The organism is Citrobacter sp. Igbk 14, from assembly GCF_028069825.1.
Classification (GTDB): Bacteria; Pseudomonadota; Gammaproteobacteria; order Enterobacterales; family Enterobacteriaceae; genus Citrobacter.
This window is the reverse complement of the sequence record NZ_JANEWM010000006.1, coordinates 57,672-113,782: the sequence shown is the minus strand read 5'-3', so window position 1 is coordinate 113,782 and position 56,111 is coordinate 57,672. Positions and strand designations below refer to the sequence as shown.

Sequence of the window (56,111 nt, the reverse complement as noted above, 5' to 3'; positions counted from 1 at the left end):
GGATACTACGTGTTTTACCTCGCAATCGACGCCTTTGAACGCCTGACCTCAAAAGCAGTATCGCGGTCACTCTCTTGCTGGCAGGAAGAGATCGATCTGCGTTCTTTCAATTGATGTAGGGCGGACATCACTCACCAGGCAGAAGTGCAAGAAATATCGCAGGATCTCAAACTCAGTTCATTAAGGGCTTGACCTGAATTGCCTGCGCCAGACCTGCGGACTGATAGTAAATCGTTTCTGAAAGTGATGCCGTAGCGTGCCTGCGCTACCAAATCCGTTTTGTTCTGCAATGCGTTCAATGCTTAGACTGCTACTTCTTAATGCTAGTTGCACACGTTTAAGCCGCTCTTCAAGCAACCACTGAGTAGGAGTTAGCCCTGTAGCTTCCAGAAAACGGCGCTGTAAGGTGCGTGGACTCATACTTGCACGATTCGCTATGGTTTCTAAGGTATGAGGCTCGGCGATATGTGTATGCAGCCAGTCAAATAATAAACCCAGACGGCGGCTTTCCTGAGCACGAGCGACAGGATGTGCTATCTGCTGAGACTGATCACCATCACGATGAAGTTGGATCACCAGCCGGCGTGCCACATTATTGGCAATTTCAAGGCCGTAGTCGCTGCGCACTACGTGAAGACAAAGGTCGATACCAGCAGCACTGCCAGCTGATGTCATCAAATTGTCATCACCGATGTACAGCACATCATTGACCACTTCTATTTCCGGGTAACGCTGCTGTAACTCGTCAGTATATCGCCAGTGTGTTGTCGCCTTTCGTCCGTTTAACAGACCTGCGGCGGCAAGGACAAACACGCCTGAACAAATAGACATGATACGACAACCGCGCTGGTGAGCCTGGCAAAGAGCAATACAAAGCGCTTCAGGTACCGGAGTTTGAACTCCGCGCCAACCAGGAACTACCAGCATATCCGCTTGTTCAAGCAACTCATACCCACCATCCACCATCACCCTTATTCCACCCGTTGCCCGCAATTCGCCATCATCAATGGAAGCGACAGCAAAGCGATACCAGTTTTCTTTCAGTTCAGGGCGTGGCAGACCAAAGATTTCTACGGCAATGCCAAATTCAAAAGTACATAGCCCGTCGTAAGCCAGAACGACGACCTGCGGGCGGGGATCTGTTGTCATAATCCTGGCGATTTCTGTCATGGTTGGTAGCGGTGGAGGTAGCTGATATCTGGTGAGATAAGAGGTAACACAGTACACCACACTACAACAAGAGAGAAATACCATGAGTTCAGTAACAGCGATCCCCGCCGCCAGTGCCCCTGAAGTTATCAGTCATTTTTCCCGCCGCCTTAGCGTGGAAACAGACTGTTCGGATGTCAACGCAGCCATGAATGCAGGAGAAGTGGACTTCGTGCTGTTGCATGTCGTTGGCAGCCAGGAATCTTTTGCTCGTCGCCATCTTCCCAACGCCATTCATCTACCACACAAAATGATCACCGCAGACATGATGAATAAATGGCCTGATGATACGCTGTTTGTCGTCTATTGCGCCGGGCCACACTGCAACGGAGCCGATAGAGCTGCACTGAAACTGGCTCAGCTTGGCCTGGCAGTCAAGATAATGATTGGTGGACTCACTGGCTGGGAAGATGAAGGACTGGCCTTCGCAGAAAACGCGGTTGGCAGTTCACGGCGGTGTTGAATTTTTCGGCTGATTCGCACATTTTATTAATGCAACCGGATATGACCGACGCCAGTTTATGGCACGAAGCCGCCTGTTATGCAGTAACTGTGTACCAGACATCGACAGGCGGCTTTGAGCAGCAATATTGTGCTGCAGAGGCGGTGGTCGCTCCCTCCGGCAGTCCCAAATTAACTCAACCACAAAAACCAAACCATTTGATTTTTCGCCGCGTTAACGAGAGAGTCCTTATAAAACACATGGGATAAGGAAGAAACGGAATGTTCACTCTTTACATGAGGTGGGATGCCGAGCGAGAACTGGCTCCTGGTGATATTCAGTTCATTCTGTCGCCACGAGATGCGCTGGATATGGCGGGCATCTTTTATGAACTGGATTACCTGGAATACGACCAGTGCAACCGCATTCTGCCTCACAGCGTCCCGAAGCGACAGAGAGGGGTTTACCACCGATACGCGACACAACCCTACAAACGCAAGCGTCTTACTGAATACGACGGACTCTATGATGAGGTGAAATGGAATCTGGAACACGGCGGGATGGTTGGCGTTGACACCAGCGAAAAATGGGAGCACTTCCGCAATCCGTTCTATTTCGATGATGACAGTAATCTGATTTATGACTGCTTCATGGATACCTACAGTGAGGGTTTTCAGCAGGCAGTGCGTCAAATCTACGAATATAGCCTAAACGAGCATCAGGGAAGAAAGCCGCCTCCGACCATTAAACATCACTATGCCGATGCCCCTATACAACGCGCCCAGGCGGATAGAACGATTAACAGTAAAGCTGCCGGACGTCTTCTGGCTGCGGGTGGTATCTACAACGGCAATGTTGAGGGATTCCATCAGACCGTACAGCAGCTCGGTGGTGATGCGCCAGCAGGCTACGATCAGGTCATGGACAACAAAGGGTTATTAATTACCGCTGCGTCTGTCACAGCCGGGCTGATGATGGGAAAAGTTAACATCACTGAAGAACTAGAAGAGCTATCGTCATTAAGCAAAATCCCAACGTTTGAATCTCCTGCTTTAAAGGGGTTTATCTCTGAGTCAGGGACATTACTGAATGCTGAACACGCCGTTGTAGATTACAGAAAACTATCTACTTACTCTTTAGACCCTACTCATCCAACTGGAGGGCATAAAGCGAGGGTGTTCCAGTCAGCGTTGGGTTATAACCCAACGAATGCTGACGTTTTAGGTGCACGAGTTCAGGAGGGAGTATTGTCAGCGCCAGCGAAGATGCTAGACCCAATTAATTTTGGGCAAAAAATGGCCGTAGACATGCCAATTTTAGGGATAAATGGCAAAACAGCGACAGTCCGAACGGGCTGGATCTATGAAACAGGTTCGTTAGTACCAAGACTAACCACTATTTTTGTGAAATGAGAGAACTCATGATGAAACGAGCCGAACTTGATGTGGTAGTTTTAGCAGAGGACTTGCCTGAGGAAGGCTTAGCAAAAGGGATGATCGGGACGATAGTCGTTGTATTTGAAAACCCGACACTCGCTTATCTAGTTGAGTTTTGTGATGAGGAAGGCCGAACAATTGCTCTGCCCGCGTTGCTATCAGACCAAGTGATTGATTATCTTCCACCAGAGAGACCCGCTGTACGGTTTGAGTGAAAAGCCCGCATTCCAAGTGCGGATTTAAGGCAATGACCTCCTGCTTTAAAGAGTTTTATCTCTGAGTCAGGGACATTACTGAATGCTGAACACGCCGTTGTAGATTACAGAAAACTATCTACTTACTCTTTAGACCCTACTCATCCAACTGGAGGGCATAAAGCGAGGGTGTTCCAGTCAGCGTTGGGGTATAACCCGACAAATTCAGTCGTGTTAGCGAGTAGAGTCCAGGAGGGCATATTAACCGCCCCAGCTAAAGTATTGGACGCGAACCAGCACGGACAACGAATGGCCGTAGATATGCCGATATTAGGCGTTAACGGTGAGACAGTGATAGTACGCAGCGGTTGGATATATGAACCTGATGCTGCAGTTCCACGCATGACAACGATTTTTGTTAAATGAGATGTAGTCCATGAGAAGAGAAGAGTTTGAAGTGGTTGTATTAGCGGAAGATTTGCCGGATGAAGGGTTAACTAAAGGCATGTTGGGTACCATAGTATTCATACATGAAAAACCATATCTGGCTTACATGGTTGAATTTGCTGATGATGAGGGGCGAACTATTGCTATGCCTGATCTTTTGCCTGAACAAATCGCAGATTACAGATTATAAAACGATACAAATCAAATGATCGGCTTATTCAATACGTGGATGGTTTCCAATAACTACCCGGTAACCAGTCCAGTAGTGCCGGATACCATGGCAGACTTAATACGCAATCCAGCGCTAGCGGAGTGGGATATGTAGTGCCATACCGATTTTGGCCACATACGCAAAAGTACGGAATGTCCGCTCCTGGCACCAGGCTGACGGTTCAAATGATAAGAATACCTAGATTTCAAGTGCGGCAATGATGACGGCTTCCATTTTTTCTGGGGTAGTGAACGGAGCAAAACGCTTTAGCGGCTTGCCATCGCGTCCGATAAGGAATTTTGTGAAGTTCCATTTTATCCGTCCCCCCAGTATGCCGGGCAATTCATCTTTTAGATAACGAAATACCGGATGCGTAGCGGCACCGTTAACCTCCACTTTTTCAAACATCGGGAAGCTTACACCGTAGTTGACGTGGCAGGTCTGCGCGATTTCGTCGGCGTTGCCGGGTTCCTGCTTACCGAACTGGTTGCAGGGGAAGCCAAGGACCACCAGTCCCCGGGCCGCGTACTTTTTGTAAAGCGCTTCCAGACCTGCGTATTGTGGCGTGAAGCCACAATGGCTGGCGGTATTTACCACCAGAACCAGCTTGCCAGCATAGTCAGCCATAGAGATAAGCTGGCCGTGCAGGCTGGTGGCTGTCAGTTGATAAAAGGTGGTCATAGCGAACTCCTCAGAGCAGGACCGGTTAGACATCGGCATAGCCATACAGCACGGTGCTGCTGGGGCAAGTGAGAAGCGGAGGTGAGTCCGCTCGGTTTAGTGCTGTCAGATTCCGTCCCTAATGCTCCAAATCTTCGCGAGTGGGTCCTTGAAAGTAAAGGGTACTAATATGGCAACTACGCGGTTGAGTCAGCACGAAACGAAGCGTTTCCCAGACAGTACGCCCATTCATTAGACGCTAGCCCATTTTGGATTGATCGTCGACAAATACATCTAACCCGCTAAGTAAGCTCACATCCGCTGGATATGTCGCTAACTCACCGAACGGCGCATTAGTCGCGATCATCTTGTGAGTTAATAGGTTAACGTAATCACTACCGTGTCAGTATACACGCCTGCCGATGGCCATTTCTGCGGTGGGACTGAACCGTAAACCACCAGGCTCTGCGCTTGCCCATCACCGGAATACTGCTTTTCCGGGTTGTCCGGCGTCCACGTTATAGAATGGGCAGCATCCTGATACAGGGCATAGCTTACGCACTCACCGTTATGGCACAGTGCGCGTTGGTTCCCCTCGGGGTGCAGACCATGACCGATGCTGACGGAATAGTCCGTCCCGGTTGGGCACTGGACGGTAATATTCGCTGTGGATGTCGCGTGAAGCAGATCGCCCTGAGCGGGGCTTTTGCTGCCGAATGCCATATCGTCCACGCTGACCACCTCACAGCCATTTTTCACCGTAGCAGAGGCGCGAATCTGGTCTGTAATGGTTGTCCCATTCAGGGCGCCACAGGCCGGGAGCGCTTGCAATGAACTGGCTGAGGTGTAGGCAATTTGTATTGCCGTGGCGTAGTCATAGTACATCCCGGCGCTGATATTCGTCTGACCGGGATTTATCTTGCCGATAAGCGGTATATCATGTTCAGCCGTCCCGCCTGCCGACAAGGCAAAATCGATTTGAGCATAGACGTTATTATTTTGACTTAGCGGCGAATGCTGATCGTAAATCGAGTAAACCGAAAAATAGAGCGGGGTACTTGAAGGTTCGTTCTGGCTCATCGCCAGCGGGTTGTTCGCCATAACCTTCAGACAGGCGCGGACATACTCGGCCTGACCATCGTAGTTATTGCAGGTAAACGAAAGTCGGGTTGCGGTGGTGCCAGTTTGTCCGGCGGTTACGGTACCAAAATCCAGCCCTGCGGGGCTGCCGTTCCAGCAGTTAGCTGCCACGGCGACTGGACTGAATGTAAATATCAGTACCACGAAAAGGATGAGAAACCAGAGTGAACGAATTACTGACATAGTGCGTTTATTTTCTCCACTGACCGAGAAGCGCTAAATTGCGTCGGCAGTTTTAGAGAACATGAAGAAGATGCCCATTGAATGCGCAGCGCTCCGCCAGCCGGGGGATCTTCCAGATAAATTTTACCTTCATAGCCGACAATGGATTGCGCAGTGCCCAGAGCAGGTGTCTGCCCATGACGATCCCGTACGCTAACTTCTGCAGAGAAGGGCGCATATTTGCCATCGGGTGTTGTGACGGTTAGCAGAACGGCATGCGTGCGATAAATGTTAAAGCTGGCGACGGCGCCGCGCCCGGTTTGTGGGATCAGGATTTCATTGGTGTAGGGCGCGCGATAGTCTTCATCGAGACCGAGAGGGTCGATATCGATATGGTTTGCCTGATAGGGATTCAGGTTATTTAGGAACAGCATACCATTATTATCCGTATGACCAACCGGGCGATGCTCCAGATAAACCGGCACATTGGCTACCTTCGCCGTATCGACGAGGGCGAAAGCGCTACCCAGTTCGCGGGTGGCGTAGAAATGCCCCATAAACAAACCCACGGCACCGGTCATTGAGCCGTAGTCGTTATTCTGTTGCTCATCGCGATTGTAGCCTAACGCCAGATCGCTCCAGGTGTTACGGCGCTGGAGACTGGCATGGATGTTTTGATTCTTGCCTTGTTGCGCAGAAAGATTCCAGCCCCAGCCCGGTTTATTGGATTCCAGCGAGTGCGACAGGTTGGCCTGCACGGAATTTCCGTCTTTATCATGATTATTCTGCAGCGAGAGGTAATCCTGATGACGAAATAGCGGAATACTGAATGTGACGTACACGGTGGTGTTGTGTTCGTCGCCAAGTGATTGTGTGATGCTGGATGAAAGATTAACCTGATTTTCAAAACTTTTTGACCAGGAGATTCCCAGATAGCGTTCCGCATACTCGGGGAATGTCTGGCTGACCCAGCTCGCACCGAAAGTACCCGTCTTATCAAACGACATGCTGGCAAAGGCAGAATCTTCACGGCTGGCAATGTCGTTATCCGCTATGGATGAAATATCGCGAAACCCCCGACTGGCCTGTGAGTGTGAGAGCGAGAAATTAAAGATCTGATTGTTCCACTGCCAGCCGGAACCCCATTGGTTACCACTGTTCGCCTGATAACGACTGGCGGCTGCATTAGCATGAAGTGTACCCAGCGACGGAGAGAGCAAATAATCCCAACCTACCCCCTGATTATGCAGACAGCCACTCTGCTCGGTATGCATGCCGACGGTGGTGGTGTCGTTCAGGCCGTGACGCCAGTCGCCCACGCCGACCAACTGAGGATCATAGCCAAAAGAACGGTAAGTGTAATCTTCCCGTACCCAGCCCAGGCTCATGCCCCAAGTTGTTAGCCCATCCGAAAGGAGTTGATTGGTGCCGTAGAGATTCAAGTCCACCACGCGTTGTTTACCATTCACATCGGTAATTACCACCTGCGCACCTTCGCTGCCAGTAAAAACCGGTGCTGTGTTAAGCGTAAATTGCCCGGGCTGAACCTTCTGCGAAGAGGTTCTGATACCTTTGACGTACAGATCAACGGTGGACGGTAGCACGACGCTATCGGTCAGAATATCCTGCGATGAGGTGTTAAAGTTGGGTTGAGTGCTGTAGTTATGTGCAAGGCTAATGCCACCAAAACGGACGCTATTCGTCCATGATTGTGCAGATGTATAACCATCCCCGAGCCTGAGTGTGAGCAGTTTATCCACGTTTTCGTAGTTCCAGTTGCTCATCAGGCGATGCGTTCCCGTTTGCGCTTCGTTGCTGCTGCTCGACTCTTGCGTATTGAAGGATGTGGAGAAAAAACCAGGGCCAACGCCAAAGGTGCGAAACTCGCTATAAGCTGAAGTCTCTTGTACGCCGTTTTCGTTGCTGGCGAATAAATCGTAATTTAACGCGAGCCCCCGCACTTCGGGTGACAACTCGGACGTACGGATAAGGCGCGAACCATTGCTGCTGGAAAGATGGCTTTCTTTGTCGAGCCAGTTTTTACTGGCGGTAATGGTCAGGCTTTGATTAAGGTTGTCGAAAGTAACATTGAGGCCATCCTGTGAACTGATATCAAAATAACCTTTTTGCTCCGGCAGAGATGACACTTTCAGGTTAAGTTTATCCATATCCTGACCAGCAATATAGAGTTTGTTATTGATGTTCCTGGCCTTAATAAACCCCTTAACCGGTTGCTCATTTATCGTTGCAGTCAGATACAGCGTCTCATTTTCCGCAGCCTGGACTGTGGGACATACCAATAAAAAAACAATAACGGATTTAAGGTATAATTTTAACGATCTGCGTTTTAGCATTGTCATTCAAATTAAGTGATAAAGATGACGCAGTAGTTATTCCATTCGGTAACGGCCATTCCTTTTCACTATGCGGTAATACATAACCGAGTAATCCTTTGCTCATGGCAACATTTTTTGTGCCCGAAACAAGGAAAACATCGCTTAATTTAACATGCTGGGCACCATTGTTTTTTATTTTTAACATTAATGGATGGGCAGAACGATCGATTGATATAGCCAGTTGGCTACTGATGGGTTGGGTATCTTTACAATTGACAAATACGGGAATGGAATAACGCAGCAGGAAACGTACCCCATCTTTATCAGCCATATTATTTTCGCCGGGGAGTTCATCAACGATAATACGGTAGGCCTGTTCGGTATCACCACTGTCTGGCGTTGCTAAGATAACCCGAACCAATTGCTGACGAGAAACTGGGATCGTGGTCATGGGAGGGCTAACCATTACGTCCTGGGTCTCGGTCAGGTTATCTTTATTGTTCTGTTGATGCCACGCATAAACGCGGATCTGCGCCCCAATAGTGGCACTACCGGTATTCCGTACATATATGGCCTGAGCAGATTCATTTCCACAGAATCCCAGCGTTACCGGGTAAACCTGCAGGGTGGCAGCGTATGAATTCACCGTGCAGACCAGACCAACAATGCTCATGCCTGCCCATAAAATAAACCGCTTCATATGCTGCACCTTTAAGAATGAATTAATACGTTACAGTTAAGGTTACGGTATCGGTATAGTCCCCAGCCGGGGCCTGTTTCAGGGCATTTGCCGTTACTTTCCCGAAGATAGGTAGTGCCTGCTGCTCACCGGTACCGATGCCTGAAATGCCGTTATCCACCAGGGAGGTACCACCCGGATGGTCGGTTGAAAGGCTATAGGCTACTTTTGTGGTGTCGGCGGTATCGTTAGAGCTCATTTCGAAATCATGCGTTTTATCCGTTCCGAGCCTATATCCGGTGCCGTTAGTACAAGTGACATAAGCTTTGGCTGAAGCGGTAACCGCCCCATCATTACTGCCGTGAGAACCAAAATCCATATCATCAACGCTGACCTTGCAGGATTTTTCTACGGTCAGTTTTACCGTCATTTGGTCGCTAACACTGCCTGAATCATCTGCAAAGACAGCGGATGAAAATAAAATGCTAATCGCAGTCAGAGATAATGCAGTGGCTTTACGGTTAATCATTTTAAAACTCGCTAAGGTTATATAATCGACTTTATAAGGGTGGAAAAGGCGAGGAAGGATAGAGATTACTCATCCTCTTTGATTATGTATTTGTGCTATGTGCAGATCATGTAAATAGTTAGGAACGCTATTTACATTTAGCAGAGCGAAATTTAATCACTGCCAAGTGTTATCGTGTAGTGTTGGTAAAAACATAACGGAAAATATACCTAAAAAGAGTCATCCCTCCCGGCGGTTATTTTCCACCGGGAGGGACATCAATCCAGATTAAAATACCGACAGCCCCAATCCTTGTTTTACTTCTCTTAGCGTTTGCTGTGTGATGTCGTAGGCCTGCTCGCTGCCTTTTTTAAGCATCGCCATCAGCATACCTTTATCCTGAATATAGGTTGCCCGACGCTCACGCATTGGCGCGATGAGTTCTTGCAGGCACATCTCCAGCTCATTTTTACATGCCCGATCACCCAATCCTCCTTGCTGATAATGCGCTTTCATTTCTGCGACTTTGGCCTTGTCCGGATGAAAAGCATCCAGATAGGTGAACACAACATTGCCCTCAATTTGCCCCGGATCGGATACTTTTAGGTGGCTAGGATCTGTGTACATTGCGCCGACGGCGCGATGGATAGTCTCTTCACTTGCCGACAGGAGCAGCGTATTGCCAAGTGATTTCGACATCTTGGCGTTGCCGTCAATACCCGGAAGACGGCTGGTTTCGCTTAACATAGCTTTACAATGATGCAAAACGGGGGCCGGTAACAGGCTATTCATCTTGTGTACGATTTCATTAGTTTGCTCGATCATCGGCAACTGATCGTCGCCGACGGGTACCAGGCTGGCTTTGAACGCCGTAATATCTGCTGCCTGGCTGATCGGGTAAACCAGGAAACCGACCGGCAGCGAACGGGCGAAACCTTTTTGCGCAATTTCATTTTTGACCGTTGGGTTACGCTCGACGCGAGCCACAGTAACGATATTCATATACAGTGCGGTGAGTTCGGCAAGGGCAGGTAGTGCCGATTGTAAACAAAAGGTGGTGAGTGAGGGATCAATACCTGCAGCGAGATAATCGGCCAGCACTTCGGGTATGTTATCTTGGATCTTTTGTGGATTGCTGCCGTTATCGGTCAGACCTTGCAGGTCTGCGACCAGAACAAACTGCTGATAATCGTGTTGCAGTATCGCGCGTTGGCGCAGGGAACCTACATAGTGGCCAAGATGCAATGGCCCAGTAGGACGGTCGCCGGTAAGGATGATGGATTTGTTGTACATAGAAGACTCCTTAAGCATAAAACCGAAAGGGGTCTCAAAATGCAAATAACCGCCTTTCGGCGGTTATTTAAAAATGGATAAACACATTCTGACCGCCTTTAAGAAGGCAGCCACCAACGCTGGTGGTTAAAACCGTTGCAATCGTGTTTTATATTCATCAAATCAACATATCACTGCCAGGCGCTGAGGTAAAGTAATGCTCTGCCCGGTCGGGGTGGCAACATCATTTTGGCTTTACGGGTAGGGTACCCATTGTTATGTTTGGAAATCCCTTTGTAATCATGGTGATAACTTTCGACAAGGAAGTACAATGCATAAAGAAGTTCCTGTGAAACTCGATCTAGCAGCATTGCAAAGTAGTGGGCCATTGCTGTGGGAGAAAAAGTTGCGTCCAGGTGACGTTTTGTTAGTTTGTGGAAACAGTCCATTCAGTTCACTAATTGTGAAAGCGAGCGGCGGACCATACTCTCATGCCGCTATCTGGATTCATGGTGGTGATTCAGGCATTGAAAGTCTATATCTTGCCGAATCGGATACATCGGGGGTTGGATTTACTTTTTTATTGCCAATGCGTCTGTATCCTGGGGGGCATTCCACTGCTGAAAAGGTTATTTGCATCCCCGAAAATCCGAGAGAATGGATTTTATTGCGCCATCCTGAATGCGAAAATATTGATCTCTCCAGGATGATTCAGGCTTCGAAAGATCTACAAGAAAATGATTTTTATAAAACCTACTCAGCTGTACCGAGACTTCTTGAGGCCATAACGCTACCAGACTTTCCACATTTACTGGCAAAACATGTTGCGCAAGCAATCGAGTCCTGCCGTTTTGATAAAGGAACGCGGGGCGCATTTTGTTCTGAGCTTGTCGCTACATTTTTTTCCAGACTCGGTCTGGAACTGTTTACCGATGGACGTGATCCGCAGACCGTTTCGCCAAATGATTTTTTATTGCCAGAATGCCGATTAACCGTGGTTACGGATGCGTTTGTCGATGCTGATAGTCTGCTGCCGGGAACCTATGGCTACGGAACGCCTTATCAAAAACGGAGTAACGATCCTTTTTTGCGTACGATGATAAGCAATCGCGACGTCTACGATAAAATCGCCGCAAGTATGAAGGGTGCAGAGCGCGCTCAGCAAGAAGCAAGTGCCTGGATTATTGCACAGCACATTAAGAATGCCAGTGCTATGGAGCACCAGTTTGCTGAGCAGATTGCGCTGGCAGAACGGTGGCATGAGAATGAATACGTCGAGAAATTACAGCATTATGCGATAATGTTTAAATATAGCCACCGCTTACTACAAAATGTATATGAACTTAATCATCACTATTGGTTCGGAGATAATCCCCTTATCGATATTGCTGCCTGGAATCAGGCGAGTGCAACGCTTCAATTTAGCGCCAGCCAGATGCTATATTGTGCCCAGCGTGCACTAATTAGAAACACGGCACTTTCAGGTCTGCGCAGAATAAGAAGCATACACAAAGTTTCACCGCCTGGCCGAATACAGTTAGTTAAATTTAGACGCTTACGTGCTAATAATTTGAAACTTTGGTGCCAGTATAAAAAAGACAGTTACGCCAGTCTTGACTCCTGTATAAAATTCTCTTCTGCAGGTGTGCCAGGTGAGCAGGCAACTGCCTATATTCAGGATGTAATCCAGAAAACTCACCAGTCACTTATCGATGAATATACCCATTAATGGGGGTACTTCCTCGGGGGATAGTTTAGGAAGTACCCGTCTGGACTTACGCACCGCTTTTTAGCTCGCTTCCAGCATCCCAAAGCTCACTATTCGCGAACGTCCCAGCTCTTTTGCACGATACAGCGCGACATCCGCGGCACGTAACAGGTTATCGCTCTGGGCGTGCTGCGGGTAGCTGGCGACACCAATAGATACATCAACGTGACCGATATCAGAGACGCCAAAGCTGAGCGTCAACTCGCGTACGCCGTTATAAATGTCCGTCGCAAAGCGATTGGCCGCTTCTTCATCCATACCGGCAAGTAGAACCAAAAACTCTTCACCACCGTAGCGGAAGGCCATTCCGTGGTCGTGAACAACGCGCTGAATAATGGCAGCGATACTTTTTATCACACCATCACCTGCCTCATGACCAAAACGGTCGTTGATGCTTTTGAAGTGATCAATATCGATCATCAGGCAACTGATCGGTTCCTGGTTGTGGACAGCCTGACTCATCTGGGTGCGCAGAGTGTCTTCAAGGTGATGGCGATTGCGCAGGCCGGTCAGTGGGTCATAAAGCGCTTTTTCCAGTAGTGCATCGCGCAGACGTTGGTTGGCCAATGCCAGTCCAAGTGCCTCGGCCAGCAGCTCCAGATAAGCACGGGAAGGGGCAGAATTGTCGCTGAGATTCTGGAATGAGAGCAAGCCGATGGCTTCACCCTGGGCGAGCAACGGTACGCACAGGGTATGATCCTGACAGGACTCAGGCAGGTGGTAGCAGGCGATATCCGGCTCGCCCTGCACGGGAGGATGACTTTGCCCACGGCGCACAGCCCAGCATTCATCCGGATGGAAAGAGTCTGCTTTGCCTTGCGGAGAGAGCCACTCGGCGGCACAGCGCATGTGCCAGGCCTCCCGGTCAAGAATGTAGAGCCGCCCGGCAACGCCTGGGGCAATGTTCGGGGCAAAAAGCTGTGCGACATTGATAACATCGGCAAAGTTTTCGCAGCCCTGTAAACGCTGGGTCATACGAGCCAATAGTTCGCGGATCGCCCAGTCGGCATCCCGCTCTTTCTCCAGCCGCTGTCGCGCAAGGCCGTTCTCGCGAAAAATGCGAATGGCTTGCGCCATGTCGCCAATCTCATCAATCTGATTAAAGTTAGGCGTCTCTACGGCGTAATCCTGCGAGGCGAGGCGGTGAACCACGTCGCTCAGACGCACAACCGGACGCAGTACGCGACGTTTCAAAATAAAGCCGAGGACAAACAAAAACAGCAGCGCGGTTAATCCGACCATAACTTCAGAGAGCGTACGCAGTATGCGGGATGTCCTGGTGGCATCGTCAATGCTGTTACGTACACGGTTATCGAGCAACTGCCGGAAATGATCTATCCGCACCTGCGCCCGTTCCAGCTCCTGTTCATAGGCTTTGCCGTAGAGCAGCGCGATAGCCTGTGACGTTTCTCCGCGGGCCATACTGGCGAGCGCCGTTGCTTGCTCTTCCTGTAGCGCATCGACAATTTGTAATCCTTCATGCAGCAGCGCCAGTTCTTCACCTGTCGCACCGACGTCTTTTAATTTTGTTAACCGCAGCTCAACCGCTTTTAGCGACGACGCCTTCTGACGATAGGCGTTCAGCGCCTCTGGATCTTTAGCGATCACGTACTCGCGAGCTAAATCGGACAATGACCAGGCATCGAGCTCTACCTCTTCGGTTAGCTGATCAAATTTATACCGCTGCTCTACCACCTGACGTTCAGTATTGTCTGCTCCGGATGCCATCAGCATAACAACACCGGAGGCAATGGTCAGGCATACCGTCGCACTGTAAGCCCAGTTGGTGATTGTGGCTATTCGCACTTTTTCGTTCCTTCTGCGACGATTAATGAATAAGCATGATTGAAATTATAGGAAACGTATGATTTTGCGTGAAAACAAAAGGCGACCCGAGGCCGCCCCTTGTTATCGTCATGCCATCATAAATCTGGAGGGGTTTTTCCTTCTTCCATGAACGCTTCATCGATACCTTCTACGTTGCCCTCATGGTCACGTCCGGAGAACAGATTCCAACTGGCCAAAAACAGCGCGGCGATCAACGGGCCAATCACAAAACCGTTGATACCGTATATCTCCATCCCACCGAGAGTGGTAATCAATATCAGGTAGTCCGGCATTTTGGTGTCTTTTCCTACCAGTAACGGGCGCAGGATATTGTCCACCAGTCCGACAATAATGACGAAAAATCCGACAATAAACAGCCCTTGCCACAGCTGGTGGGTGGCGAAGAGGAAAATGGCGGCGGGGACCCAGACTATTGCCGAGCCAACCGCGGGCACCAGCGAGAGAAATGCCATTAGTGCGCCCCACAAAATGCTGCCGTCGATGTCGACAATGGCGAAAGCAATGCCGCCAAGCGTGCCCTGTACGACAGCGACAACCGCCGTGCCTTTGACTGTCGCCCGTGTGACACCCACGAATTTGGCAAACAAGTGCTGCTTGGCAAAATCGGACAGCGGTAAGGAATCCAGAATCTGACGCACCAGATACGGTCCATCTTTCAGCAGGAAAAACAGCAGGTACAGCATGATGCCAAAGCTGATGGCGAAGCCAAAGGTTCCTTTACCAATCAGGAAAGCACTGCCTGCGAGGTACTGCCCGCCCTGCAGCGCAATGTCGGAGAGTTTTTTCTGGATCTGCGCGACATCATCCAGATTGTGTTCTGCGAGGAACCCTCTGGCCCAGTCAGGAAGATAAGAAAGAATAGAACTGACCACTTCCGGAAACTGTGTATTGTTTTGCTGCAACTTGGTGTAAACCACATTCAGTTCGATTGCCAACGACGACAGGATCACCATCAGAGGAATAAAAACAATCAAACAGATAATCCCGATAGTGATTAACGATGCCAGACCGTTACGTTCGCCAAGCGCACTGCGCAGTTTGTTTTTCACCGGGTTAAAGATAGTCGTCAGAATTGCAGCCCACAAGATTGCGGAGAAGTAGGGGGACAACACGTCGAAAAACGCCCAGGTCACGAGGGCAAGAATGAAAATGAAGAAACCTTTGGTCAGTCCGTTAAATCGCATTAGTGAATCCTGTAACTGAGAAGCAGTCTCGACTATAGAACTGTTCAGCAGAATTACCAACTGTGGATGTTGAACGATGTAACCAGGTTGTTGATAGGTAATGTGACGCAGGGCTGGCTTGATTCGCCAACCGGTTGAAAATTCGTTATGATCCACCCCCACTTTTTAGTCTGGTTGTCTGATGTCTACGATTCTCGACTCCTTTGTTGCTCCGCCGTGCCATGATGAAATAGAGATCCTTTGCCAGGATGAACATCTGCTGCTTATCAATAAACCCAGTGGGTTACTGAGTCTGTCGGGGAAAAATCCGCAAAATCTCGACTCAGTGCACTATCGCCTGGTACAGATATACCCGGGCTGCACGCTGGTGCACCGGCTTGATTTCGGTACTTCAGGTCTGATGGTCGTTGCACGCAATAAAGCAATCAATGCTGCGCTCTGTCAGCAGTTCAGCCAACGCTCGGTGACTAAGGTGTACAGCGCATTGTTATGTGGACACCTTAAACAGGATGAAGGTGTGATTGATGCTGCCATTGCCAAAGATCCTGCACTGTTTCCGTTGATGTCGATTAGTGCAATTAGCGGTAAGCCTGCGCGCTCCCGTTTTCGGGTGATTGAGCGCTTCAATCAACGACTGAAGGATGGAAGGTCACTGCCCCTGACGCGGGTACAACTGATGCCGGAGACCGGACGAACCCATCAGCTACGTCTTCACTGTCAGCATTTGGGTCATCCGATCTGGGGCTGTGATCTTTATGGTGGCCGTGAGTGGCCTGGCACGGAGCAGACGTCACGGCTGATGTTACACGCCAGCGAATTGCGCCTGGTGCATCCCATCAGCAAAGAACAAATCAATATCTGCCATGCCAGCCCATTTTAACCCGGCGGCTATTACGGTGTTATCTTGCTGCACGTTGCAGAATGACGGCTGACGGCTGGCGTTGCAGAAAACGCATCCGCAGCATCATCAACACCGCGGCAGAGGTCAGGCCAATAATAAAGCCCATCCAGAAGCCCGCTGGCCCCATGCGGTCGACGACCAGATCGGTGAGCGCAAGAATATATCCACTTGGCAAACCCAGCACCCAGTACGCCGTGAAGGTGATAAAGAAAATGGAACGCGTATCTTTATAACCACGCAGGATCCCGCTGCCAATAACCTGAATTGAGTCCGAAATCTGGTACACGGCAGCCAGTAACATCAGCTGTGCAGCCAGTGTGACAACTTCAGGATTATTGTTGTAGAGCAGGGCGATGTGCTCGCGCAATGTGACGGTGAAAATGGCGGTCATCATCGCCATACATACGCCGACACCTAAACCTGTTCTGGCAGCGGTCTGTGCATCCAGCGTTGATCCCTGACCCAGGCGGTATCCTACACGAATGGTGACGGCAGCAGCCAAAGACATCGGCAAGACAAACATTAATGAGCTGAAGTTCAGCGCGATTTGGTGTCCGGCGACGTCGACAATCCCCAGAGGGGAGACCAACAGCGCCACCACGGCAAACAGCGTGACTTCAAAAAATAATGCCAGCGCAATGGGCAAACCCAGCTGCACCAGGCGTTTCATCACCACGGTATCAGGTTTCTGGAAGCCACTGACATTACGGATGTCGCGCATTGATCGGGCGCGTTTTACGTAAGAAAGCATGGCGGCAAACATCACCCAATATACCGCCGCCGTTGCCACACCACAGCCTACGCCGCCCAGTTCTGGCATACCTAAATGGCCATAGATGAAAACATAGTTAACCGGAATGTTCACCAGCAGGCCGAGAAAACCCATTACCATTGCCGGTTTAGTCTTGGCCAAACCTTCGCACTGGTTACGGGCAACCTGGAAGAATAAATATCCGGGCGCACCCCAGAGCAGTGCGCGCAGATAGCCAACAGCTTTGTCGGCCAGTGCAGGATCAATGTTATGCATCGAGCGGATAATGTATCCCGCATTCCAAAGCACAATCATAATCAGAACGGATACGCTCCCCGCCAGCCAGAACCCCTGACGTATTTGATGAGCAATACGATCGCGGCGTCCGGAACCGTTAAGTTGCGCAATCACTGGCGTCAGCGCCAGCAACAGACCGTGGCCAAACAAAATTGCGGGTAGCCAGATGGACGTACCAATAGCAACGGCAGCCATGTCCGTCGCGCTGTATCCGCCGGCCATCACGGTATCGACGAACCCCATTGCGGTTTGAGCGATTTGCGCAAGAATCACCGGAATTGCCAGTGCTAATAACTGACGCGCTTCACTTACATACTTTTGCACGTGTACACCACTATATTGTTGTTATTTGAGAGACTAAAAAAGCCGCCTTATATGGCAGCAAGGAGAAAATGCAGGGGAAATTTCAGTCTATTGTAGCGAGGAATCTGTATTTCTCCAGTGAAAAAATAGGCGGGAGTGGCGCATTGCTGGCAACCTGATTTTCCACCTGCTATTGTGCACAGCAGAGATGTCTTAATTGAGTTCAGGAGTTACAGGTATGTTTACGGGTATTGTGCAGGGCACCGCGAAACTGGTGTCGATTGATGAAAAACCGAATTTTCGCACACATGTAGTGGAGTTACCTGAATACATGTTAGATGGGCTGGAGACCGGCGCATCGGTGGCACACAACGGTTGTTGTCTGACGGTGACCGAAATTAACGGTAACCAGATAAGCTTCGATCTGATGAAAGAAACGCTGCGTATCACTAATCTGGGGGACCTGAAAGTCGGGGATCTGGTCAACGTTGAACGTGCGGCAAAATTCAGCGATGAGATCGGCGGACATCTGATGTCGGGCCATATTATGACTACCGCTGAAGTATCTAAAATTCTGACCTCTGAAAATAATCGTCAGGTGTGGTTTAAAGTTCAGGATCCGTCGCTGATGAAATACATCCTGTACAAAGGATTTATCGGTATTGACGGTATTAGCCTGACGGTAGGTGAGGTAACACCGACACGTTTTTGCGTGCATTTGATTCCGGAAACTCTGGAACGTACGACGCTGGGCAAGAAAAAACTGGGGGCACGAGTCAATATCGAAATTGACCCGCAAACACAGGCCGTTGTTGATACGGTTGAACGTGTACTGGCCGCGCGTGAAAGCGCTATAAGTAACGTTACTGGCGAAGCGGGCGTTTAAGTCGGAATAAAAAGCCCCCGCGAGTTCGGGGGCGATGCTGTCTAACGGGGAACGCGGAGCCCGTGTTCAACGCCTCGAGAGAACACAACCTGCCACAGCTGAATGTCGCGCGCGCGAAATGCGCCAGCACACGCATTCAGGTAATAACTGAACATCCGTTTAAAACGCTCACTATAGTTGTCGGCAATTTCTGGCCAGGCGGTCATGAAACGCTCATGCCAGGCCATCAGAGTGGTATCGTAATCCGCACCAAAGTTATGCCAGTCTTCCATCACGAAATGTGGCTCGCTGGCGTTAGCAATCTGGCGAACTGACGGTAAACAGCCGTTCGGGAAGATGTATTTATTGATCCACGGATCAACATTATTGTCAGTTTTTCTAGAACCGATGGTATGCAGCAAAAAAAGACCGTCTTGCTTTAAATTGCGGTCAACAACGTCAAAATAGGTGTTGTAGTTTTTCGGTCCCACATGCTCAAACATACCAACGGAAACGATACGGTCGAACCGGTCATTCAGGTCGCGGTAGTCCTGCAGCAAAATCGTGACATCCAGCCCTTCACAGCGCGTCTGCGCCATTTTTTGCTGTTCTGCTGAAATCGTCACGCCAGTCACGCTCACCCCGTATTGTGACGCCATGAACTGGGACAAGCCTCCCCAGCCGCAGCCAATATCGAGTACGCGCATACCAGGCTTCAATTGCAATTTCTCGGCAATCATTTTTAGCTTCGCCTGCTGGGCAGATTCCAGGGTATCGGCATCTTTCCAGTAGGCGCAGGAATATTGCATGTAGGGATCAAGCATGCGGGTAAAGAGATCGTTGCCAAGATCGTAGTGTTCTTTGCCAACGACCCAGGCGCGTTTTTTGGTTTGTAAATTAAACAGACGGGCCGTTGCGATACGTAGCGTATCTCTGAAGTGGCGGGGGAGTTGGCTTTCAAGACCTGCACGCAGGACTTTGCTAAAAAACATATCCAGCCGATCGCATTCCCACCAGCCGTCCATATAACTTTCACCTAAACCCAACGATCCTTCCTGCAACACGCGTTTGAAAAAGTCGGGGTTTTTAACGCGAATATCTGCCGGTGCCGGGCCATTAATGGTAATGCCTGCACGGCTCAATAACTCATTGGTGATTCGGTACCAGTCATCATTCGGTACGCTGACGTCTTCTATACATGATGAACTCATAGCTTCTCCATCACTGGTCGGTGATCAGAACCTTAAAACAGCGTAGACGCTTTTTTGGGCTTTGTGAGAAATCTCACGGAATTAATCCGCGAATCTATAATCCGACGTAGAACAGAGGAAGGGAGGAACCCTTGCCGAAAAGGCCATCCATGGAAAAACGGGAACCTGCTTGTTCCCGTTACTCTATAAATCTTATCGTTTTATTAACAACCGAAAATCAGTATAGGCCTGAATTTTTGGCTATTCAACCGATAATTGTTAGCGGGCTAACTAAATGCCCGCAACAATGATTAATGTGACTCACCGTGGGCAATTTGCGCGCTCTCATCCGGCAAGGATGTGTTGTCAGTCTGTGACTGCATTTTGTAGCCTAGCGCGGCCAGCAGCACTGTCGTCAGCATAACGCTGGTGGTGGTGAGCAGCGGTGTGCTGATTAACCACGAAACGACCAGGCTTGCCAGGAAGCATAGTCCCAGTTGCAGCGTGTTCTGCAGCGCAGCGGCACGCCCTGTTGCCTGAGGGAATGGACGCAGCGCCTGGGCGACAACGATAGGGTAGATTGCCCCGTTTGCAATGGCCATCACGCAGAATGGGATCAGGATTTCAGCCAACGCAACGTGGTGAATAAAGCCAGTAGCCCAGGTGGCGATAACGCTAATGGCATACAGGATAAGTAACCACGGCAGAAGCTGGCGACCCTGCCATTTTTGCAGTGCCGCACGGCAGCCGTAACCACCGATCAAAAATGCAATAGTTTGTGGGACATAGCTCAGACCAATAACAGCCGGGCTATAGCCCATTTCACTAAGGATAAACGGTGAACCCGTCAGCCATGCGAAGAAGCTCGCGGAACATGCTGCGTAAATCAGTACATTTCCACGGTATGTTTTGGAGCGCAGCAACGTCGCGAACGTCAGTTTATCCTGGCTGTCATCGCGTGCTTTTGCCGTTGGTTTTAAGCGCAGGGCCGGCAACATCAGGATCAGGGTAATCGCAAAAAGGGTGGCAAAAATGGCCTGCCAGGAAAAGTGTACCAGGATCCAACTGCCTAATAACGGTGCAAGTGCAGGAGACAATCCGACCAGCGGCATAATGGTGGCAAAGATGCGGTTTACTTTTTGTGAAGGATAATAATCGGTAACCAGCGCCTGCCAGATAACCGAAGCCGCACAGACACCAACGGCCTGAATAAAGCGCAGCACCAGTAAGCCGGTGGCGTTTTCTACCCACAACATACCCAGGCTGCCCAGCGCGAAGATGGATAAGCCCAGCATCAAAATCGGTTTACGACCATAGTGGTCGGAGAGTGGCCCCCACAAAAGTTGTGCAACGGCAAAACCCGCTAAGAACAAACTAAGGCTGGCACTCACGGCAGAAGCGGGTGTCTGTAAATCGGCCTGAATAGCCGCAAAGGCGGGCAAATACATATCGGTTGCCAGAAAACCCAGCACGCTAAGACCTGCCAGCCAGACTAAAAACCCTTTTCCTGGTTGCATTATCGTTTCTCTTTTTAGCAATAGAACATTGCCGCTGAGTGTAGTGAGTGTAATTCTCGCTGTGAAACGCTAATATTTGCTTACTGATTTCAAATTTTTTGCAGGCAGAGCATGTGGTCGGAATATTCACTTGAGGTGGTTGATGCAGTGGCGCGTAACGGTAGCTTTAGTTCCGCTGCTCAGGAGTTGCACCGCGTACCTTCGGCGGTAAGCTACACGGTGCGCCAACTGGAAGAGTGGCTGGCTGTGCCTCTTTTTGAACGCCGTCATCGGGACGTGGAATTAACGCCTGCTGGCGCGTGGTTTTTAAAAGAAGGTCGGTCTGTTATCAAAAAAATGCAGATCACCCGTCAGCAATGTCAACAAATCGCCAATGGCTGGCGAGGACAGCTGGCGATTGCGGTAGATAATATTGTGCGTCCAGAACGGACCCGACAGATGATTGTGGATTTCTACCGCCATTTCGATGATGTGGAACTTCTGGTCTTTCAGGAGGTGTTTAATGGCGTTTGGGACGCGCTGTCGGATGGTCGCGTGGAGTTAGCTATCGGAGCAACGCAGGCCATTCCGGTAGGGGGACGCTATACGTTCCGGGATATGGGAATGCTGAGCTGGAGTTGCGTGGTAGCCAGTCATCATCCGTTGGCGGCAATGCCGGGACCGCTCAGTGACGATACGTTGCGCAACTGGCCATCGCTGGTACGCGAAGACACCTCCCGCACACTGCCGAAACGTATTACATGGTTACTGGACAACCAAAAACGCGTTGTGGTTCCTGACTGGGAATCCTCGGCCACCTGCTTGTCAGCCGGACTCTGTGTCGGGATGGTACCGACGCATTTTGCAAAACCGTGGATCGATAGCGGAAAATGGGTGGCGTTACAGCTGGAAAATCCGTTTCCGGATGCCGCTTGTTGCCTGACCTGGCAGCAGAACGATACGTCGCCTGCACTGAGCTGGTTACTGGACTACCTGGGGGATAGTGAGACGCTGAATAAAGAGTGGCTGCGGGAACCGGGTGAGGCTCCCGCACAACTGACTTAACGACGATAATCGCGGAATGGACCGTCGGCAACGGAACGACGTTCTACCAGGCGTGGGTGCACCTCGATAGACTGCGATTCTTCACGTTTATTCACGATTCGGTCTAACAGCATGTTGAAGGCCGTTTCACCCAGTGAATCTTTTGGCTGATGGATGGTTGTCAGCGCAGGGGTGAAGTATCGGGCGTTGCGTACGTTGTCGTAACCGATAACTGAGATATCCTGCGGCACGCGCAGTCCCATCTCGTCTGCGGCACACAGCGCCCCCATCGCCATAATATCGCCACCACAGAATACGGCGGTTGGGCGATGCGACTGGGAGAGGATTTGCTGCATAGCGCGGTAGCCGGATTCAGGTTCGAAATCACCCTGGACAATCCAGTTTTCGGGAACTTTAATCAGAGCCTCTTCCATCGCTTTCATGAAGCCAGCCAGGCGGCCTGCGCCGGTATTACGCTCCATGGGACCTGGGATCACGCCGATCTCACGATGACCGCGTTCAATCAGATACCGGCCTGCCATGTAACCACCTTCAAAAGCGTTATCAATGACGGTATCGGTAAAGTCGGCTTTTGCCTCGCCCCAGTCCATGACCACCATTGGAATATGGCGATACTCTTCGAGCATGGAAAGCAGTGATTCCGGATACTCTGAACACATTACCAACAGGCCATCTACGCGCTTTTGCGCCATCATAGACAGGTAGGCCTGCTGTTTTTCAAGGCTGTTCCAGGCGTTGCCCAGAATCAGCGTGTAGCCTTTCTGGAAACAATTCTTCTCAACAGCCTCGATAATTTCGGCGAAATAGGCAGCTTCACTGCTGGTTGCCAACAAACCGATCGATTTGGTGTGATTCACCTTCAGGCTACGTGCAACTGCGCTAGGGGAGTAGTGCAGTTCTTTAATCGCTGCCCAGACAGCGTTGCGCGTTTCTTCTGCGACAAAGCGCGTTTTGTTAATTACGTGTGATACGGTTGTAGTGGAAACGTTTGCTCGCTTCGCTACATCTTTAATAGTTGCCATTACATCTCACTCCAGACCATATCCTAAGCTCCTGAGAATACTCCAGGTAAACGTTTGCCTTCACACACCCTCAACGCAACGTCAGGGTTGCGGCACGCCGGGAAAACGACACGGAACGTCAGGAAGGGGTCAATGGCCGGTACGCTAATCAAGTAAGCGTGGAATTTTGTCTGATCTTAACGAAAAGGGGAAGAGTTAAAAGCAGTTATCAATATAAATCGTGAGAGATTTTTGCTTTCAAGTGTGTAAAAATGCGCAATATCACTTTTTGTGTGGGAATAAAAAGGAGAAAACTTGATGAGCACCGATCTGAAATTTTCGTTAGTGACGACCATAATTGTTCTGGGCCTGATTGTTGCGGGTGGCCTGACTGCAGCACTGCACTGATTTCCCCCGAGGGAGTTCACTCTCCCTCATCCTTTCTGCTTGTCTTTCCCTTCCTATTTTTTGCAAATAAGCAAAAGTCTTTTGCAGTTTTGTTAACTTTATTAATTTTGCGATCAATGTCATGCTTTTGACTCTTATGATGTGTCGTGCCAAGGCTCGACGTTACGGAGTCGATAGATGAAAATAAATTATCCTTTACTGGCGCTGGCGATAGGTGCGTTTGGCATTGGAACGACCGAATTCTCTCCCATGGGATTGCTACCCGTCATTGCCAAAGGCGTGGATGTTTCCATTCCGGCCGCAGGGATGTTAATCAGCGCGTATGCGGTAGGCGTGATGGTTGGCGCACCGCTGATGACCTTACTGCTGTCCCATCGTGCGCGTCGCAATGCGCTTATCTTCCTGATGGCCATTTTTACATTGGGTAATGTGCTTTCGGCGATATCTCCGGATTACACGACGCTGATGCTGTCGCGCATTTTGACCAGTCTTAACCACGGGGCATTTTTTGGCCTCGGTTCGGTTGTGGCGGCAAGCGTTGTCCCCAAACATAAACAGGCCAGCGCCGTTGCGACTATGTTTATGGGGTTAACGATCGCGAATATTGGCGGTGTTCCCGCGGCAACCTGGCTTGGAGAAACCATCGGCTGGCGTATGTCCTTTATGGCGACGGCGGGACTGGGCGTCATCGCGATGGTCAGTCTGTTCTTCTCGTTACCGAAAGGCGGGGCAGGTGAGCGCCCTGATGTGCGCAAAGAACTGGCTGTATTAATGCGTCCACAAGTGGTGTCAGCTTTACTGACGACCGTTCTGGGGGCCGGTGCGATGTTTACGCTTTATACCTACATCTCACCGGTGCTGCACAGTATTACTCATGCTACACCGGCGTTTGTCACCGGTATGCTGGTGCTGATTGGCGTTGGGTTCTCTATCGGTAACTATCTGGGCGGTAAACTGGCTGACCGTTCGGTTAACGGTACGCTGAAAGGCTTTTTATTGCTGCTGATGGTTATTATGCTGGCGATACCTTTCCTTGCACGTAATGAGCTGGGTGCGGCCGTGAGTATGGTGGTGTGGGGCGCAGCAACGTTTGCGGTGGTTCCGCCGCTGCAGATGCGTGTGATGCGCGTTGCCAGTGAGGCACCTGGATTGTCATCGTCAGTGAATATTGGCGCGTTTAATCTGGGGAATGCCCTGGGAGCGGCCGCCGGTGGGGCGGTAATTTCCGGAGGGTTGGGCTACAGTTTCGTCCCGGTAATGGGGGCGATTGTGGCGGGACTTGCGTTACTGCTGGTCTTTGTCTCGGCAAGAAAGCAAGCGGAAGAAGTCTGCAACGCAACGAATTAAAAACAAAAACGCAGAAGGGAACCCCTTCTGCGTTGTCATTTTATGCTGCGAAGTTTTTCGCAACAAATTCCCAGTTCACCAGTGCCCAGAAGTGTTCCAGGTAGCCAGGACGGGCATTACGATAATCGATGTAGTAAGCATGTTCCCACACGTCAACGGTCATCAGAGGCGTCGCGTCAGTCGTCAGCGGTGTACCTGCGTTGGAGGTGGATACGATAGCCAGTTTGCCATCCGTTCCTTTTACCAGCCAGGTCCAGCCAGAACCGAAATTCTTGATAGCGGCATCGGTGAATTGTGCTTTGAAGTCTGCAAAGCTGCCAAAGGAGGCGGCAATCGCTTCGGCCAGTTTACCGGTCGGCTCGCCGCCTGCGTTTGGTGCCAGGCAGTTCCAGTAGAACGTGTGGTTCCATACCTGTGCTGCGTTATTGAATACACCACCTTCAGAGCTACGTACGATCTCTTCCAGTGATTTACCTTCAAACGCGGTGCCTTTAATCAGGTTATTCAGATTGGTCACGTAGGTTTGATGGTGTTTGCCATAGTGGTATTCCAGCGTTTCGGCAGAAATGTGCGGTGCCAGAGCATCTTTGGCATACGGTAATGCAGGTAATTCGAACGACATTGCTTCTCTCCTTATTATTTATAGTGAGTACACACAATAGCCTCATTGTGAGTAAGGATAGGGTAGCAAATTGAAAGGTTATGCAAAAGAAGAACTTACCCTACAGCATATTCTGTAGGGTAAGTTTTTAGCGAATTGTTTTCGGCGTCATCACACGGCGAGCGCCCACGTAGTGGCGTTGCCAGTAATCTTCGCTCAGAGAGGTTATTTGAATTTCCTGACCGCTGCGTGGAGACTGGATAAATTTACCATTGCCAACATAGACGCCAACGTGGTCAGCGGTACCGCGACCTTGCGTGCGGAAGAAGACCAGATCACCGTTTTTCAGTTCACCACGTTCAATCGGCGCAGCGTCGCGCAGGTGATACATTTCATTGGCGGTACGCGGGATGCGGAACTTCACCAGATCTTTGTATGCGTAATAAACCAGCCCGCTGCAATCAAAACCGGTTCTGGGTGATGTGCCACCCCAACGGTAAGGTTTACCGATTTGGTTCATCAGGGTAGACATAGCGGTTTTGGTTGCTTTCTGTACTTTTACTTTATGTACATCCGCAACGGCTGTTGGTGCAGTCGTCTTCACTTTTACACAACGTGGCTTATGACCTTTGCGCGGGGTACATTTTTCAGTCCAGGTGACGGCAGGGGTTTGTATTGCCGCTGTTTTACTGCGACGGTTTGCTGTTTTCGTCGATTTTGCCGGAGTTGCTGTGCGTTTTTTGGAAGAGGAGGCCGTTTTCGTACTGGTTTTACTGGTGTTTTTTGTCGCCGTTTTCTTGTTGGTTTTTGTTGCTTTTTGGCTGGTTGTTGCGCTTTTCTTTTTATCTACCGTCTTGACGGTGTGGGAAGCGGTAGGCGTCGTCCTGGCCTGCTTGGAAGCATGAGCCATAGGCGTAAAAGGCAGTGTGGTAAAAAGTAAAGCACAGAGCGTGATCGAGATTCGGTTTATCCGCGCCACTGAGCAGTCCTCTGGTAAGGCAGGTCTATCGTGCCTGCGTGTGATTTTCAAAACTTGACGATTCTAATCTATAGAAAGAGGGAAAGTTAATAGCTTTTTTCGTTTAAAACTACGTTTCGTAACCGACCGCAAAAAAAAACAGCAATTCAAGGCGTAATTGGTGAACAGATAATCAAATCCCCAGGCTTTACGCGGATAAATGAGATTGTGAATGCAACTTTTAACGACAGGCGATAAAATAATATCGCGTAATGAAAATGTTATTTTCCGTTACCTGCCTGACCCGCTACAATGTCAGACTACTGCCGTAAAAGAAGTTTAAGGAAGCAAGATAATGAGCACCACTATCGAAAAAATCCAGCGCCAGATCGCTGAAAACCCGATTCTCCTGTACATGAAAGGTTCCCCAAAACTGCCAAGCTGCGGTTTCTCTGCTCAGGCTGTGCAGGCGTTGTCCGCCTGTGGTGAACGTTTTGCTTATGTTGATATTCTGCAGAACCCGGATATTCGCGCCGAGCTGCCGAAATATGCCAACTGGCCGACTTTCCCACAGCTGTGGGTTGATGGTGAACTGGTAGGCGGCTGTGACATTTTAATTGAAATGTACCAGCGTGGTGAGTTGCAGCAGTTGATTAAAGAAACTGCGGCGAAATACAAAACCGAAGAGCCGGACGCTGAGTAACCAGCAAAAATAAAAAAGCGACCTCCGCAGGTCGCTTTTTTTATGCCGCCGTTACGCCTCTTCGGGCACTGGCAGAGGCCAGCCGCCGAGACGTTTCCAGCGGTTAACAATTTCGCAGAACAGAACGGCTGTCCGTTCGGTGTCATACAGCGCCGAGTGCGCCTGAGTCCCATCAAACTCCATTCCTGCAGCAAGGCAGGCTTTTGACAGTACTGTTTGCCCCAACGACAGGCCGCTTAATGCTGCCGTATCAAAGGTGACGAAGGGGTGAAACGGATTACGTTTCAGTGAGGCGCGTTCTGCCGCAGCCATCATAAAACTGTGATCAAATGTCGCATTGTGCGCCACCATGATCGCCCGATTACAGCCGCTATCTTTGATACCTTTACGTACCATTTTAAAGATGGCATGCAGCGCGTCGTACTCGCTGACGGCGCCACGCAACGGGTTGCTCGGGTCGATGCCGTTAAATGCCAGCGCTTCGGGTTGTAAATTCGCCCCTTCAAACGGTTCAACGTGGAAATGTAACGTCATGTCCGGCATCAGCCAGCCCTGTTCATCCATTTTCAGTGTGATGGCGGCAATTTCAAGCAGCGCATCGGTTTTGGCGTTAAATCCTGCTGTTTCGACGTCAATGACGACAGGATAAAAACCACGAAAACGGTCACACAGACCGGAAAGTTGAGCGTTATCGGACATCTGGGTCTCTTAATACGGGAAAATTGCAGCGCGTATTATGGCAAAATGATGAGTATAAAACTACGGGCACAGACGATCTGCGCCCGAGGAGAGTTTAGTCGCCCAGACCGCGGCCGGCGTCTTTTTCTTCGATCAGCTCAATTTTATAGCCATCTGGATCTTCAACAAACGCGATGACCGTCGTACCGCCTTTTACCGGACCGGCTTCACGCGTCACGTTACCGCCGTTTTGACGAATACGTTCACAGGCCTCTGCCGCGTTATCTACGCTCAGGGCAATGTGGCCATATGCGGTACCCAGTTCATACTTATCAACGCCCCAGTTATAGGTCAGTTCGATCACGGCTTCGCTGGTTTCAGGGCCGTATCCGACGAATGCCAGAGAGTACTTATATTCAGGGTTTTCGCTGGTACGCAGCAGCTTCATGCCCAACACGTTGGTATAAAACTCGATGGAACGCTGCAGGTCACCCACGCGCAGCATGGTATGAAGTAAACGCATCTTTCTTCCCCTTCAAAAATGGCTAATACATTCAAAATGTTGTTTTAGTATAGCGGCGTTATAACGCCGCTATCAATGAACGATTAGAAATCGATTGGCAATTCTCAGGACCTTACAGGGTAGGGTAATCGGTATAGCCTTCAGCACCGCCGCCGTAAAAACTTTCCGCACGCTGTGGATTGAGCTCGGCTTTACGCTGCAGACGTGCAACCAGATCCGGGTTAGCAATGTAAGCACGACCAAAGGCAACTGCATCGATTAGACCTTTCTCGATCAGTGATTCAGCTTTCTCTGGTGTATAGGCACCCGCACCAATAATCGGACCGTGGAAACGTGCGCGAACTTTCTCGCGAAACGCGTCTGAATACGGTTCGCCACCAGCCCAGTCTGGCTCGGACATATGCAGATAAGCAATGCCGCGCTTGCCCAATTGTTCGATCAGGTACAAAGCATCAGCCTCTTCATTCGGACCGTTGTCGACGTTCTGGAACGAGCCGATTGGGGAAACACGGATACCAATGCGTTCGGCACCCCATTCTTTAATACCGGCATCGACGACTTCCAGTACCAGACGAGCGCGGTTTTCAACGCTACCGCCGTATTGATCGGTACGCTGGTTTGAAGTTGGCGACAAGAACTGGTGCAGTAAGTAACCGTGAGCAGAATGCAGCTCGACCAGGTCAAAACCGGCTTCACGTGCATTGGCAATCGCCTGGCGGAAATCATTCACGATACCCGGGATTTCTTCGGTTTCCAGCGCACGTGGCATTGAGGTATCGGCACGTGTGGCCAGTCCATTTTCATCGCGCAGAGACGTTCGGGTGCCGGCACTGATGGCGGATGGGGCAACCGGAGCCTGACCGTTTGGCTGCAGGCTGGAGTGGGAGATACGCCCGGTATGCCACAGCTGAACGGCAATATGGCCCTGCTCAGCGTGTACAGCCGCCGTAATCTTTTTCCACGCAGCAATTTGTGCATCACTGTGCAAACCTGGCGCTCCGGCATAACCTTTCGCCTGCGCAGAAATCTGTGTCGCTTCGCTAATGATAAGACCCGCACTGGCGCGTTGGCGATAGTACTCGGCCATCAGCGGAGTAGGGATGTCGCCAGGTTCGATGCTGCGCAAACGCGTAAGTGGGGCCATAAACACACGGTTTGCCGCAGTGATCGCACCCACCTTAAGCGGGGAAAAGAGTTTTTCAGATGACATGTTACACTCCTGAATAGACCGGTCGTCTAGTGATAAATTAAATAAAAACGCCTGTTAAACGACAGGCGCTGCAATGATGGTTTTGACGTGAGCCAGCGCGTTTTCCAGCGGCGTGGCACTACGCGACATTTTGGCCTGCAGGTTGGCACCCAGCCACAGCGCATACAACACCTGCGCCTGCTGCAAAGGTTCGCCAACAAACGACAGACAATGATTCGCCTGACCTTTTTCCAGCGCCTGCGCCAGCAGCGTAATAATGTGCCGGGCGCCTTTGTCCATTGCTGTACGCATATCTTCGGAAAGATCGCACACTTCGGCAGACAATTTCACAGTTAAACAGCCACTGATGATGCCGTGCTGGCTAAACTGGTTCAGAGTTTCCTGATAGTAGGCCAGAATGCGGTCGCGGTAGTTTCCTGCGCCCGTCTCAAAATGCGTAGCCAGTCGCTGATGATAGCTCGCGTAATGGCGCTCCAGCATCGCCACACCGAACGCTTCTTTTGAGCGAAAATAGTGATAAAACGAACCCTTGGGAACCTCCGCGGTTTTCAGTAGCTCGCTCAAACCCATACCGGTGAAACCGCGCTGCATACACAGTCGCTCGCCGGTCGCCAAAAGATGTTCGCGTGTATCGTGTTCAGTTACTTTGTTCATGTCGAGGAGTGTAATAGACCAGTCGGTCTAATGCAATAGCGCTTGCCAGATTTTCAGTTACCGTCTTCAATAGGTATATCAATCTTACAAAAGGAGGGGATGTGGCCGAACAGCTGGAGTTTTTCCCCGTCCAGAGCCCATGCCGCGGTATATGTCAGTCTGACGATCGCGGTTTTTGTCGTGGATGTTTTCGCAGTCGGGATGAGCGTTTTAACTGGCAGAAAATGAGCGATGCCCAAAAGCAGGAGGTGCTGCGACTCTGTCGCCAGCGTCTGATGCGTAAATTACGCGCAAACAAATCCAACCCGCCGGAAGAACCGCAACAACCTTCACTCTTTTAAAAGCGTTATTGCGTATACTCGATGCACATTCACTTATAAGGAAGCTGCTATGGTTCAGCGTATTACTATTGCGCCGCAAGGCCCGGAATTTTCGCGCTTTGTGATGGGGTACTGGCGTCTGATGGACTGGAATATGTCCGCGCGTCAGCTAGTCAGCTTTATTGAGGAACATCTCGATCTGGGCGTCACGACTGTCGATCACGCGGATATTTATGGCGGATACCAGTGTGAGGCGGCGTTTGGCGAGGCAATGAAACTGGCACCGCACCTGCGTGAAAAAATGCAGATTGTTACCAAATGCGGTATTGCCACGACAGCGAAAGAGGAAAACGCGCTGGGTCATTACATCACTGACAGCGCCCATATTATTGCCAGTGCCGAACAGTCGCTGAAGCTGCTGGCAACCGATCGCCTTGATCTGCTGTTGATCCACCGCCCCGATCCGTTAATGGATGCAGATGATGTGGCGGAAGCTTTCAAGACATTACATCATAGCGGTAAGGTGCGCCATTTTGGTGTCTCTAACTTCACGCCAGCACAGTTTTCACTGCTGCAATCACGATTACCCTTTACTCTGGCAACCAATCAGGTCGAAATTTCTCCGGTGCATCAACCTCTCCTGTTGGATGGGACGTTAGATCAGCTGCAACAACTGCGTGTCCGCCCAATGGCCTGGTCTTGCCTGGGCGGTGGGCGTCTGTTCAATGATGACGCCTTCCAGCCGCTGCGCAATGAACTGGCCGTGATAGCAGAAGAACTGAATGCGCAGTCCATAGAGCAGGTGGTGTATGCGTGGATCCTGCGTCTACCGTCGCAGCCGCTGCCGATTATTGGCTCGGGTAAAATTGAACGTGTGCGTGCTGCAATTGAATCAGAGTCATTGAACATGTCTCGCCAGCAGTGGTTCCGTATTCGTAAAGCGGCTCTCGGTTACGACGTACCTTAATCACGTATTCAGCGTTCCGTCGTTCAAATTTGTGTCACTGGATTACACTTATCAGTCAGACACCTGGATGACGGAGGTTGTATGAAACGTTTGAGTTTAGCCATCATCACATTACTAGCCTGTGCAGGTGCACAGGCTGCCAGTGAGAAAGTGGTGATGAATCTGGTGACGTCGCAGGGCGTTGGCCAGGAAATTGGTACTGTCACCATTACCGAATCCGCAAAAGGGCTGGAGTTTACGCCTGATCTTAAAGCACTGCCGCCGGGTGAACATGGTTTTCATGTGCATGCTAACGGCAGTTGCCAGCCCGCTATTAAAGAGGGGAAAGCCTCGGCAGCAGAATCGGCTGGCGGTCATTATGACCCGCATAAAACTGGCAAGCATGAAGGTCCGGAAGGTGCAGGCCACATGGGCGACCTGCCTTTACTGGTGGTAAATAACGAAGGGAATGCCACGACGGCAGTGACAGCCCCCCGGTTGAAATCACTTGATGAAATTAAAGGTAAGGCGCTGATGATCCACGTTGGTGGCGATAATATGTCCGATCAGCCGAAACCACTTGGCGGCGGAGGGGCACGTTACGCCTGTGGTGTTATCAAGTAATCAGCGACTCAGCGTGCCCGGAGGCGGCGCTTGCTCAAGTTGTGAAAGTGAGCAGTGTAGTCGCCAGATAAGGGCCGATAACTCCTGCGCTGCGGGCTGATGATGATGGGCCAGTGCATCACAGATGCGCTGGAGTTCATTAAGCGTGGCATTCAGCGGACGTTGCTGCACGCCACGTTCACTCATCACATCGCGTAACAGTGAGATACACACATCCCTGACGCGCGCCAGCGGATCTGATCGCGCCTCCCAGACGCGAAGTTGCCACACGACGTGTGAGCAGTTCAGTAACACCACTCCCCAGCGTAGTAACCAACGTCGCGCCAGTGCATCCTGGCTGTTGCTGAGCTGGCTGACATGATGATAGGTCAGCGACTCAAACTCGTTTTCACTGAGTGAAGGATGGCGGCTAAGTTGATCGACAAAGTTACGCCGTAACGCGCGAATATGGCGGCGGCTTTTTCTCGCATCAGAACCTGGCCGTAGAATAGCAAAAGCCAGCCACGACAGCGCGACGCCGGTGATCTTCGCCGTATTGTCATTCAAAAAACCTGCAAAATCATAGACAGGAGGATTGGTCACCGCGATAAACGATCCCATAAAGACGATCAGCTGTCCCCAAAGGCCCGCCAGTTTCGGCATCTGTAATTTTAACAATTGCATGGTGGCAAGCAGCGGAAAGAGAAACAGAATGAACTGCCAGAGATCGGTAATTTGTACCATCAGACCGAATTTCACCACAAAACTGAACAGCGACAGCAGGACCAGCGTGCGCATCAGCAAAGAGAGTGATTTGAAGGGGGCCGCTACGGCGGAATATAACACGCAACTGATGGCGGCAAGCGTCAGAGCCCCGGAGCCTGACTCCCATTGTGCACCAATGCTCCACGCGCCGATGGACATCAGCGTAATGAAGGTACGCAATCCGCTCCAGAGAGCCTCCGCGTTATCGGTATGACGGGCAAGACCCGGCGTACGCTCAATATTGATACGATCGGCCGTGACGCCCTTTTCCAGCAAGCCCAGATAATGACTGCTTTTCAGATAGATGCGGCAAAAATAGCGCAGACGCTGCCAGAAGGCGACGTGCCGATAGTCATGCTGATCGACGGGGCACAGCGGGGCGATAATCCGCGCGACGGCGTAGCTGTCGGTATCAGGTTTGACTAACGCGGTCAGCAACTGCTCGATGACATCCCGGGTATTAGCCGGAGGATTAGGCCAGTTCAGTAGCATTCGCCGCAGACTGGAAATAACGCTGGTCAACCGCAACTGTTGGTGTAACAACGCATTGAGTAAGGTATTTTGACGGCGAAAACGGTAGTGGCTCCAGAACGCCTGAATACGTAGCAGATTCATTGTCAGGATTTGACCGATCACCCCTTCATGGGCGGTGCGGATAGCATCTGTGGTTTCTGGTTGCCAGAGCAAGCTGGCATGCTCCAGCAAACGTGCATGCATATTTTTCAAAGCGGTCAGCAGCGTGGTGCCATCGGATGTGCTGGGCAGGATCATCATCATCAAGCCGCCACAGAGGATCCCGACAATGACTTCGCACACGCGTGCCTGGGCGATATCCCACAGCTGCGTTACCTCTGTAATATGCACCATTGGAAACGCAATAATCGCTGCAGTATAGCCTGCCAGTTGAAAAGCGTAGGCCACGTTGTTGGTGAAATGCGCACACGCCCAGGTACAAAAACCGATCCAGACTGACATGCTCAACAGAAACAGCCAGGGTTCATTGAGGGTATGGCCGGCTATAATCAATGCGGCCGTTGCACCAAGTAAACTGCCCGCGATACGCCCCAGGCTTTTGCTGATCACGCCACCAACGGTTGGAAAACTGACCACCGCTGCTGATGTCATCGCCCAGTAGGGTTCGTCGAGATTCAGGTAATAGGCGAAGGTTAACGCCAGACACATCGCAATAGTATTACGCAGCGCGTAACGCCACTGTCCACTCGTGGCTTTAAACCACGGCAGACTGGCTGGTGTCAGGCGGGGTAGTTTCATTTTTGCTGACCGATGGACACGCTACAGGTTGTCCCCGAAACCAGCGTAACATCGTGCGGAAGGGTATCAAATTCGATACGAACGGGAACCCGCTGCGCCAGACGAACCCACGGAACGTTTGGTTTGATGTCAGGAACCAGACCAGAATTGCTTTCCACACTCTGATCATAAATGGCGCGACCAATGCCGGAAACGTGACCCTGTAACTTAATGTTGCCGCTGTAGAGCGTGATAAGAGCAGGTGCCCCGTCTTGAATATGGCGTAGTTTGGTTTCTTCGAAATAGCCCATGACATAAAAAGAGTGGCTGTCGACCAGGGCAAACAGAGGTTTACCCGTTGAGGCGTAGTCTCCGGTACGGGTTGATAGATTGGTGACCCAGCCTGTGACCGGGGCTTTGACTACCGTTTGCGCCAGTTGCCACTGAGCATGGCGCAAACTGGCCTGGGCTGCGGCAACGGTCGCCTGCATGGCTTTTACATTGAGCAGTGCGCTGTCCAAATCTTCGGCCGAGATGAAATTTTGCGACAAATTGCGGCGACGTTTGGCTTCATTATTGGCTTTGGTCAGATCGGACTGCGCTTTGGCCAACTGAGCCTGTGCATTCAGCTCAGCAATCTGGAAAGGGGTCTTGTCGATAACAAAAAGAACATCGCCTTTGTTAACCAGTTGATTATCTTTAATATTGAGTTCACTAATGCTGCCAGAGATCTGCGGAGTGATGCTGACCTGTTCAGCGCGGACTTTTCCGTCACGCGTCCATGGCGACTGCATATAGTAATTCCACATCCACCACCCGGCGAGGACGGCAATAACAGCGACTATAATAGTGGAGAAGTATTTAATGGTTTTAAGCGACATAATCACCACGCAATCAACATGACAAAGGCCAGACACACGCAAAGGGTAAAGAGGGACAGATCCATTAACAGGGGATGCCAGATTTCGCCAGAATAGATCCCGTCGCGTAGCAGGCGATGAACAACTAGCCAGAGGATAAATCCTGCAACAAACGCCTTGAAAATAGGGGGGAAGTAGACAGATGCTCCGATCATTAAATCTTGTAGGGGCAATCCTGTTGCATTAAACATAAACTTCACGGGCAAAATCCTTGGCGAAAAGAGCGTTGCTATAGGTTTAGCAAAAAAAGGGACAATGTGTCTCTGTAAGGCATAATGTCTGAAAAAATGTCAACCGGTAAGCAAATTTGGCAATACATTTGTTTTGGGAATACAAATGCTGCACACTATTCTAAAATCAGCACAATAACTTAGCAAGCTAATTATAAGGAGATGAAATTGGAATCGCCATTAGGTTCTGATCTGGCACGGTTGGTGCGCATTTGGCGTGCTCTGATTGACCATCGCCTGAAACCTCTGGAGTTGACGCAGACGCATTGGGTTACACTGCACAACATTCATCAGTTGCCACCGGATCAATCACAGATCCAGCTGGCTAAAGCGATTGGTATTGAGCAGCCTTCATTGGTGCGTACGCTCGACCAGTTAGAAGAAAAGGGACTCATTTCACGACAGACTTGCGCCAGCGATCGTCGGGCAAAGAGAATTAAATTAACGGAGAAGGCCGAACCGCTGATTGCTGATATGGAAGCGGTTATCAACAAAACGCGCGGCGAAATTTTGGAAGGGATTTCCGCTGAGGAAATTGATCTGCTGATAAAACTGGTCGCCAGACTGGAACACAATATCATTGAACTGCAGTCGCAGGGCTAAAGCGATCAAAACGACGTGTGGCCAGAGGCTGACCACACGTGAATTCGATTAACGTGGAGACACGGTAACCTGGCTACCATTGTTAGCCATAACAACGCGCTGACCTGCAGAGAATTTGGTCGCACCCTGCTTCTGAACCACCATGATGGTATTACCGTCATCCTTACGAATTTCCAGTTCTACGCCCTGGGTTTTATTCATCGCGCCTTGTACGCCCTGGCCTGCTACGCCACCGGCAACCGCGCCTGCCGCTGTCGCTAATGAACGACCGGTACCGCCGCCTACTGTGTTACCGAGGAACCCACCCAGCACAGCACCACCAATAGCGCCAATCACGTTTGCGTCGTCACCACCCTGGATTTGCACCGGACGAACATGAACAATCGTACCGTAGGTAACGTTCTGAACTTGTTTCGCTTCGGATGCGGTATACACGTCACCTGAAAGGCTATCATTGTTAACGCAGCCCGCTAAAGATACGCCCATTAATGAAACAATCAGCACACGTTTAATCATTTACAAATCTCCTTTGTCACCACGAAACGCTAATAAAGCACTCCTCATGGCTAAATTATATGGCATTTGTGAGTCTAAGGTCACATGTTCTACTGGAACAATATGAAAATCTTAACCGAAATCGGGTTAACCGAGTATAAACGAATCATTCATCACGTTAATGAAATTTAGGGGTTACTGGGAAGATTAACCCGCAAAAATCATCAAGGAAGCATGGAATTAGTCGACACTTTATGGTGGAGTGTCAAGGCTAATTTGCTTAAAAGGATGACGTATGAAATCGGGCCGTTTTATCGGAGTGATGTCTGGAACCAGCCTTGATGGTGTGGATGTTGTGCTGGCGGCGATAGATGAAACGATGGTTGCGCAGCAGGCAAGTCTGACATGGCCCATCCCCGTTCATGTAAAACAGGCCATTCTGGATATCTGTCAGGGGCAGCAACTGACGCTTTCCCAATACGGTCAACTGGACACGCAGTTGGGACGTTTGTTCGCCGATGCGGTGAATGCGTTGCTGCAGCAGGAAAAATTGAAACCGCAGGATATTGTCGCGATCGGCTGTCATGGGCAAACCGTGTGGCATGAACCGACAGGAATTGCGCCACACACGCTACAAATTGGTGATAACAACCAGATTGTTGCGCGTACCGGGGTAACGGTGGTCGGTGATTTTCGTCGGCGCGATATCGCGTTAGGCGGACAGGGGGCACCGCTGGTTCCTGCTTTTCACCAGGCGTTGCTGGCGCATCCAACGGAGCGCCGGATGGTGTTAAATATTGGTGGTATTGCCAATCTGTCACTGCTCATCCCAAAACAACCGGTTCGGGGATATGACACCGGTCCGGGCAATATGCTGATGGATGCCTGGATTTGGCGGCAATGTGGCCAACCTTATGATAAAGATGCGCAGTGGGCCTGTTCGGGGACAGTGATTCTGCCGCTGTTACAAACGATGCTTAACGACCCGTATTTTTCCGCACCAGCGCCAAAGAGTACGGGGCGCGAATATTTCAATTATGGCTGGATTGAACGCCATCTGACCCAGTTTCCGGGAATTAGCCCACGAGACGTACAGGCGACGTTGGCTGAACTGACGGCCGTGACGATTTCCGAACAGGTCCTGTTGAGCGGAGGGTGTGAACGGTTGATGGTATGTGGCGGCGGAAGCCGTAATCCACTTCTTATGATGCGTCTGGCGGCGCTGTTGCCGGGTACGGAAGTGACCTCCACCGATGAAGCCGGGATCAGTGGTGATGATATGGAAGCGTTAGCCTTTGCCTGGCTGGCGTGGCGTACACTTGCGGGACTGCCGGGGAACCTGCCTTCGGTGACCGGCGCATCTGAGCCCAGCGTTTTAGGGGCTATTTTTCCCGCCAATCCACGAACTCAGAGTTAACTGAAATTATTCCAGGCGGTATACCGATAAACTAGGGATGTTAGGGAGGGTGTTTTTGCCCTCCGGGACCAGGAAAGTCTTCAGGATATGGCTATGAAAAAACTGTTATTAGTGTGTCTGCCCGTATTGCTTACCGGTTGTAGTGTGTACAACCAATTTGTCGAGCGTATGCAAACGGATACGCTCGAATATCGCTGTGATGAAAAACCGCTTACCGTAAAATTGAATAATACCCGACAGGTGGCGAGCTTTGTTTATGATAATCAACTATTAAATCTCAAACAGGGCGTGTCGGCATCGGGTGCACGCTACACAGATGGTATCTACGTCTTCTGGTCTAAAGGAGACAACGCGACGGTATATAAACGAGACAGAATTGTGCTGAATAACTGTCAGTTACAGAACCCGAAGCGTTGAGATTTTCACCTGGGCGGCGCACAATAGCGTCACCCACTGACAATCCGTAGCCCAACATCATGTCTGATAACGACGAATTGCAGCAAATCGCGCATCTGCGCCGTGAATACACGAAAGGCGGTCTTCGCCGCCGCGATCTTCCCGCCGAACCCCTCGCTCTGTTTGAGCGCTGGCTGGGGCAAGCCTGTGATGCAAAACTGGCAGACCCTACCGCTATGGTCGTCGCAACAGTCGATGAACACGGCCAGCCGTACCAGCGAATCGTGTTGCTCAAACATTATGATGACAAAGGGCTGGTGTTTTATACCAACATGGGCAGCCGTAAGGCGCACCAGATCGAGAACAACCCGCGCATCAGCCTGTTATTCCCCTGGCATACGCTGGAACGGCAGGTGATGGTTATCGGTAAGGCCGAACGCTTGTCCACGCTTGAGGTGGTGAAATATTTCCACAGTCGCCCGCGCGATAGCCAGATTGGCGCCTGGGTTTCTAAGCAGTCCAGTCGGATCTCCGCACGTGGAATTCTGGAGAGTAAATTTCTTGAGCTGAAGCAGAAGTTTCAGCAAGGGGAAGTGCCGTTGCCAAGTTTCTGGGGCGGCTTTCGCGTGAGCATTGAACAAATGGAGTTCTGGCAGGGTGGCGAAAACCGTCTGCACGACCGTTTTTTATACCAACGTGAAGATGACGCGTGGAAAATTGACCGTCTGGCCCCCTAAAGATGCAAAATTCTTGTTTTAAGCGCTGGTGCTGATGAATCCGGCGCTTTATTCTATGTCTCTTTCGCATCAGGCGAAAAGTCGTGTACCGGCAAAGGTGCAGTCGTTTTATACATGGAGATTTTGATGGCAAGCAGTAACTTGATTAAACAATTGCAAGAGCGGGGGCTGGTGGCCCAGGTGACGGACGAGGAAGCGTTAGCAGAGCGACTGGCGCAAGGCCCGATCGCGCTCTATTGCGGCTTCGATCCTACCGCTGACAGCTTGCATTTGGGGCATCTGGTTCCATTGTTATGCCTGAAACGCTTCCAGCAGGCAGGCCATAAGCCTGTTGCGTTGGTAGGCGGTGCAACGGGTCTGATTGGTGATCCGAGCTTTAAAGCCGCCGAGCGTAAACTGAATACCGAAGATACCGTGCAAGAGTGGGTGGATAAAATCCGCAAACAGGTTGCACCGTTCCTCGATTTCGACTGTGGCGACAACTCGGCGATTGCTGCGAACAACTACGACTGGTTTGGCGGTATGAACGTACTGACTTTCCTGCGTGATATCGGCAAACACTTCTCCGTAAACCAGATGATCAACAAAGAAGCGGTTAAGCAGCGTTTGAACCGTGACGATCAGGGGATCTCCTTTACCGAGTTTTCTTACAACCTGCTGCAAGGTTATGATTTTGCCTGCCTGAATAAACTGCATGGCGTGGCATTGCAAATTGGTGGTTCTGACCAGTGGGGGAACATCACCTCTGGTATCGATCTGACCCGCCGCCTGCATCAGAACCAGGTATTTGGCCTGACGGTTCCGCTGATCACTAAAGCTGACGGTACCAAGTTCGGTAAAACGGAAGGTGGCGCAGTTTGGTTGGATCCGAAGAAAACCAGTCCATACAAGTTCTACCAGTTCTGGATCAATACGGCTGATGCGGACGTATATCGCTTCCTGAAATTCTTCACCTTTATGGACATTGAAGAGATCAATGCGCTGGAAGAAGAAGATAAGAACAGCGGTAAAGCACCGCGTGCCCAGTATGTTCTGGCTGAGCAGGTAACGCGTCTGGTTCACGGCGAAGAAGGTTTAGTGGCGGCGAAACGCATTACCGAAAGCCTGTTCAATGGTAACCTGAGCGATCTGAGCGAAGCGGACTTCGAACAGCTGGCGCAGGATGGTGTACCAATGATCGAAATGGACAAGGGTGCCGACCTGATGCAGGCGCTGGTGGATTCTGAACTGCAGCCTTCGCGCGGTCAGGCGCGTAAGACCATTGCGTCTAATGCGGTCACCATTAATGGTGAGAAACAATCTGACCCGGAATATTTCTTCCAGGACAGTGATATTTTGTTCGGCCGCTACACCTTACTGCGCCGTGGCAAAAAGAACTACTGTCTGATTTGCTGGAAATAAGTAAAAGTCAGCAGGGGCGTGGGAAACTACGCCCCTTTATTTTTTAGGGTTGTGGTAAGTAAAATGAAGAATATCCTCGCCATCCAGTCCCACGTTGTTTTTGGCCATGCCGGCAACAGTGCTGCCGAATTTCCGATGCGTCGTCTTGGCGCGAATGTCTGGCCGCTCAACACCGTTCAGTTTTCTAACCACACGCAGTACGGTAAATGGACCGGCTGTGTTATGCCGCCCAGCCACCTGACTGAAATTGTTCAGGGTATTGCTGATATCGATAAACTAAAGACCTGCGATGCGGTGCTGAGTGGTTATCTGGGATCCGCAGAGCAGGGCGAGCATATTCTGGGTATTGTGCGCAAAGTGAAAGCGGCAAATCCTCAGGCGAAATTCTTTTGCGATCCAGTGATGGGGCATCCTGAAAAAGGCTGCATCGTGGCACCTGGCGTTGCGGAATTTCATGTTCGTCACGCACTTCCGGCCAGCGACATTATCGCGCCAAATTTGATTGAACTCGAAATTCTGTGCGAGCATGCGGTTAACAATGTTGATGAAGCGGTGATGGCTGCCCGTGAACTGATTGCTCAGGGACCGGAAATTGTGCTGGTCAAGCATCTTGCCCGTGCAGGTATCAGCGCAGATCGTTTTGAGATGCTGTTGGTTACCGCCGATCAGGCGTGGCATATCAGCCGTCCGCTTGTCGATTTTGGCGCACGCCAACCGGTTGGCGTTGGTGATGTCACCAGTGGCTTGCTGTTGGTTAAATTGTTGCAGGGGGCTTCATTGCAGCAGGCGCTGGAGCATGTGACGGCGGCGGTGTACGAAATTATGATCGCCACCAAAGAGATGCAGGAGTATGAACTGCAGGTGGTTGCCGCCCAGGATCGTATCGCGAAACCAGAACACTACTTTAGCGCCACTCAGCTGTAATCAATGTGCAATGGCGCTCACGCTTATCGGGCCTACGTTTTTCTGTAGGCCGGGTAAGCGCAAGCGCTACCCGGTAACAACAATTAATTTAACCCTTCCGCTTTAAGCGCTGCGGCAACTGCCGGACGCTCAGCCATGCGCGTCATATACGCCTCGATATGGCTTAATCCTGCCATATTCAACTTAACTGCATACGCCCAACGTAGCACGGTAAACAGATAGGCATCAGCAATGCTGAAGCGTGCGCCGCAAATCCACGGGTTGTCTTTCAGCGATTCGTTCACATATTGCATTTTTTTCTCAAGCAATGCGCGAACGGTTGGTTTGTACTCCTCTGGCGTATCCGGTCGGAACAGAGGGGTAAAACCTTTATGTAGCTCTGTAGCGATATAGTTAAGCCATTCGATAGTTTTGTAGCGGGAGAGGCTGCTGGTAGGGGCCAGGAGATGACGGTCTGGAACGGTATCTGCCAGATATTGCATGATGGCAACGCCTTCTGTCAGTAGTGTACCGTCATCCAGCAACAGTGCGGGAACTTGTCCTTTCGGGTTTACCGCGAAAAAATCGTCGCCGTTTTCCAGACGTTTCTTCATCAGATCAACACCATCCAGCGTGAAATCTTTACCGCTCTCACGAAGTGTGATGTGGGAAGCAAGAGAACAAGCGCCCGGTTTGTAGAACAGTTTCATCGGTAACTCCTTTTGGCTGAGGTATACCGTATGGTAGTGCTACCTGGAACAAAAAAAAAGCCGCTAACAACAGTTAGCGGCCTGAAATTAAGTTTCCCTGAGAATTACGCTGTTGCGGCCTTAGAGGCTTTCTCACTGACGTCGTCATCTTGCGTCATGCGGTTCAGTTTCGGCGCAGTCAGCAGCATCAGAACGGCGATAACTGCGGTAGCAACACCAATCTGCAGGAACACGCGACCGTAGACTTCAAGGGACATCAACGGGTCAGTCACATTCTCTGGAACCGCCATCATGTTAGCCACGTAACCACCGATGATGTTTGCACCCGCAGTTGTCAGGAACCAGCTACCCATAATGAAGCCCATCAGACGCTGTGGAACCAACTGTGCCACCATCGCCAGACCCAGACCAGAAATCATCAACTCACCAATACTTTGCAGACCGTAGCAGATGATCAGCCAGTTAACAGAAACGATGCCCGCATCGGTCGCAAATTTCGCACCCAGCGGCAGGATCAGGAATGCGCCTGAGCACAGCACCATACCGATAGCGAACTTGGTAGGCATTGGCAGAGTGTCGCCCATCTTGTTATAGATAGCGGCAAGAATTGGGCTACCGATGATGATCCAGAACGGGTTCAGTGCCTGATACTGTTCTGGTTCGAAAGCAATACCCAGAATAGAGTGTTCAACGTTACGAATCGCGAAGAAGTTCAGGGACGTCGGCATCTGGCTGTACAGTACGAAGAAGATAATGGCTTCCAGCATCAGAATAAAGGCGACGATCATCTTACGACGTGCAGCACCCTGCATAGAGAACGCTTCTTTCGCAAAAATAACCACGATACCCATGGCGATAACACCCAGAACCATACGTGCGATGCCCTGGTTGTGCAGCAGCCATGTTGCGATAGCGATAAGCACCACAACACCAACAATGGTCAACAGCAGGTTGCGGAAGTTGATAGGTTCAAAGTCAGGCTTGGAGCCGTACTGTTTAACCCAACGCTGGCAGAATGCGAAGTTAACAACGGTGATCAGCATACCCACGACGCTCAGGGCGAACGCGGTGCTCCAACCGTAACGTGCTGCCAGCCACGGTGTTGCCAGCATAGAGAAGAATGAACCGATGTTGACGGACATGTAGTACATGGTGAATGCACCATCAAGACGCGGGTCATCTTTGGCATAGCAGGTAGAAAGCAGAGAGGATGGGTTTGCTTTAAACAGGCCGTTACCGACCGCGATGGCCGCCATACCCATATAAACGATACCCGCATCGTGACCAGACCATGCAACCAGTGCATAACCAATAGCCAGGACAACGGCACCCAACATAATCACACGCTTTGTGCCCAGAACTTTATCACCTAACCAGCCACCAATAGCAACAAGGCCATATACCAGGGCGCTAAAGGAGGAGAAAAGAGTGATGGAATCCGCTTCTGACATACCCAGTTGCTTCACCAGGTAGACGGCCATAATCCCTTGCAGGCCGTAATAACCAAAACGCTCCCACAGCTCAATTGAGAAAATGAGATAGAACGCTTTTGGTTGTTTGAAGGCGTTTAAACTGACGCTTTCTGTTGGTTTATTGTTTGCAGTAGACACTTTTACCTCTTTTTTTACATCCCATATCAACGGGGGTGTTCTGGTACGTGATGAGTCAAGTTCATCCGTCCGATTGTTATAGTGGGAGGGGAAACGGCAAGTAATGTTCACTATCTTGACCATTCAGACAAGGGGTTTGTAATAATCTGTTACATATAACTCAGGTGGTGAAATCGTCGGGGCTGAGAAATGTTATCCAGCGTTAAATTTCTTCATTTGAAGAATGGCAGATTTTTACACTGTCAGGATGGGGTTAAAATGGGAATGTGGCGATATGTTCTGCTATTTTGGCCTGAAGGTAGTGATATAGCCCATTATCTGAAAAATAGCCAGTGTAATGTTTTGTATCGAAACGAGCCTGTCAGGTCATCTGATTGTCATTTTAACTGCAAAATAATAAATATTTTACATAATGTTATCAGAGTGATCTTGATCACGGATGGATAGAAATTTCTACTATTAAAAAAACGATTAACCTGCTCAGGTGTTAGTTCACAAGAATATTACATTAGATATGCCGGAAGGTACGGCATCATTGTCGGGAAATGAACGATTGAGAAGTGCATAACTAATCGTTATGGAATAGGGGGCCAGCGTTATGGCCCCATACTGTCAGATATCGACTTTCTCTTTGAATTCACAAAGATCTTCAATAATACAGGAACCGCAGCGTGGTTTTCTGGCTATGCAGGTGTAGCGACCATGAAGAATTAACCAGTGGTGACAATCGACTTTAAATTCACTGGGGACGACTTTCAGCAGTTTCTCTTCGACCTGTTCGACGTTTTTACCTGGGGCAAATTGTGTACGATTGCAGACCCGAAAAATATGGGTATCTACGGCAATCGTTGGCCAGCCGAAGGCGGTATTCAATACCACATTGGCCGTTTTACGACCAACGCCTGGCAGCGCTTCCAGTGCCGCCCTGTCTTCCGGTACTTCGCCATTATGCTGTTCCAGCAGGATACGGCAGGTCTTAATCACGTTCTCAGCTTTGCTGTTGAACAGACCAATCGTCTTGATATACGACTTAACCCCCTCAACACCGAGCTCGAGCATGGCAGCAGGGGTATTGGCGACGGGGTATAGCTTAGCCGTTGCTTTATTGACGCTGACATCGGTGGCTTGCGCGGAAAGCAAGACCGAAATCAGCAGTTCAAACGGTGACGTAAAGTTGAGTTCGGTAGTGGGATGCGGATTGTTGTCACGCAGGCGCGTCAGTATTTCCAGCCGTTTCGTTTTGTTCATTACACATTCCCTGTTTCACCCGCCGGGTCTGCTGCCATAGCGGCCTCAGCACGACGTTTCTTCATCTTTTCATCAATCAGATATTTAACAGCCAGCATCAGCCCAAGGCCAATGAATGCACCCGGCGGTAGCATGGCCAGCAGAAATGGTGTGTCAGTATGGAAGATCTCCACGCGCAGGACTTTGGCCCAATTGCCCAGCAGTCCGTCTGCACCGTCGAACAATGTACCGTTACCTATTATTTCACGCAGCGATCCGAGAACAAACATGGCACCGGTCGCACCCATGCCAATAGAAAAACCATCGAGAGCGGATAAAGCGGGGCCCTTTTTCGCAGCAAAGGCTTCAGCACGGCCAACGACAATGCAGTTGGTTACAATCAACGGGATAAAGATACCCAGTGATTGATACAGGCCAAAGGCGTAGGCATTGATAAGCATTTGTACCGCACTCACCACGGAGGCGATGATCATGACATAAATTGGAATACGGATTTCGGGTGGCGTCCAGCGGCGCAACGCTGAAATAGTCAGGTTTGTCAGGGTCAACACCAGCGTAGTCGCCAGCCCCAGACCTAACGCATTGGTTGCGGTAGAGGTAACGGCCAGCAACGGACACATGCCGAGTAACTGTACAAGGGCGGAGTTATTTTTCCAAAGTCCCTGAACAATGACGTCTTTAATTTCGCTCATGGTTACTCTCCACAGGCGCTAAGTTGAGGAAGTTGCGCAGGCAGAGTCTGCGCAAACAGGCCAGCACGTTTCACAGCATTAACCACTGCTCGGGGCGTTATGGTCGCGCCGGTGAACTGATCAAAATCGCCGCCATCTTTTTTCACCGCCCAGTGAGGGTCGTTTTCCGCATTAATCGTTTTGCCGCTAAAGTGGGTGATCCAGTCTGACAGACGTAACTCAATTTTATCACCGAGGCCGGGTGTTTCATGATGTTCCGTCACCCGCGTACCCAGCACAGTACCGTTGAAATCTACACCAACCAGCAGTTGAATTGCACCGGAATAACCATCGGGTGCCGTGGCCTCCAGAATTGCCGCAACCGGACGGTCGTCCTGGCGGGCAATATAGACACGATGTGTACCTTTACCTAATGCCTGCGCATTCACCAGATAGCAACTTTCTGGCAGATTGTTATTGTAGCGATCGCCAGGTAGTACCTGATCAAACAGCGCCTTTTGTTGAAGAGCCGCTTGTTCATCAATGGTAGACTTGGTTAACTGATTAATCGCCGCCGTTAACCCTGTAGAGCCCGCGGCAAACAGTGCCAGAGTGATACCGTGTTTACGAATCGTTTTCAGCATGCGTTGTCCTTAGCGATGTCCGTACACACGAGGACGGGTGTAATAATCAATCAGCGGAACGGTGATATTTGCCAGTAACACGGCAAAGGCCACGCCATCAGGATATCCCCCAAAACTACGAATCAGCCAGACCAACAGGCCCGCAAGCGCGCCAAAAATCAGGCGACCACGGTTGGTTGTTGATGCCGTAACGGGATCGGTAAGAATAAAGAATGCGCCCAGCATGGTAGCACCGGAAAGCAGATGCAACTGCGGTGATGCCAGCGACGCCGGAGAGAAAAACCAGCCTAACGTTGAACAAACGGCAAGTGACAGCAGAAAACTAACCGGGATATGCCAACGAATTGCTTTTTGCCATAACAAAACGATACCACCCGCCAGCCAGGCAAGGTTTACCCACTGCCAGCCAGCGCCCGCGAGCATGCCGCTGTAAATCGGATACTGCATCACCTGCTCAACAGTATGTCCCGCGTGCAGGGAGGTCTTAAAGGTGTCCAGAGGCGTTGCCTGACTAATACCATCGATGCCCATGCGTAGCGTGTTCATATCGCCGCCGCCGGCGGTATGTCCGCTAAAGATAACGTTTAAAGCATCAAAAAATCCGGGCACCGTAGCGGCAATTTCATGCGGTGGCAGCCAGCTTGTCATCTGCACCGGGAATGAGATCAACAGCACGACATAACCAATCATTGCCGGATTAAATGGATTCTGCCCAAGACCGCCATACAGTTGCTTGGCAATGATAACGGCAAAGACGGTACCCAGGATCACCATCCACCACGGAGCCAGAGGGGGAATACTGACGGCAAGCAGCAACCCTGTCAGCAGGGCGGAGTTGTCTTTCAGGGTCGCGGCTACGGGCTGTTTACGTAGTTTAAGCACGCCCGCTTCTGCAGCGATGGCACTGACCGATGCCAGCGCTATCTGGAACAATGTACCCCAGCCGAAGAACCACCATTGAGCGGCAATTCCTGGTAATGCAGCAATCAGAACCAGCATCATGATACGCGATGTCTGACGCTGGTTATGGGTATAAGGGGAGCTAGCTATTCTGAATACCATTTATTCCTCGTTTACAACCTGCTGCTGTGCGGCTTTCTTGGCCTGAGCGCGTGCAATAGCGGCCGCAACGGCAGCTTTGCGCGGGTCAACCGGCTCGGCGGGGTCTGTGGTGGCTTGTTGCTCAAGCTTCCGGGCTTTGGCGCGGGCAATAGCGGCTTCGACGGCGGCTTTGCGCGGGTCAACCGACTCGGCGGGTTCTGTGGTGGCTTGTTGCTCAAGTTTCCGGGCTTTAGCGCGGGCAATAGCGGCTTCGACGGCGGCTTTGCGCGGGTCAACCGACTCGGCGGGTTCTGTGGTGGCTTGTTGCTCAAGTTTCCGGGCTTTGGCGCGGGCAATAGCAGCTTCGACGGCGGCTTTGCGTGGATCCGTACCCGCGCTGCTGTCCTCTTCTTTTGACAGATTTTCACTGCGTGCGGCGCGAGCCTGCGCTTTTCGCGCTTCACGTGCGGCAATCACTGCGCTGTTATCAGGTTTTTCACCCGCCTGGATGACAACCGGCTGCATCGCCTGAGCCTGTTTCTCTTTTACGCGAGCCAGTGCGGCAGCGATGGCATCATGATCTTTCGCTGCAGGTTGTACAGCTGCGCTTTTATGCCGTTCAAGACGTGCCGCTTTTTCACGCTCAAGCCGGGCCTGGCGGGCCTCAAAGCGTGCTTTTGCTTCTGCAGCACGTTTTTCTTCCTGACTGATGGCGTAAATCTCAGCCTTTTCCTGACGGAAGTACTGTACCAGCGGGATATTGCTTGGGCATACCCATGCACATGCGCCGCATTCAATGCAGTCAGCAATATTGTGGGTTGTCGCTTTATCATGCTGCTGGCCTTTACTGAACCAGTAAAGTTGCTGCGGCAGAAGATCGGCAGGGCAGGCATCGGCACAGGCGCTACAGCGAATACAGCCTTTCTCTTCCTGCGGTTCACCCATTTCACTGGCAGAAGGCGCAAGAAGGCAGTTGCTGATCTTCACGATAGGGACATCCAGCCAGGGCAGGGTAAAGCCCATTAGCGGACCGCCCATGATCACCATCTGGTCAGCAGAAGGACAGAAACCTGCATCGTTGAGCAGGTGACGAACAGGTGTACCCAATCGCGCCCAAACATTGCCTGGGCGACTGACTGCTTCGCCCGTTAGCGTGACCACTCGCTCTGTGATTGGCTCGCCGTCAATAACGGCCCGCTTGACAGCATAGGCAGTCCCCACGTTTTGCATCAGCACCCCGATATCGGAGGAACGTCCACCGTGAGGAACCTGTTTACCGGTCAGAATTTGCGTCAGTTGCTTGGCGCCGCCTGACGGGTATTTAGTGGGGATGACACGTAAGCTGATATCGTGAGAATCAGCCAACACAGCGCGCAGCATGGAGATGGCCTGCGGTTTGTTATCTTCAATACCCAGCAGAACTTCACGCGGTTGAAGAATATGAGCAAGTATGCGGATACCTTCGACTACCTGAGCCGCACAATCTTGCATTAAGCGGTCATCGGCGGTGATGTAGGGTTCACATTCAGCGGCGTTGATGATCAGTGTTTCAATTTTATCACCGCCACCTTGCAGTTTGACGCCAGTTGGAAAACCTGCGCCGCCGAGTCCGGCAACACCGAATTGGTGAATACGGGCTATGAGCTCCTCGCGGCTGTGGGCACGATAATTTGCCCAGCCGTCACGCTCAATCCAGCGATCCTCACCGTCCGCATCAATGATGACGCTAAGTTCAGCTAAAGCCGAAGGATGCGCGGTGGAGTGCGGGGCAATGGCAACAACGGTGCCGGATGTTGGGGCGTGCACGGGCAGCATTCTGCCGCGCCCACGGGTTAGCGCCTGACCACGCAGCACGGTGTCGCCCACATTGACACACAGTTCACCTTCAGCGCCAATATGCTGCTTCAACGGAATAATAAAGCGCGGAGCCAGCGGAACCTGCCGCAGCGGTGTCCCGTTAGATTGGGTCTTCATTTCTGGTGGGTGAATGCCGCCATCAAAGTCCCAGATTTTATTTTTTCTGAATGCGGAGAATAACTTAAGCATGTTGTTCCACAGGAATGATGCGCACAGGAATAGTGTTTAAATCCCACTTCCAGCTGTCAGGTGTTTCGGCGACCGGGCGTAATTCGATACATTGGGTCGGGCACGGATCAACGCACAAGTTGCATCCGGTGCACAGATCGCTCATCACCGTGTGCATGGCGCGCGTAGCGCCCACGATGGCATCGACCGGGCAGGCCTGAATACATTTTGTGCAGCCGATACAGTTATTTTCATCAATGACCGCCAGCATACGGACGGGGGTAGCATCCTGCTCATCACCATCAATAGGTTGCGGATCGACGTTCAACAGGGTCGCGATTTTTAGCATCACCGCTTCGCCACCAGGGGCGCAGCGGTTTATTTTTTCACCCTGACAACCAATCGCTTCAGCATAAGGACGGCAGCCTGGGTAACCGCACTGTCCACATTGGCTTTGCGGGAGAATTTCATCAATTTTCTCCACGACCGGATCATCCTCGACGGCAAATCGACGAGAGGCATAACCCAAAATAGCGCCGAACGCCAGACCCAGCAGACTTACTGCGGCAACGGCAATCCAGATAGCATTCATTACAACTTCACCAAACCACTAAAGCCCATAAAGGCCAAAGACATTAAACCAGCGGTAATCAGCGCAATCGCATTACCGCGGAACGGGGCAGGAACGTCTGCCACGGCGAGGCGTTCGCGAATTGCGGCGAACAGAACCATCACCAGTGAGAAGCCGACGGCGGCGGAAAAACCGTACAGCGCCGACTGTAAAAAATTATGCCCAAGGTTGATGTTCAGCAACGCCACACCCAAAACCGCGCAGTTAGTGGTGATTAGCGGTAAGAAGATCCCCAGCAGGCGATACAGCGCAGGGCTGGTTTTGCGTACAACCATCTCGGTAAATTGCACTACCACGGCGATGACCAGAATAAACGCCAGCGTGCGCAGGTAGATGAGATCGAGAGGGATAAGGATCCAGGTGTCAATCAGCCATGCGCAAATGGATGCCAGCGTCATTACAAAGGTCGTGGCGAGGCCCATACCCATTGCGGTTTCCAGTTTTTTGGAAACGCCCATAAAGGGGCATAAGCCCAGAAACTTGACCAGTACAAAGTTATTGACCAGTACAGTTCCGACAAACAGCAGCAGGTAATCAGTCATTTTTCGGCCTGAAATAAAAAAGCCGCCTATTATCTGACAATCTACAACAGGCGACAACAGGTTAACTGTAGGGTTATTACGGGTTCACAAACGTTGTCTTAACGCGTTGCGAGCGTTTGAAATAGGGCACCAGCAGCGCAGCCGCCAACAATGGGAACAGCAACTGACGCACGGCAAATGCATCCGGAACAGGAGAGAATGCAAACGCTTTAATCGCCAACAACACTGAGATCAGCAGCCATATAATATAGTGCTTTGGCACACAGGCTCTGCGTTTGAAAAACGCGACGGTCAGCCACAACGTGTAGTACCACATGGCGATAGCGGTAATAAAGGAGACGCCCCATAGCAGCAAATTCGTCGTACTTTGCTCGCTCAGCGTGTGGAATGTCTGCGGTGTGGCCAACGCAGTGACATACAGCAGTAACGCCAGCGAAGCACTTAACAACGCGACTAACAGCCAGGCCAATGGCCCAAGTAGCCAGCCTCCGATACGTTGTGCCGGTGTTGTAGTCATTTCATCTCCAGGTTTACGCGCGCGAACAGACATGCCGTTCATTTTGGGGCAATTATTATAAAGCTTTTAACGTCAGACGCTACTTTCTTGTTTATTGCACGTAATGCCAGACGGATTTTGGCACCTGACCGACATCGAACAGGCGACCTCCCGAAATGAGCTCGGCACGACGGTGGTCTGCAGCGCGATACATATTGATAATGTCGCTATCGTCAGTCAGTGTGTAGTTAAGATGATCGAACAATTTTTCCAGACTTTCTAGCGAACTGATTTTGCGGAATTTTAATAAGTAATCCTGAACAGTCATAAAAGGCAATCCATATTAATAAAATAATACTAACGGAGTAGTAAATATTAAAAAACAACCAACGTTGTACAGGTAAACGCGAATTTGCACGCAAATGTAAGAAGAGTTTTCAACCCTGTGGGAAACCAGGCGCTATTCGCGCCTGCGGAAAGGGTAACGCGCTTCACGATCGCAGGCAATACGCGCTGGAGCGGGATGCGGCATAATTCGCTTTTTTTTTGACAAAAACTGATCTTTTACAGCCCTACCCAGCAACCATCGCGGAGTTAACTGCCAGGCTATAACGGGCTGCGTATATTTATTTTTTCTGTACTGCAGCGACGGGTTCCGGTGGTTGGTAGTTGTCAATATGATTGGCAACACCCAACAGGATCACGGAGACCACGAGAACAATCCAACCTGTTAATTCAATAAGACGATTCATTACTGACGACATTTGCTTTGATTTATCCATAAACACAGGTAGCAAATGTTACTTATCAATAAATAATACAGCAAGAGCATTGGGAACGATTTCGATGACTTTTTCGCGGCAAGTTAACTCTAAGTGGCATATGTTTGACTTAAGTTAAGCAACAGCCTTTGTAGCACAAAGGTTATTAAACTATTGTGGCGCTACTATCTATGGTGTGAAATAGGCCAGATCTGAATTGAGAGGCAAAAACATGAGTGACAACATCCGCGTTGGGCTAATCGGCTACGGTTATGCCAGTAAAACTTTCCATGCCCCCCTGATCGTGGGCACTCCGGGTCTGGAACTGGTTGCGGTGTCCAGTAGTGATGAAACAAAAGTGAAGGCGGACTGGCCTTCAGTGGCAGTTGTTACTGAGCCTAAACACCTGTTTAACGACCCGAGTATTGACCTGATTGTGATCCCTACACCCAATGATACACACTTCCCGCTGGCGAAAGCGGCGCTGGAAGCAGGTAAGCATGTGGTTGTTGATAAGCCTTTCACTGTGACACTGTCACAAGCGCGCGAGCTGGATGCGCTGGCCAGAAGCGTAGGTCGCCTGCTTTCTGTCTTCCATAACCGTCGCTGGGACAGCGATTTTCTGACGCTGAAAGCGTTGCTGGCTGATGGCGCGTTGGGTGAGGTGGCTTATTTTGAATCTCATTTCGATCGCTTCCGCCCGCAGGTCCGTGACCGCTGGCGTGAACAGGGTGGCCCAGGGAGTGGTATCTGGTATGACTTAGCGCCGCATCTTTTAGATCAGGCAATTAACCTGTTTGGCTTACCCGTTAGTTTGACGGTCGATCTGGCACAGCTCCGCCCGGGGGCGCAGTCAACAGATTACTTCCATGCCATCCTGACGTATCCGCAGCGTCGGGTGATTCTGCACGGAACGATGCTGGCAGCCGCTGAGTCTGCTCGTTATATCGTTCACGGATCGCGTGGCAGCTATGTGAAGTATGGTCTGGACCCACAAGAGGAACGTCTTAAAAATGGTGAGCGCCTGCCGCAGGAAGACTGGGGTTATGACATGCGTGATGGTGTACTGACACGCATGGAAGGCGATGAGCAGGTGGAAGAAACCTGGTTAACCGTGCCAGGCAATTATCCGGCGTACTATGCGGGTATCCGTGATGCGCTGAATGGTAACGGCGAGAACCCGGTTCCAGCCAGACAAGCCATCCAAATCATGGAACTGATTGAGCTGGGCATTGAATCGGCGAAACACCGATCGACACTGTGCCTTGCCTGATAATGTCCAGGCATCTTATCCGGCCTACATTGTAACGTAGGCCGGATAAGCGTTAGCGCCATCCGGCAATAAAACCACTACGCTGCGGCGACTTTCTCACGCAGTGCTTGTTTCTCTACATTGCTCAGGAACGCCATTTCCAGACCATTGATTTGCGCCTGGCGAATCTGTTCACGCGTTAATCCTGCAGCCGGGGCGGCTACGGTGTATTCGTGAATAATATCCACGCCCTGAACCGCCGGATCGTCCGTATTCAGACTGGCCAGTACACCGTGCTCAAGGAATGTTTTCAGCGGATGCGTCGTCAGTGAGGCGACGGTACTGGTTTGAATATTCGATGTCAGGCAGGATTCAATACCGATACGCTGCTCGGCGAGAAAATCCATCAGGGCGCGATCTTCGACGGCTTTTACACCGTGGCCAATACGCTCTGCTCCCAGTTCTCTGATAGCTTGCCAGATGCTTTCCGGGCCCGCCGCTTCACCTGCATGAACCGTGATATGCCAACCTGCGTCGCGCGCACGGTTGAAATGGGACAGGAACAAACTACCCGGGAAACCGAGTTCATCGCCGGCCAAATCCAGTGCTGTGATGTGATCACGGTGCGCTAGCAGTGCATCCAGTTCCTGCAGACAGGCAGCTTCGCCGAAGGTACGGCTCATAATGCCAATTAAACGGGCTTCAACGCCAAAGGTCTTGCAGCCCTCGCGTACGCCGGCAATAACGGCTTCAACCACACCTGCAACAGGGAGTTGATGCGCCATAGCCATGTAGCCTGGAGAAAAACGTAATTCAACGTAATGCAGACCATTACGTGCGGCATCCTCGATATTTTCAAATGCGACGCGACGACAGGCATCCAGCGATGCCAGCACTTTCACACCCCAGTCAAGCTTTGACAAAAAACTGACCAAATCAGGCTCAGTTGACGTTACCTGCACGTGAGGGATCAGCGTTTCAAGTGTTTGAGCAGGAAGCGTTAAATTAAACTGACGACCAAGATCCAGGATCGTTTGGGCACGGATGTTCCCATCAAGGTGGCGATGGACGTCGGTTAAAGGAAGGGAAGTATCAATCATGGTCGCACTCATGTTTTTAGGTAAAGTGCGCAGTATTATAAGAATAAATCGGGATAAAAATCTATGTTGCGCAATGATTAATTTCATTGCGCAACTTTAGTTAACGCAGAGAGCGTAGGGCGTTAATTAATCCCTGAACGCCTTTCTCAAGTTTTGAACGGGGGCATCCGGTATTCAGGCGCACAAAACCGCATCCTTCCTCTCCGTAGGTCGATCCCGGCATGATCGCCACTTTTTGCTGGTGAATAAGCGCATTTTGTAACGCCTGGTCATCAACCTTGAGCGGACGTAAGTCTATCCAGGCCAGATAGGTGGATTGTGGGATCTGCCAGTTAAGTTCAGGGAATGCGATATTAAGTTCATCAGCAACGTAATGCAGGTTGCCGGCAAGATAATCCCGTAAGGCATCCAACCAGTGCTCACCTTGCTGATAGGCGGCAATATGTGCTGTGAGCGCCAGCACCGCAGGAGAGGACAACCCATCGCGTCCCTTTAGCGCACTGAGATAATCGTTGCGGCTACTGGCGTCTTCGATGATCCCATACGCGCCGGTTAATGCCGGGATATTGAAACTCTTGGAGCCGGAGGTGAGTAGCGCCCAGTCGCCGCGTGCGACATTGATCCATGGGATATGCGGTTGGTCTCCCCACACCATATCCATATGGATTTCATCGGAAATGACGTTGACACCATGTCGCTGGCATAAGTCAGCCATGGTTTCCAGTTCCTCGCGCGTCCACACTTTGCCTGTTGGATTTTGTGGGCTGCACAGCAGAAGAATTTTACTCTCGGGTCGTGAGAGAGCTGCCTCCAGCTTTGCCATGTCGCAATACCAACCGTCGCTCCGCTTTTCCAGAGCGACGGGGAGCACTGTGCGCTGGTTGCCTTCGATAGCCTTGTAGAAAGCATCGTAAGCTGGCGTATGGACAACGACCGCGTCGCCAGCAGATGACCACTGGCGGATGAGTTCAGAGACCATATAGATAACTGAGGGGCCATATACCAGCGACTGAGGATCGATCCGGGTATTGTGACGAGTGAGAAACCAGTGGCTAATGGCCGCCAGAAATTCGTCATTTTTCCAACGGCTATATCCTAATACGCCATGTGACAGGCGCTGGGTCAGCGCCTCCAGAATGCAAGGGGCCGTTGCAAAATCCATATCAGAGATGGTGAACGGCAGCAGATCGGCAGTGCCGAAACGGTCAGCGACATAATCCCACTGGGTACACCATGTTCCTTGCCTGTTCACAACCTTTGAAAAATCAAACATGTCGTTGTCCTCACGCCTGTACTGTATTCATCAGAACCGCGATTTCGTCTTTCACTGACTGGACCTGCGGGCCAATAACGACCTGAAGGTTATGCTGATTGAGCTGTACCACGCCAATGGCCCGGTTGTCTTTCAGTGCCTGGACATTTACGCGTGACATATCTTTGACCGACAAACGCAAACGGGTAATGCAGTTATCCAGACTAACGATATTCTCTGCGCCGCCCAGTGCCGCCAGAATTGCCGGGACATTGTAGCCAGATTTACCGGGTGTGCCTGCCATCACTTTCTCGATATTGCTGGCAACTTCGACATCACGGCCCGGTGTTTTCAGATTAAAGCGGGTGATCGCGAAGCGGAAGATAACGTAGTACACCGCAAACCAGATGGCCGCGACAACAGGGACCAGGTACCACTTGGTTGACAACCCGTGCAGGATCCCGAACACCACGAAGTCAATCAGGTTACCGTCTGTGTTGCCAATAGTCACACCGAGCACTGCCATCACGGTAAAGCCGAGGCCGGTCAACAAGGCGTGGATCACGTACAGAACCGGGGCAACAAACAAGAACAAGAACTCGAGTGGTTCAGTGGTACCGCCAATGACGCAGGCAATCAGACCTGAAATTAATAACCCTTTAATTTTATGTCGATTCTCAGGACGAGCACAGTG

General features: G+C 50.8%; 58 protein-coding genes and 3 pseudogenes (1 of these 61 only partly in view). 22 read left to right on the top strand and 39 right to left on the bottom strand.

Features of this window, described 5'->3' with window-relative positions; translation table 11 throughout:
* Positions 1-180: 180 nt before the first annotated feature.
* Positions 181-1,170: a transcriptional regulator FtrA gene (ftrA, locus tag NNN64_RS04275; RefSeq protein WP_271440595.1), complete on the bottom strand. Its 990-nt coding sequence runs from the start codon at positions 1,168-1,170 to the stop codon at positions 181-183.
* Positions 1,171-1,252: 82 nt separating this feature from the next.
* Here ftrA and NNN64_RS04270 point away from each other — a divergent pair, with 82 nt between their 5' ends.
* The 5 genes and pseudogenes from NNN64_RS04270 to NNN64_RS04255 all read left to right on the top strand — a co-directional run bounded on the left by NNN64_RS04270 (position 1,253) and on the right by NNN64_RS04255 (position 3,918).
* Positions 1,253-1,672, top strand: coding sequence for a rhodanese-like domain-containing protein (locus NNN64_RS04270; RefSeq protein WP_271440594.1), 420 nt, complete (start codon positions 1,253-1,255; stop codon positions 1,670-1,672).
* 260 nt (positions 1,673-1,932) lie between these two features.
* Positions 1,933-3,063 carry a DUF6883 domain-containing protein gene (locus tag NNN64_RS04265; protein ID WP_271440593.1) on the top strand — a complete coding sequence of 377 codons (1,131 nt, stop codon included), beginning with the start codon at positions 1,933-1,935 and terminating at the stop codon, positions 3,061-3,063.
* Between the two features lie 8 nt (positions 3,064-3,071).
* Complete coding sequence (locus NNN64_RS04260; RefSeq protein WP_271440592.1) at positions 3,072-3,302, top strand: DUF4926 domain-containing protein; 231 nt, start codon at positions 3,072-3,074, stop codon at positions 3,300-3,302.
* Between the two features lie 39 nt (positions 3,303-3,341).
* Positions 3,342-3,707, top strand: a pseudogene (locus NNN64_RS23210) (DUF6883 domain-containing protein); the annotation flags it as partial.
* A gap of 10 nt (positions 3,708-3,717) precedes the next feature.
* Entirely contained in the window at positions 3,718-3,918 is a 201-nt protein-coding gene (locus NNN64_RS04255; RefSeq protein ID WP_271440591.1) for a DUF4926 domain-containing protein, read from the top strand.
* Between the two features lie 219 nt (positions 3,919-4,137).
* Here the strand turns inward: NNN64_RS04255 and NNN64_RS04250 are convergent, their stop codons facing one another.
* From NNN64_RS04250 to trpS, 7 genes and pseudogenes are all read right to left on the bottom strand, one after another.
* Positions 4,138-4,620: a glutathione peroxidase gene (locus tag NNN64_RS04250; protein WP_271440590.1), complete on the bottom strand. Its 483-nt coding sequence runs from the start codon at positions 4,618-4,620 to the stop codon at positions 4,138-4,140.
* A gap of 118 nt (positions 4,621-4,738) precedes the next feature.
* Positions 4,739-4,927, bottom strand: a pseudogene (locus tag NNN64_RS04245) (deoxygluconate dehydrogenase); the annotation flags it as partial.
* 47 nt (positions 4,928-4,974) lie between these two features.
* A complete protein-coding gene (locus NNN64_RS04240) occupies positions 4,975-5,922 on the bottom strand; it encodes a Csu type fimbrial protein (RefSeq protein WP_271440589.1) in 948 nt (315 codons plus the stop codon).
* Positions 5,913-8,069 carry a fimbria/pilus outer membrane usher protein gene (locus tag NNN64_RS04235; RefSeq protein ID WP_271440588.1) on the bottom strand — a complete coding sequence of 719 codons (2,157 nt, stop codon included), beginning with the start codon at positions 8,067-8,069 and terminating at the stop codon, positions 5,913-5,915. Before NNN64_RS04235 ends, NNN64_RS04240 begins: the two co-directional genes overlap by 10 nt.
* 151 nt (positions 8,070-8,220) lie before the next feature.
* Entirely contained in the window at positions 8,221-8,937 is a 717-nt protein-coding gene (locus NNN64_RS04230; protein ID WP_271440587.1) for a fimbrial biogenesis chaperone, read from the bottom strand.
* Positions 8,938-8,959: 22 nt separating this feature from the next.
* The gene (locus tag NNN64_RS04225) at positions 8,960-9,445 is read right to left on the bottom strand and encodes a Csu type fimbrial protein (RefSeq protein ID WP_271440586.1); all 486 of its coding nucleotides are present in this window, start codon (positions 9,443-9,445) and stop codon (positions 8,960-8,962) included.
* A gap of 267 nt (positions 9,446-9,712) precedes the next feature.
* A complete protein-coding gene (gene trpS, locus NNN64_RS04220; RefSeq protein ID WP_271440585.1) occupies positions 9,713-10,717 on the bottom strand; it encodes a tryptophan--tRNA ligase in 1,005 nt (334 codons plus the stop codon).
* Between the two features lie 310 nt (positions 10,718-11,027).
* Between trpS and NNN64_RS04215 the strand changes: the two genes are divergently transcribed.
* Positions 11,028-12,425: a hypothetical protein gene (locus tag NNN64_RS04215; protein WP_271440584.1), complete on the top strand. Its 1,398-nt coding sequence runs from the start codon at positions 11,028-11,030 to the stop codon at positions 12,423-12,425.
* 60 nt (positions 12,426-12,485) lie between these two features.
* Here the strand turns inward: NNN64_RS04215 and NNN64_RS04210 are convergent, their stop codons facing one another.
* Positions 12,486-14,270 carry a diguanylate cyclase gene (locus NNN64_RS04210; protein WP_271440583.1) on the bottom strand — a complete coding sequence of 595 codons (1,785 nt, stop codon included), beginning with the start codon at positions 14,268-14,270 and terminating at the stop codon, positions 12,486-12,488.
* Between the two features lie 116 nt (positions 14,271-14,386).
* A complete protein-coding gene (locus NNN64_RS04205; RefSeq protein WP_271440582.1) occupies positions 14,387-15,496 on the bottom strand; it encodes an AI-2E family transporter in 1,110 nt (369 codons plus the stop codon).
* A gap of 181 nt (positions 15,497-15,677) precedes the next feature.
* On the opposite strand from NNN64_RS04205, the gene NNN64_RS04200 reads away from it, so the two are divergent.
* Positions 15,678-16,376 (top strand): RluA family pseudouridine synthase, encoded by a 699-nt coding sequence (locus tag NNN64_RS04200; RefSeq protein ID WP_271440581.1) that lies wholly within the window; start codon positions 15,678-15,680, stop codon positions 16,374-16,376.
* A gap of 19 nt (positions 16,377-16,395) precedes the next feature.
* Here NNN64_RS04200 and mdtK read toward each other — a convergent pair whose 3' ends face one another.
* Positions 16,396-17,769 (bottom strand): multidrug efflux MATE transporter MdtK, encoded by a 1,374-nt coding sequence (gene mdtK / locus NNN64_RS04195; RefSeq protein ID WP_271440580.1) that lies wholly within the window; start codon positions 17,767-17,769, stop codon positions 16,396-16,398.
* A gap of 217 nt (positions 17,770-17,986) precedes the next feature.
* Here mdtK and NNN64_RS04190 point away from each other — a divergent pair, with 217 nt between their 5' ends.
* Positions 17,987-18,634: a riboflavin synthase subunit alpha gene (locus NNN64_RS04190; RefSeq protein WP_202038734.1), complete on the top strand. Its 648-nt coding sequence runs from the start codon at positions 17,987-17,989 to the stop codon at positions 18,632-18,634.
* Between the two features lie 41 nt (positions 18,635-18,675).
* On the opposite strand, the gene cfa is transcribed toward NNN64_RS04190, so the two are convergent.
* Together cfa and punC are read right to left on the bottom strand one after the other, a co-directional pair.
* Positions 18,676-19,824, bottom strand: a complete 1,149-nt coding sequence (gene cfa / locus NNN64_RS04185; RefSeq protein ID WP_271440579.1) for a cyclopropane fatty acyl phospholipid synthase — start codon at positions 19,822-19,824, stop codon at positions 18,676-18,678.
* Positions 19,825-20,114: 290 nt separating this feature from the next.
* A complete protein-coding gene (gene punC, locus NNN64_RS04180) occupies positions 20,115-21,320 on the bottom strand; it encodes a purine nucleoside transporter PunC (RefSeq protein WP_271440578.1) in 1,206 nt (401 codons plus the stop codon).
* A 111-nt stretch (positions 21,321-21,431) separates the two neighbouring features.
* On the opposite strand from punC, the gene punR reads away from it, so the two are divergent.
* Positions 21,432-22,364, top strand: a complete 933-nt coding sequence (gene punR, locus NNN64_RS04175) for a DNA-binding transcriptional activator PunR (protein WP_271440577.1) — start codon at positions 21,432-21,434, stop codon at positions 22,362-22,364.
* On the opposite strand, the gene purR is transcribed toward punR, so the two are convergent.
* Positions 22,361-23,386 (bottom strand): HTH-type transcriptional repressor PurR, encoded by a 1,026-nt coding sequence (purR, locus tag NNN64_RS04170; RefSeq protein ID WP_137381283.1) that lies wholly within the window; start codon positions 23,384-23,386, stop codon positions 22,361-22,363. The two genes, punR and purR, sit on opposite strands and share 4 nt — an antisense overlap.
* A gap of 297 nt (positions 23,387-23,683) precedes the next feature.
* Here purR and cydH point away from each other — a divergent pair, with 297 nt between their 5' ends.
* On the top strand, positions 23,684-23,773 hold the full coding sequence (gene cydH / locus NNN64_RS04165) for a cytochrome bd-I accessory subunit CydH (RefSeq protein ID WP_003029209.1): 90 nt from the start codon (positions 23,684-23,686) through the stop codon (positions 23,771-23,773).
* A gap of 177 nt (positions 23,774-23,950) precedes the next feature.
* Positions 23,951-25,120, top strand: a complete 1,170-nt coding sequence (locus tag NNN64_RS04160; RefSeq protein WP_271440576.1) for an MFS transporter — start codon at positions 23,951-23,953, stop codon at positions 25,118-25,120.
* 40 nt (positions 25,121-25,160) lie between these two features.
* Here the strand turns inward: NNN64_RS04160 and sodB are convergent, their stop codons facing one another.
* Both sodB and NNN64_RS04150 read right to left on the bottom strand, forming a co-directional pair.
* Complete coding sequence (sodB, locus tag NNN64_RS04155; protein ID WP_048211764.1) at positions 25,161-25,742, bottom strand: superoxide dismutase [Fe]; 582 nt, start codon at positions 25,740-25,742, stop codon at positions 25,161-25,163.
* A gap of 127 nt (positions 25,743-25,869) precedes the next feature.
* Positions 25,870-26,700: a C40 family peptidase gene (locus NNN64_RS04150; protein WP_137381281.1), complete on the bottom strand. Its 831-nt coding sequence runs from the start codon at positions 26,698-26,700 to the stop codon at positions 25,870-25,872.
* Between the two features lie 334 nt (positions 26,701-27,034).
* Here NNN64_RS04150 and grxD point away from each other — a divergent pair, with 334 nt between their 5' ends.
* Positions 27,035-27,382: a monothiol glutaredoxin 4 gene (grxD, locus tag NNN64_RS04145; RefSeq protein WP_003832760.1), complete on the top strand. Its 348-nt coding sequence runs from the start codon at positions 27,035-27,037 to the stop codon at positions 27,380-27,382.
* A 51-nt stretch (positions 27,383-27,433) separates the two neighbouring features.
* On the opposite strand, the gene rnt is transcribed toward grxD, so the two are convergent.
* The 4 genes from rnt to NNN64_RS04125 form a co-directional block, all read right to left on the bottom strand.
* Positions 27,434-28,081, bottom strand: a complete 648-nt coding sequence (gene rnt, locus NNN64_RS04140; RefSeq protein ID WP_137381280.1) for a ribonuclease T — start codon at positions 28,079-28,081, stop codon at positions 27,434-27,436.
* Between the two features lie 94 nt (positions 28,082-28,175).
* On the bottom strand, positions 28,176-28,583 hold the full coding sequence (gene gloA / locus NNN64_RS04135) for a lactoylglutathione lyase (protein ID WP_003029198.1): 408 nt from the start codon (positions 28,581-28,583) through the stop codon (positions 28,176-28,178).
* Positions 28,584-28,695: 112 nt separating this feature from the next.
* On the bottom strand, positions 28,696-29,793 hold the full coding sequence (locus NNN64_RS04130; protein ID WP_271440575.1) for an alkene reductase: 1,098 nt from the start codon (positions 29,791-29,793) through the stop codon (positions 28,696-28,698).
* 54 nt (positions 29,794-29,847) lie between these two features.
* Positions 29,848-30,447: a TetR/AcrR family transcriptional regulator gene (locus tag NNN64_RS04125; RefSeq protein ID WP_271440574.1), complete on the bottom strand. Its 600-nt coding sequence runs from the start codon at positions 30,445-30,447 to the stop codon at positions 29,848-29,850.
* A gap of 101 nt (positions 30,448-30,548) precedes the next feature.
* Between NNN64_RS04125 and NNN64_RS04120 the strand changes: the two genes are divergently transcribed.
* The 3 genes from NNN64_RS04120 (at position 30,549) to sodC (ending at position 32,337) form a co-directional block, all read left to right on the top strand.
* Entirely contained in the window at positions 30,549-30,788 is a 240-nt protein-coding gene (locus NNN64_RS04120) for a DUF1289 domain-containing protein (protein ID WP_137381278.1), read from the top strand.
* A 49-nt stretch (positions 30,789-30,837) separates the two neighbouring features.
* Positions 30,838-31,734 carry an aldo/keto reductase gene (locus NNN64_RS04115; RefSeq protein WP_271440573.1) on the top strand — a complete coding sequence of 299 codons (897 nt, stop codon included), beginning with the start codon at positions 30,838-30,840 and terminating at the stop codon, positions 31,732-31,734.
* A gap of 81 nt (positions 31,735-31,815) precedes the next feature.
* Positions 31,816-32,337, top strand: a complete 522-nt coding sequence (sodC, locus tag NNN64_RS04110; protein ID WP_271440572.1) for a superoxide dismutase [Cu-Zn] SodC — start codon at positions 31,816-31,818, stop codon at positions 32,335-32,337.
* On the opposite strand, the pseudogene NNN64_RS04105 reads toward sodC, so the two are convergent.
* The 3 genes and pseudogenes from NNN64_RS04105 to NNN64_RS04095 all read right to left on the bottom strand — a co-directional run bounded on the left by NNN64_RS04105 (position 32,313) and on the right by NNN64_RS04095 (position 35,452).
* A pseudogene (locus NNN64_RS04105) lies at positions 32,313-34,353 on the bottom strand (FUSC family protein). The gene sodC and the pseudogene NNN64_RS04105 sit on opposite strands and share 25 nt — an antisense overlap.
* Entirely contained in the window at positions 34,350-35,213 is an 864-nt protein-coding gene (locus tag NNN64_RS04100; protein WP_271440571.1) for an efflux RND transporter periplasmic adaptor subunit, read from the bottom strand. The pseudogene NNN64_RS04105 and the gene NNN64_RS04100 overlap by 4 nt, the downstream one beginning before the upstream one ends.
* A 2-nt stretch (positions 35,214-35,215) precedes the next feature.
* The gene (locus NNN64_RS04095) at positions 35,216-35,452 is read right to left on the bottom strand and encodes a DUF1656 domain-containing protein (RefSeq protein WP_202038724.1); all 237 of its coding nucleotides are present in this window, start codon (positions 35,450-35,452) and stop codon (positions 35,216-35,218) included.
* Positions 35,453-35,644: 192 nt separating this feature from the next.
* On the opposite strand from NNN64_RS04095, the gene slyA reads away from it, so the two are divergent.
* Positions 35,645-36,085 carry a transcriptional regulator SlyA gene (slyA, locus tag NNN64_RS04090; protein ID WP_019076732.1) on the top strand — a complete coding sequence of 147 codons (441 nt, stop codon included), beginning with the start codon at positions 35,645-35,647 and terminating at the stop codon, positions 36,083-36,085.
* Positions 36,086-36,133: 48 nt separating this feature from the next.
* On the opposite strand, the gene slyB is transcribed toward slyA, so the two are convergent.
* Entirely contained in the window at positions 36,134-36,601 is a 468-nt protein-coding gene (gene slyB / locus NNN64_RS04085) for an outer membrane lipoprotein SlyB (protein WP_003029175.1), read from the bottom strand.
* Positions 36,602-36,875: 274 nt separating this feature from the next.
* On the opposite strand from slyB, the gene anmK reads away from it, so the two are divergent.
* From anmK to pdxY, 5 genes are all read left to right on the top strand, one after another.
* Positions 36,876-37,997: an anhydro-N-acetylmuramic acid kinase gene (anmK, locus tag NNN64_RS04080; protein WP_137381272.1), complete on the top strand. Its 1,122-nt coding sequence runs from the start codon at positions 36,876-36,878 to the stop codon at positions 37,995-37,997.
* Positions 37,998-38,084: 87 nt separating this feature from the next.
* A complete protein-coding gene (gene mliC / locus NNN64_RS04075; RefSeq protein WP_202038722.1) occupies positions 38,085-38,414 on the top strand; it encodes a C-type lysozyme inhibitor in 330 nt (109 codons plus the stop codon).
* Positions 38,415-38,473: 59 nt separating this feature from the next.
* Positions 38,474-39,130, top strand: coding sequence for a pyridoxamine 5'-phosphate oxidase (gene pdxH / locus NNN64_RS04070; RefSeq protein WP_048211753.1), 657 nt, complete (start codon positions 38,474-38,476; stop codon positions 39,128-39,130).
* Positions 39,131-39,256: 126 nt separating this feature from the next.
* Positions 39,257-40,531, top strand: a complete 1,275-nt coding sequence (gene tyrS / locus NNN64_RS04065; protein WP_020996426.1) for a tyrosine--tRNA ligase — start codon at positions 39,257-39,259, stop codon at positions 40,529-40,531.
* 63 nt (positions 40,532-40,594) lie between these two features.
* Positions 40,595-41,455: a pyridoxal kinase PdxY gene (pdxY, locus tag NNN64_RS04060; protein ID WP_271440570.1), complete on the top strand. Its 861-nt coding sequence runs from the start codon at positions 40,595-40,597 to the stop codon at positions 41,453-41,455.
* An 83-nt stretch (positions 41,456-41,538) separates the two neighbouring features.
* Here the strand turns inward: pdxY and gstA are convergent, their stop codons facing one another.
* The 12 genes from gstA to blr all read right to left on the bottom strand — a co-directional run bounded on the left by gstA (position 41,539) and on the right by blr (position 51,804).
* Positions 41,539-42,144, bottom strand: a complete 606-nt coding sequence (gene gstA / locus NNN64_RS04055; protein ID WP_202038721.1) for a glutathione transferase GstA — start codon at positions 42,142-42,144, stop codon at positions 41,539-41,541.
* A gap of 104 nt (positions 42,145-42,248) precedes the next feature.
* A complete protein-coding gene (gene dtpA / locus NNN64_RS04050) occupies positions 42,249-43,754 on the bottom strand; it encodes a dipeptide/tripeptide permease DtpA (RefSeq protein ID WP_271440569.1) in 1,506 nt (501 codons plus the stop codon).
* Between the two features lie 612 nt (positions 43,755-44,366).
* Positions 44,367-45,002 (bottom strand): endonuclease III, encoded by a 636-nt coding sequence (gene nth / locus NNN64_RS04045; protein WP_137381266.1) that lies wholly within the window; start codon positions 45,000-45,002, stop codon positions 44,367-44,369.
* A complete protein-coding gene (locus NNN64_RS04040; protein ID WP_048211748.1) occupies positions 45,002-45,694 on the bottom strand; it encodes an electron transport complex subunit E in 693 nt (230 codons plus the stop codon). The genes nth and NNN64_RS04040 overlap by 1 nt, the downstream gene beginning before the upstream one ends.
* A gap of 2 nt (positions 45,695-45,696) precedes the next feature.
* Positions 45,697-46,317 (bottom strand): electron transport complex subunit RsxG, encoded by a 621-nt coding sequence (gene rsxG, locus NNN64_RS04035; RefSeq protein ID WP_271440568.1) that lies wholly within the window; start codon positions 46,315-46,317, stop codon positions 45,697-45,699.
* A 9-nt stretch (positions 46,318-46,326) separates the two neighbouring features.
* Positions 46,327-47,379, bottom strand: a complete 1,053-nt coding sequence (gene rsxD / locus NNN64_RS04030; protein ID WP_271440567.1) for an electron transport complex subunit RsxD — start codon at positions 47,377-47,379, stop codon at positions 46,327-46,329.
* Positions 47,380-49,404, bottom strand: a complete 2,025-nt coding sequence (gene rsxC / locus NNN64_RS04025) for an electron transport complex subunit RsxC (RefSeq protein WP_271440566.1) — start codon at positions 49,402-49,404, stop codon at positions 47,380-47,382.
* Complete coding sequence (gene rsxB / locus NNN64_RS04020; RefSeq protein WP_005121200.1) at positions 49,397-49,975, bottom strand: electron transport complex subunit RsxB; 579 nt, start codon at positions 49,973-49,975, stop codon at positions 49,397-49,399. The genes rsxC and rsxB overlap by 8 nt, the downstream gene beginning before the upstream one ends.
* On the bottom strand, positions 49,975-50,556 hold the full coding sequence (rsxA, locus tag NNN64_RS04015) for an electron transport complex subunit RsxA (protein ID WP_005121199.1): 582 nt from the start codon (positions 50,554-50,556) through the stop codon (positions 49,975-49,977). Before rsxA ends, rsxB begins: the two co-directional genes overlap by 1 nt.
* A 76-nt stretch (positions 50,557-50,632) precedes the next feature.
* A complete protein-coding gene (locus tag NNN64_RS04010; RefSeq protein WP_271440565.1) occupies positions 50,633-51,073 on the bottom strand; it encodes a DUF2569 domain-containing protein in 441 nt (146 codons plus the stop codon).
* 91 nt (positions 51,074-51,164) lie between these two features.
* Positions 51,165-51,380: a transcription modulator YdgT gene (ydgT, locus tag NNN64_RS04005; RefSeq protein ID WP_003832804.1), complete on the bottom strand. Its 216-nt coding sequence runs from the start codon at positions 51,378-51,380 to the stop codon at positions 51,165-51,167.
* A gap of 298 nt (positions 51,381-51,678) precedes the next feature.
* A complete protein-coding gene (blr, locus tag NNN64_RS04000) occupies positions 51,679-51,804 on the bottom strand; it encodes a division septum protein Blr (RefSeq protein ID WP_040233850.1) in 126 nt (41 codons plus the stop codon).
* A 241-nt stretch (positions 51,805-52,045) separates the two neighbouring features.
* Between blr and NNN64_RS03995 the strand changes: the two genes are divergently transcribed.
* Positions 52,046-53,086, top strand: a complete 1,041-nt coding sequence (locus NNN64_RS03995; protein WP_048211743.1) for an oxidoreductase — start codon at positions 52,046-52,048, stop codon at positions 53,084-53,086.
* A gap of 77 nt (positions 53,087-53,163) precedes the next feature.
* On the opposite strand, the gene add is transcribed toward NNN64_RS03995, so the two are convergent.
* The 3 genes from add to malX all read right to left on the bottom strand — a co-directional run.
* Positions 53,164-54,165 carry an adenosine deaminase gene (add, locus tag NNN64_RS03990; protein ID WP_271440564.1) on the bottom strand — a complete coding sequence of 334 codons (1,002 nt, stop codon included), beginning with the start codon at positions 54,163-54,165 and terminating at the stop codon, positions 53,164-53,166.
* Positions 54,166-54,265: 100 nt separating this feature from the next.
* Positions 54,266-55,438 (bottom strand): MalY/PatB family protein, encoded by a 1,173-nt coding sequence (locus tag NNN64_RS03985; RefSeq protein WP_271440563.1) that lies wholly within the window; start codon positions 55,436-55,438, stop codon positions 54,266-54,268.
* Between the two features lie 10 nt (positions 55,439-55,448).
* On the bottom strand, positions 55,449-56,111 hold the final stretch of the coding sequence (gene malX, locus NNN64_RS03980) for a maltose/glucose-specific PTS transporter subunit IIBC (RefSeq protein WP_271440562.1). Its footprint extends 930 nt past the window's final position; 663 of the gene's 1,593 nt are visible here — the last part of the coding sequence; its start codon lies beyond the right edge, outside the window — the gene reads right to left on this strand; the stop codon is at positions 55,449-55,451.

Excerpts from the sequence above, each read along its gene's own strand:
- NNN64_RS04255 (WP_271440591.1), top strand. The coding sequence starts at position 3,718 with ATGAGAAGAGAAGAGTTTGAAGTGGTTGTATTAGCGGAAGATTTGCCG.
- NNN64_RS04125 (WP_271440574.1), bottom strand. The coding sequence starts at position 30,447 with ATGAACAAAGTAACTGAACACGATACACGCGAACATCTTTTGGCGACC.
- pdxY (WP_271440570.1), top strand. The coding sequence starts at position 40,595 with ATGAAGAATATCCTCGCCATCCAGTCCCACGTTGTTTTTGGCCATGCC.
- rsxD (WP_271440567.1), bottom strand. The coding sequence starts at position 47,379 with ATGGTATTCAGAATAGCTAGCTCCCCTTATACCCATAACCAGCGTCAG.
- grxD (WP_003832760.1), top strand. The coding sequence starts at position 27,035 with ATGAGCACCACTATCGAAAAAATCCAGCGCCAGATCGCTGAAAACCCG.
- gloA (WP_003029198.1), bottom strand. The coding sequence starts at position 28,583 with ATGCGTTTACTTCATACCATGCTGCGCGTGGGTGACCTGCAGCGTTCC.
- add (WP_271440564.1), bottom strand. The coding sequence starts at position 54,165 with ATGATTGATACTTCCCTTCCTTTAACCGACGTCCATCGCCACCTTGAT.
- pdxH (WP_048211753.1), top strand. The coding sequence starts at position 38,474 with ATGTCTGATAACGACGAATTGCAGCAAATCGCGCATCTGCGCCGTGAA.
- NNN64_RS04240 (WP_271440589.1), bottom strand. The coding sequence starts at position 5,922 with ATGTCAGTAATTCGTTCACTCTGGTTTCTCATCCTTTTCGTGGTACTG.
- blr (WP_040233850.1), bottom strand. The coding sequence starts at position 51,804 with ATGAATCGTCTTATTGAATTAACAGGTTGGATTGTTCTCGTGGTCTCC.
- NNN64_RS03995 (WP_048211743.1), top strand. The coding sequence starts at position 52,046 with ATGAGTGACAACATCCGCGTTGGGCTAATCGGCTACGGTTATGCCAGT.
- rsxG (WP_271440568.1), bottom strand. The coding sequence starts at position 46,317 with ATGCTGAAAACGATTCGTAAACACGGTATCACTCTGGCACTGTTTGCC.
- sodB (WP_048211764.1), bottom strand. The coding sequence starts at position 25,742 with ATGTCGTTCGAATTACCTGCATTACCGTATGCCAAAGATGCTCTGGCA.
- tyrS (WP_020996426.1), top strand. The coding sequence starts at position 39,257 with ATGGCAAGCAGTAACTTGATTAAACAATTGCAAGAGCGGGGGCTGGTG.
- NNN64_RS04040 (WP_048211748.1), bottom strand. The coding sequence starts at position 45,694 with ATGAGCGAAATTAAAGACGTCATTGTTCAGGGACTTTGGAAAAATAAC.
- cydH (WP_003029209.1), top strand. The coding sequence starts at position 23,684 with ATGAGCACCGATCTGAAATTTTCGTTAGTGACGACCATAATTGTTCTG.
- NNN64_RS04215 (WP_271440584.1), top strand. The coding sequence starts at position 11,028 with ATGCATAAAGAAGTTCCTGTGAAACTCGATCTAGCAGCATTGCAAAGT.
- anmK (WP_137381272.1), top strand. The coding sequence starts at position 36,876 with ATGAAATCGGGCCGTTTTATCGGAGTGATGTCTGGAACCAGCCTTGAT.
- NNN64_RS04265 (WP_271440593.1), top strand. The coding sequence starts at position 1,933 with ATGTTCACTCTTTACATGAGGTGGGATGCCGAGCGAGAACTGGCTCCT.
- mliC (WP_202038722.1), top strand. The coding sequence starts at position 38,085 with ATGGCTATGAAAAAACTGTTATTAGTGTGTCTGCCCGTATTGCTTACC.
- rsxA (WP_005121199.1), bottom strand. The coding sequence starts at position 50,556 with ATGACTGATTACCTGCTGCTGTTTGTCGGAACTGTACTGGTCAATAAC.
- NNN64_RS04115 (WP_271440573.1), top strand. The coding sequence starts at position 30,838 with ATGGTTCAGCGTATTACTATTGCGCCGCAAGGCCCGGAATTTTCGCGC.
- slyB (WP_003029175.1), bottom strand. The coding sequence starts at position 36,601 with ATGATTAAACGTGTGCTGATTGTTTCATTAATGGGCGTATCTTTAGCG.
- ftrA (WP_271440595.1), bottom strand. The coding sequence starts at position 1,170 with ATGACAGAAATCGCCAGGATTATGACAACAGATCCCCGCCCGCAGGTC.
- NNN64_RS04130 (WP_271440575.1), bottom strand. The coding sequence starts at position 29,793 with ATGTCATCTGAAAAACTCTTTTCCCCGCTTAAGGTGGGTGCGATCACT.
- purR (WP_137381283.1), bottom strand. The coding sequence starts at position 23,386 with ATGGCAACTATTAAAGATGTAGCGAAGCGAGCAAACGTTTCCACTACA.
- cfa (WP_271440579.1), bottom strand. The coding sequence starts at position 19,824 with ATGAGTTCATCATGTATAGAAGACGTCAGCGTACCGAATGATGACTGG.
- NNN64_RS04200 (WP_271440581.1), top strand. The coding sequence starts at position 15,678 with ATGTCTACGATTCTCGACTCCTTTGTTGCTCCGCCGTGCCATGATGAA.
- NNN64_RS04250 (WP_271440590.1), bottom strand. The coding sequence starts at position 4,620 with ATGACCACCTTTTATCAACTGACAGCCACCAGCCTGCACGGCCAGCTT.
- rsxC (WP_271440566.1), bottom strand. The coding sequence starts at position 49,404 with ATGCTTAAGTTATTCTCCGCATTCAGAAAAAATAAAATCTGGGACTTT.
- NNN64_RS04235 (WP_271440588.1), bottom strand. The coding sequence starts at position 8,069 with ATGGATAAACTTAACCTGAAAGTGTCATCTCTGCCGGAGCAAAAAGGT.
- rsxB (WP_005121200.1), bottom strand. The coding sequence starts at position 49,975 with ATGAATGCTATCTGGATTGCCGTTGCCGCAGTAAGTCTGCTGGGTCTG.
- slyA (WP_019076732.1), top strand. The coding sequence starts at position 35,645 with ATGAAATTGGAATCGCCATTAGGTTCTGATCTGGCACGGTTGGTGCGC.
- NNN64_RS04260 (WP_271440592.1), top strand. The coding sequence starts at position 3,072 with ATGATGAAACGAGCCGAACTTGATGTGGTAGTTTTAGCAGAGGACTTG.
- sodC (WP_271440572.1), top strand. The coding sequence starts at position 31,816 with ATGAAACGTTTGAGTTTAGCCATCATCACATTACTAGCCTGTGCAGGT.
- gstA (WP_202038721.1), bottom strand. The coding sequence starts at position 42,144 with ATGAAACTGTTCTACAAACCGGGCGCTTGTTCTCTTGCTTCCCACATC.
- rnt (WP_137381280.1), bottom strand. The coding sequence starts at position 28,081 with ATGTCCGATAACGCTCAACTTTCCGGTCTGTGTGACCGTTTTCGTGGT.
- NNN64_RS04160 (WP_271440576.1), top strand. The coding sequence starts at position 23,951 with ATGAAAATAAATTATCCTTTACTGGCGCTGGCGATAGGTGCGTTTGGC.
- NNN64_RS04270 (WP_271440594.1), top strand. The coding sequence starts at position 1,253 with ATGAGTTCAGTAACAGCGATCCCCGCCGCCAGTGCCCCTGAAGTTATC.
- NNN64_RS04190 (WP_202038734.1), top strand. The coding sequence starts at position 17,987 with ATGTTTACGGGTATTGTGCAGGGCACCGCGAAACTGGTGTCGATTGAT.
- NNN64_RS03985 (WP_271440563.1), bottom strand. The coding sequence starts at position 55,438 with ATGTTTGATTTTTCAAAGGTTGTGAACAGGCAAGGAACATGGTGTACC.
- NNN64_RS04230 (WP_271440587.1), bottom strand. The coding sequence starts at position 8,937 with ATGAAGCGGTTTATTTTATGGGCAGGCATGAGCATTGTTGGTCTGGTC.
- NNN64_RS04010 (WP_271440565.1), bottom strand. The coding sequence starts at position 51,073 with ATGACTACAACACCGGCACAACGTATCGGAGGCTGGCTACTTGGGCCA.
- NNN64_RS04205 (WP_271440582.1), bottom strand. The coding sequence starts at position 15,496 with ATGCGATTTAACGGACTGACCAAAGGTTTCTTCATTTTCATTCTTGCC.
- NNN64_RS04100 (WP_271440571.1), bottom strand. The coding sequence starts at position 35,213 with ATGTCGCTTAAAACCATTAAATACTTCTCCACTATTATAGTCGCTGTT.
- NNN64_RS04225 (WP_271440586.1), bottom strand. The coding sequence starts at position 9,445 with ATGATTAACCGTAAAGCCACTGCATTATCTCTGACTGCGATTAGCATT.
- trpS (WP_271440585.1), bottom strand. The coding sequence starts at position 10,717 with ATGTACAACAAATCCATCATCCTTACCGGCGACCGTCCTACTGGGCCA.
- nth (WP_137381266.1), bottom strand. The coding sequence starts at position 45,002 with ATGAACAAAACGAAACGGCTGGAAATACTGACGCGCCTGCGTGACAAC.
- ydgT (WP_003832804.1), bottom strand. The coding sequence starts at position 51,380 with ATGACTGTTCAGGATTACTTATTAAAATTCCGCAAAATCAGTTCGCTA.
- punC (WP_271440578.1), bottom strand. The coding sequence starts at position 21,320 with ATGCAACCAGGAAAAGGGTTTTTAGTCTGGCTGGCAGGTCTTAGCGTG.
- punR (WP_271440577.1), top strand. The coding sequence starts at position 21,432 with ATGTGGTCGGAATATTCACTTGAGGTGGTTGATGCAGTGGCGCGTAAC.